Here is a 57671-nt window from a genome sequence, read left to right on the forward strand (position 1 = left end):
ATGGAAAAAACTTGTACAAGTGTTTGGAGTAGTTGCCTGCAAATTATCAAAGATAACATACCGGCTCAGTCATATAAGACCTGGTTTGAGCCTATAAAGTCTTTGCGATTGGAGGGTAGCATCCTTACCATACAAGTGCCAAGTTTGTTTTTTTATGAGTGGCTGGAGGAGCACTATGTGGGCCTGCTGCGCAAAACCATTAAAAAGCAACTGGGTGATGAAGGACGCTTAGAATATAACATTGTGGTAGAGCAATCATCGTCAAGCAAACCATATACAACCAATATCCCATCAAACGGAAACGGCGCCGAGGGCAAAAACCAATCAATGCCGGTACCTATCTCTATTAATAAAGATATTAAGAACCCGTTTGTAATACCCGGCCTCAAAAAGCTGAACGTTGATCCGCAACTGAACCAGAACTATACGTTTGAGAATTTTGTGGAGGGCGATTGCAACCGTCTGGCCCGTTCTGCCGGTTATGCGGTGGCTGCCAAACCTGGTGGTACCTCATTCAATCCGCTGATGATTTATGGTGGTGTAGGTTTAGGTAAAACACACCTGGCCCAGGCCATTGGTAATGAAATTAAACGTACCCTGCCAGATAAGGTAGTATTATATGTAAGCTGTGAGAAATTTACCCAGCAGTTTGTAGACGCACTGAAACATAACAACATTAACGACTTTGTAAACTTTTACCAGGCCATTGATGTGCTGATTATGGATGACGTGCACAACTTTGCCGGTAAAGAGAAAACACAGGATTTCTTCTTCCACATCTTCAATCACCTGCACCAGACCGGTAAGCAGCTGATCATTACATCTGACAAAGCGCCGAAAGATCTGGCTGGTTTGGAAGAACGCCTGCTATCACGTTTTAAATGGGGCCTTTCTGCAGACTTGCAGGTGCCTGATCTGGAAACCCGTATGGCTATCTTGAAAACCAAAGTTTATCAGGACGGTATTGACCTGCCAAACGAGGTGCTGGAATACGTTGCTCATAACATTGATAACAACGTACGTGAGCTGGAAGGCGCCATGGTATCATTACTGGCACAATCAACCCTGAACCGTAAGGAGATTGACCTGAACCTGGCTAAGCAAATGCTGAAAAACTTCATCAAGAACTCTACCAAAGAGATCTCGATGGAATATATCCAAAGCCTGGTGTGCGAGTACTTTGAGGTGCCGATTGAGATGGTGAAATCACAAACCCGCAAACGCGAGATTGTGCAGGCCCGCCAGATTTCTATGTACCTGGCTAAGGCGCATACCAAAAGTTCGCTTAAATCTATCGGTCATTTCTTTGGCGGTCGCGATCACTCAACGGTGATCTATGCCTGCCAAACAGTAGAGGATTTGATTGACACGGACAAGAAATTCAAAGGTTACGTAGCTGATATTCAGAAAAAACTAAAGATGTCGTAAGACGACATTTATTGATAAAAGAAGAAGCTCGCGGATGATCATCCGCGAGCTTCTTCTTTTACTGCCCTATGTCATTTCGAAAGGAGCGAAGCGGAGAGAGAAATCTTAGCCCCCATGCTTCTATCAGGTGGCTAAGCTAATGTCTAAGATTTCTCGTCGCCCTTCCGCCCAATCCCCACCCTTCGCTCGCTCGAAATGACATGCTGGAGAGAGCAGCGGTGTTTATTATTTTCATTAACATTCCCTCAAACAAGCCTATCTTTAATACTGTTATCCATCTGAAAAAAATAAAAAAGTATGCAATGGTTTGGCGGTCGCGAGAGCGACAATGTTGAAGAAGGCAGCGGTGGTGGCGGCGGCGGTGGTCGTGGGTTGATTTTTGGCGGCGGCATTGTGGGCGTTATTGCCGCACTGTTTTATATTTTCACGGGTATCAATCCCTCCAAGCTTTTTAATGCTGGATTGCCGGATCAATCGCAAATACAGCTACAGCACAATCGCAAAGTAAATGGCAACCTCAGCAGGAACGAGCAGTTTGCCAGCGTGGTACTAGCCGGTACAGAAGATGTTTGGGATAGCCTGTTTACGGCCATGGGGCGCACTTATGTACGGCCAAAACTCCACCTCTTCCAAAATGAGGTAGATGCCGAAGGCTGTGGTTATGCCAGCTCTGCTACCGGTCCGTTTTATTGCCCGGCAGATCAGAAGGTTTATCTCGATCTGTCTTTTTTTGACGAGCTGCGTAATCGCTTTCAATCGCCCGGCGATGCGGCGGCAGCTTATGTGATTGCCCATGAGGTAGGTCACCATGTGCAAAACCTGTTGGGCGTATCGGCCAAAATGGAACAAGCGCGACAGCAGCTGAGCCAAACGCAATACAACAAACTATCGGTAGCGCTAGAGTTGCAGGCCGATTTCTATGCCGGTGTTTGGGCACATTATGAGCAGCAAGCTAAACAAAAAGGCATCGTCATCAGTCGGGCAGATATTGACTCGGCGCTGGTAGCAGCCAACGCCATTGGCGATGACCGGTTACAGCAAGAAAGCAGTGGACATGTAGAGCCCGATAGTTTTACCCACGGCACCAGCGCGCAGCGGATGTATTGGTTTAAGAAAGGTTTTGACACAGGAGATATCAAGCAGGGGAATACGTTTGCTAATATTAAGATACGGGAAGAGGAATAGCCGGTTGAAAGAAATTACCCAATATGTCATTGCTAGGAACGAAGCAATCTCCGGCGCAAATCTACGTGACCAGTCCTCAGAGATACTTCGCTATCGCTCAGGATGACATCAGGGTTATCTCTTTCCAAAAATTCCCAACACCAATCGCCTAAATCCAGCATATCGTGGCAGTGTAAACAACCGCTCATGCACTTCTTCAAGCTGCGCCTTTAACTGCTGCCTGCCATATTGATGACTAAGGCGGTAAGCGTGCTGCTGCTGTTGTATCTGTTCTTGCAGTTCAGGCTCAATAATCAGTCGCGCTTCAAACAACAAAGCGTCGCCGGGAGTAGCCTGGCCTTTCAGGTATTCCTCAGCTAGTTTCAGGTTATTCAAGGAAGTCCTCATAGGTCAATGCTTTTTGTTTAACGGTATCGCGCACTTTTTCCAGGCATTTGTATTTCTGTACCGTGGCCGAGTGCGGGCTGGAATAATCAAATTTTTCGGCAATGTCTGTCATCGGCATGCGGTCATAATAAACCGCTTTGAGCAGATCTAGGCATTTTCTGCCCGCACGTTGCAGGTAGCCCAATAGTTTGTTTTCGGCGTAGGAGGGTTCGGTCTCCTCATTGGCTGTTTCCGGCAGATTGTCCAAGCCGGTTTGGCGACTACTTTGCTTGTGTTGCCTAAGCCACAGGTGCCGGGCAATGCCCATCAGGTAGGCCATTTGCTCGCCTTTGAGGTTAACAGGTGTTTCGGTTTTTTCATAAAGGATGATGAGCGCATCCTGAAAAATATCTTTCGCTTCTTCACACGTACCGCCGTGGCGGGCCACATAACGTGCCACCTGCGGGAAACCCCGGCGATAAATAACTGTAAGCTGCTCTGTTGTTAATGCCGCCATAGTCTGTTGCTTTTAATATACGTGCATCTGCAAAAGCAAATATCACCCTCAAGTTAAAAAAAATAACTGATGCCATGTGGAAATACTCTTGCGTAATGGGTAACCGCCGGTATTGTCAATTAACAATCGATCTGCAAATAGACTTAAAAGTTAAAAAAGGGTAAAATTACGGTAGTGCCGCGGCGGCGTTTTCGGTTACTTTGAGTCAATAGCAATAGTTCTTTTATATCCCAACGAAACACTCCTAAATCTTATTGCTTGTCTCGCCGGCGGCGCCCGCTGCCGGCGTATTTTTTTCTCAGAATTTTAAGAAGCTGTTTAAAAATATATAAAAAGATTATTGTAGAGACGCATAATTGCGTCTCCAGCAAGCAATTCGGTTTGTTCTCCAGGAGACGCAATTATGCGTCTCCACATTTAAACAGTTTCTACTATCCGATTATTTTTTTGCGCTGCTGCTTTCTTTTCGATATCGATTATAGCTGCCGACATTTCTTCGGCCCGGCTAATCCAGGTATTGCCGCTGGCTACTTTTTGGCGTTCGTGGCGTTTTTTAGGCGTATCTGCCGCAATCTGGGCAAGGGTGCTGGCCAGAAACTCCTCTTTGGTATCAACTATGCTTATCGTACCGCGAAAATCGTTCATGTCGCCAAAATCGGTACTCACCACAGGTAAGCCTGCAGAGAGGTACTCGTTGATCTTCATTGGGTAAATGCAGTTGGTGAAAGTATCTTTAATAAACGGAATAACACCCAGGGTGAAGGTTTTGAGATAAGCCGGTAGCTCATCCGGTGTTTTGGCGCCTTCTACAAATACGTTCGGGTATTTTTTGAGGATGGCCAAGCCTCGTTCGGTCATTACGCGGCCCACAAATACAAATTTAGTATCGGGCATGCTGGTGAACAGGTGCTGCATAATGTCGTAATCAATCCGGTCGTCCACACTGCCTATATAACCAATTACTTGTCGCTTTGAGTTGGCCTGCTCTTCAAACCCGCGACTAAACAGATCGTAATTTGCCGCATTGTTTACAATATAGCAATCGGCACACAAGGGGCTTTTGTTCTTATACAGGTTTTTAGAGGTAACAATAACGCCGTCAATCAGCTTCATAAAAGCTTCTTCCAGCCAGATGCCGTGTTTGCGCAGCCAGGAGTTGCCGCCTTTTACCTCGTCATAACAATGATAGATTAATGATTTCTCGTCATACCTGCGCGCGTTGGCCAAACCCATGCCCGGATTAAATGCCACCATGTGGATCAGGTCCTGCTGCATGTTTAACTGGCGGATGGCACGTTTGGCTACGCGACGTACCTGCCATGCATTAAACCCCAGAAAGAAACGGTAAAGCCCGCCCGGGGGCAAAAAGTTGATAGTTAAACCGATGGGCGGCGTCAGCACATATACCTGGGCACCGGGCAGCGGCTCGGCAATTTCTATGCGGTTCTTAAGGCCGAGGGCTTTCTTTAGATCGATCTTTTTTTTACCACGCAAATGGGCTACCAGCTCTGCAATAGTGTTAGGACTATTTACAAAAAGCAACTTGTTTTTGGTGGATAAGATTTTCATGATCTCCACCGATGGTTTGATGTAATTACCACCCCACTCGGTGCTGCTGAAACAGATGATATTCCGGTTTTCAATCATTCATTTCAAAAATAAAAAGATAGTGGATAAAAAATCACCGATGTGTTAAATTATAGCCTCTAAGAATGAAAAAATAACATTAAGATAAGGGTGCGGATACGAGGCGAGGTATGAGTACTCCAAACGCGATTATATTGACACCGTATTGTGCCGATTTGTATTTTTGATTTACTAAACAAAACGCTATGTATGAAACCTTGAAGCCTGTTTTACAACAGGAACTGGCCGACATTGAGAAAGCCGGCCTCTATAAACGCGAGCGGATTATTACCTCGCCGCAGGGTGCTGCTATAACCGTGCAGGGCGGGCAGGAGGTAATTAACTTTTGCGCCAATAATTACCTGGGCCTCTCGGGCAATCAGCGGGTGATTGATGCGGCCAAACGAGTGATGGATACGCATGGATACGGCTTGTCGTCAGTCAGGTTTATTTGTGGTACACAGGATATCCACAAGCAGCTGGAACAAAAGATAGCCGGGTTTTTAGGTACCGAAGATACCATCCTCTATGCCGCGGCCTTTGATGCCAACGGCGGAGTGTTTGAGCCTCTGTTTAATGAACAGGATGCCATTATATCAGACGAGTTGAACCACGCCTCGATTATTGACGGTGTGCGCCTGTGCAAGGCCCAGCGTTTCCGCTACAAGCACGATGATATGGCCGATCTGGAGGTGCAGCTGCAGGCGGCCGAAGGCTGTCGGCACAGAATAATTGTTACCGATGGAGCCTTCAGCATGGACGGTACCATTGCCCAGCTGGATAAGATCTGTGACCTGGCCGATAAATACAAAGCATTGGTGATGATAGACGAAAGCCATTGCTCTGGTTTTATGGGTAAAACCGGCAGGGGGACGCATGAGCATCACCAGGTAATGGGTCGGATAGATATTATTACCGGAACGTTAGGTAAAGCGCTGGGCGGTGCGTCAGGCGGTTTTACGTCGGGACGGAAAGAGATTATTGATATGCTGCGCCAGCGCTCGCGCCCTTACTTGTTTAGTAATACGCTGGCCCCAGCCATTACCGGCGCCACTATTGCCGTGCTAAACATGCTGAGCGAAACTACCGAGCTGCGCGACAAGCTGGAACGCAACACGCAGTACTTTCGCAAGCAGATGACGGCTGCCGGTTTTGATATTAAGCCCGGGGTGCACCCTATTGTACCGGTGATGCTGTATGATGCCAAATTATCGCAGGAGTTTGCCGCCAAAATGCTGGAAGAAGGTATTTACGTCATCGGGTTTTACTACCCGGTTGTGCCGCAAGGTAAGGCCCGCATCAGGGTACAACTTTCGGCCGCGCATGAGGTAGAACACCTGGATAAAGCCATTGCAGCGTTTACCAAGGTGGGGAAAGAGTTGGGCGTGATTAAATAGTATTATATTTGCGGTCTCTTTGGTGGTCTAAAAAGCCGCCAACAAGAGGTATTGGCACTAAAAATATTATGATACAAGAACAGATCAATCAGTATAGCTTAGAAATAGACGAGTTTTCACCCGCAAACGCTGCCGAACTGGAAGAGTTCCGCATCCGTTTTTTGGGTACAAAAGGTATCATTAAAGATCTTTTTGAACAGTTTAAAACCGTTACCCCGGAAGAAAAACGCGTATTGGGTAAAGTACTGAATGAGTTTAAACAACAGGCCGAAGCCAAACACGCCGAGTTTAAGGAAGCGTTTGACGCCGAAAGCCAGACCGCCAAAACCGAAGGCGACCTTACCCTGCCGGGCGAAGGTTACTCGGTAGGCTCACGCCACCCGCTATCATTGGTGCGTAACGAGATCATCGATATTTTTAAACGCCTGGGCTTTGTGGTGGCCGAGGGTCCGGAAATTGAGGACGACTGGCACAACTTCTCTGCCCTTAACTTCCCGGAAGAACACCCTGCCCGCGACATGCAGGATACTTTCTTTATCAAGAAAAATACAGGTAAAGATGATATTGCCCTGCGTACCCACACCTCATCTGTACAGGTGCGCATGATGGAAAATGGTAAACCACCGTTTCGTGCTATTATGCCGGGCCGTGTGTATCGTAACGAGGCTATTTCTGCCCGTGCGCATTGTTTCTTCCATCAGGTTGAGGGTTTGTATATTGACGAGAACGTGTCATTTGCCGATCTGAAACAGACGCTTTACCACTTTGTACAAGAGCTTTATGGCGAGGGCACCAAAGTGCGTTTCCGTCCGTCATACTTCCCATTCACCGAGCCATCTGCCGAGATGGATATTTCTTGTACCATTTGTAAAGGCGCAGGCTGTAACATGTGTAAGCACACCGGCTGGGTAGAAATTTTGGGTTGCGGTATGGTTGATCCGAATGTGTTGGAAAATTGCGGTATCGACAGCAAGAAATTCACCGGCTTTGCATTTGGCATGGGTATTGAACGTATTGCTAACCTGAAGTGGGTAATCCGCGATCTGCGTCTGTTCTCTGAGAACGATGTTCGTTTCCTGCGTCAGTTTAAATCTGAAATTATTTAAAAGAATGAGAAAATTAGGCTTGCTGATGGTGTTTTGTGCTGTGATTACAGCTTGTGGTAAAGATAATAGCAGCGGTATACCCGTTGCCTCAGTTCAGCTTAATTTACCAATGACAGATCCGCGCATCAGCAAACTGAATAGCATAGGCGGTGCTGTGTTTTTAGATCTTAACCAGGGCTATACAGGCAGCGTGGCCGGCCTGGTTTTATATCACGGAACCGGCGGTATTGTTGCCTTTGACCGTTGTAGCAGCTATCAGCCCGAGTTGAAGCATGCGGTGGTTTCAGATGGATCAGGCTTTAACGCTTTAGATACCTATAGCGGTTCAAAGTTCTCTTTGCAGGATGGTTCGCCAACAAAAGCGCCTGCAACTAAATCATTAAGGGCCTATTACGTTTATGTTGACGGCTCACAAGTGTTGCACGTAACTAACTGATAAATGGAAGCCGAAAAAATAAAAGAAAGCATAAAACGTGCGGCTCAGGAGCTGTTCAGGCGCTTTGGTTACCATAAAACCAGCGTTAATGAAATTGCTCGTCGTGCTAAAATTGCCAAGGCCACCATTTATAAATACTTCGAGAGTAAAGAAGCGTTGCTGCATGCCCTGCTGATGGATTACATCCGCGTAAGCGTAGATGAGTTGATCCATGCCGATAGCCCGGGGATGGACGAGGAGGCGCACCTGAGTAACCTTATCCTGAAAACCAGTCGACTGAGCTACACCGTTTGTAACGAGTTTATCGGGTGGGATTTCATTCGCGAGTCTACCAACTCACAGGAGTTTTTAAAGAATCTCTCTAACGAGCTGGAAGAGCTGCTGGTTAGCTCATTTGCCCGCCTGGGCGGTATGCGCAAACACGAAAGTTATATGCAGCGACTGCGTTTCCTCATTAAATGCAGCAAGAGTATTGTATTTAGCTTCGCCTTTACCTCGGTAAGCGACTCTGACGTGCGCAAGCATTTTGTGTCTTTTCAAAAAGAAATTCTCCCCTATCTGGTTAAGGCGGCTATACAGATATAGGTGTATTAGGTCGTTTGTCATTGCGAGGAACGAAGCAATCTCGTCGCATGACTAGTTGCAGGCGACGAGATTGCTTCGCGCACAGGCTTACCACACCCCTGCTCGCAATGACAAAATCTTTGGTTGGCAATTATTAGATAGCTGTTCTGTCAATCTCTCGCAGCGCTGATCTTATTGGTCAACGCCACAAAATCAGCAACGCTCAAGCGCTCGGCACGCAGGTCAAGCATCGGCTCTTCGGTCATTTTTTCTTTGTTGATGAGCGATGATAACGCATTACGCAAAGTTTTGCGTCGCTGATTGAAGCCGGCTTTTACCACCTGCCAGAACAGTTTTTCATCGCAATCCAGTTTTTCCGTTTCGTTTCGTGTTAGTCTGATTACTGCCGAAAGTACTTTTGGTGGCGGGTTAAATACCCCGGCTTTTACGGTAAACAGATACTCGGCCTTGTAGTAGGCCTGAATGAAAACACTCAGGATGCCATACTCTTTGCTGCCGGGTTTTTCCACGCAACGCTCGGCTACTTCTTTTTGAAACATGCCTACCACTTCGGTCACCTTGTCGCGGTTATCCAATACTTTGAAAAGGATCTGTGACGAGATATTGTATGGGAAGTTGCCGATGATGCCGAAGGGCTGTTTAAAAATGCTGTCGAAATCCATCTCCAGAAAATCGGCATTGATCAGCCGCTCGCCCAACTGCGGGTATTTTTTTTTCAGGAAATCGTATGATTCGGTGTCGATATCGATGAGGTAGGTTTCCAGGTTTTCTTTCTGGAGCAGAAAGTCTGACAGGATGCCCATGCCCGGACCAACTTCCAGCACCTGGGTGTATTTGTCCTGGTAACGCAAACTGTCTACAATTTTTGAAGCAATATTTTTATCGGTTAAAAAATGCTGACCCAGATGTTTCTTCGCGCTTACCAGTGACATATGCAATTGAATATTTGAGCAAATTACGGCATATTTGTCGGAAAAGCTGAAAGACCATGGCAGAAAGCAGAAAGCTCATGCAAAAATCTCAGCTTAAAACTATATTTGTTAATTGACCAAGTCGGTAACATCCGGGGCTTTTAGCTTTACGCTTTTAGCTTTCTGCTTACAAATCGGCTTTTAGCTAAAAAAATAATGAGCGAAAAATATAAGATAGGGATAAGTATAGGCGATGTTAATGGCATCGGCCTCGAAATTATTATCAAAACCCTGGCCGATTCTGCTATATATAATTACTGTACGCCTATTGTTTACGGGCATACCAAGGTGGCCTCGTTCCATCGCAGATCAATCAACGCGCACGAGCTGAATTTTAACGTTATCACCCACCCATCGCAGGCGCATCATAAAAAAGCCAATATGATTAACTGCTGGGAAGAGGATGTAAAGATTGATTTAGGTGTATCAAACGAGACCGGCGGCAAATACGCATTCCTTTCTCTGGAACGAGCCACGGCTGATTTGCTGGCGGGCGAGATTGACGCCCTGGTAACAGCGCCTATCAATAAAGACAACATCCAGAACGAGAATTTTAATTTTCCCGGTCATACCGAATACCTGCAGGAGCGCGATGAAGCTGCCGAATCACTGATGTTTCTGGTGAGCGATACTTTGCGTGTAGGTGTGGTTACCGGTCATATCCCGGTTGCCCAGATCGCATCGTCTATCACCGGCGAAAAAATTATCGGCAAGCTGAAGCTGATGAACGAAAGCTTGCGTACTGATTTCTGGATCCGCAAACCAAAGATCGCCGTGCTGGGCTTAAACCCGCATGCTGGCGATAATGGATTGATAGGTAAAGAAGAGCAGGAGATTATTGCCCCTGCACTGGAAGAAGCCCGTGCGGCAGGCATCCTGGCATTTGGTCCGTACCCGGCTGACGGCTTTTTTGCCAATGGCAGTTATCAGCAGTTTGATGCCGTGCTGGCCATGTATCATGATCAGGGTTTGATTCCGTTTAAACAGATCTCGTTTGAATCGGGCGTAAACTTTACTGCCGGTTTGAGTTTTGTGCGTACCTCGCCAGACCATGGCACGGCTTACGACATCGCCGGACAGAACAAAGCATCTGAAGTATCATTCCGTGAGGCTTTGTTTACTGCATTGCAGATTGTAAGACATCGTAATGAGAATGAAGAGTTAAATGAAAACCCACTGCAGTTTAGTAAGCTGAGCAGGGACAGAGATTAAAATATCTCCACTAAAAAAAGAGCGAGGGTGTCATCCTGAGCTTGTCGAAGGGCGCGGGAAGGCCGACGCTCGTGTTTCGACAAGCTCAACATGACACCCTTTTTCTATGCGCTGCAAAAGCATAATAAATAAGATTTAATCCCCGCTTGAGAGAGGACTGTGCGATTCCCTCCCTTGGGAGGGTGTAGGGAGGGGTCTATGCAATCATCTATCGTATAAACCCCTCCCTTCCACTTCACAATACCACCGCGCCCCTACTCTCTCAAGAGGGGAATCGCACAAGTCTATCACTTTTTCTAGTCCTTTAGAATAGGCTGTCACCCACCCAAACTGTGTCTACCCATACCACAGCGCCCAACCTGCCAATGCTTTAATAGCTCAAAAGTCATCCCCAAGCAAACATTCCCCATTTTTTTATGTTAAATTTCCGGTCGGTAACGCAAAACTGCCAACTAAATACCCCTATTTAATTATAAGTCCGGCAAACTCAAAATTTGCGGGGTATAAGGCTGTTGGTTAGTTCTTAACTAATAATATTTTCATTCCGGCTGCCGTTTAATCAATATTGGATGCTTAACGCGCCAGGCGCCATACGATGTTCGTGTTTTGATAAATTTAGATTCCAGCCGAGTTCGGTCTATTGATGCTTTTCGTGCGCTCACCATGTTCCTCATGATTTTTGTAAATGATGTGGAAGATGTACCCGGTGTGCCGCAGTGGATAAAGCATGTCGGCGAAAATGCAGATGGCCTTGGTTTGGCCGATACCATCTTTCCTGCTTTTCTTTTTATTGTTGGCTTGTCTATCCCTTTTGCGTTTCAAAGCCGCATTGTTCGGGGCGACACCCGTCTGCTCAAACGCATTTTTACCCGTTCTTTTGCGCTAATTTTTATTGGCTTTTTCCATTCTAATATGGAAACCTATAACGAGGCCATTGCCAAACTGCCCAAACCGGTTTGGGAGAGCCTGGTTACCTTCGGTTTCTTTTTCCTGTTTTTAGATTACAGCAGATTTAAAAAATATAAACGCTACCTGTTCCAGGGATTTGGCGCAGCGTTAATTATTGCCATGTCTGCCCTTTATAAAACCAGCGAGCCGGGGCATACCTGGCTGCATTTTAGTTGGTGGGGCATATTGGGGCTGATTGGCTGGGCGTACTTGTACTGTGCATTGATCTATTATTACAGTAAAGGCGCGTTGTGGGTGCAGGCAGCGTTCTGGCTGTTCTTTATGTTCCTCAATATTGATATCCACTTCGGGTGGTTTGATTTTCTGAGCAAAACCTATAATTACCTGTGGATGGCCGGTAATGGGGCCATGCAAAGTTTCACCATGGCCGGCATCTTTGTGGCGGTACTGTATATGCGCCTCTCGAAAGAGAAGGAATTGCGCATGTTGTGGGTGGGCATGTTGTTGATGGCCGTGATTTTATTTAACCTTGGTTTTATTGTGCGCCTGTACAGCGGAGGCATTTCTAAGGCGCGTGACACCCCGTCATGGGTGCTGATCTGCACCGGTATTAGTTTGGTGGCTTACTTGTTTTTTGTGCTGCTGGTTGATGTGTGGAAGAAATATAAGTTGTTTAAACCTATTGAGCCCGCGGGTACCAACACCTTTACCTGTTACCTGGTGCCGTTTTTGTTTTACCCGGCCTATGAGATGTCTAACCTGGGCTATCCCGAAGTGCTGAGCGAAGGGATGGGTGGGTTGATTAAGTGTATCGTCTTCTCGTTTGTAATGGTGTGGATTGCCGGTTTGCTGGCCAAGATCAACGTCAGGCTTAAGATTTAGCCCCATACAGATTAATGCCCTTTAAAATTCGTGTTATTTAATTATAAACAGCCGTTAACTTAAACGCTCATTTTGTAGTTTTGGGGCATGTTCTGGTACGAAGAAGAGGTAAAGCAATTAGAAGCCAAAGCCGTCAATACAGCCGCCTGGGGCGAAACCTTGTTTTACGGTAGTTCTTCTATCCGTTTGTGGTCAACCCTCGGGCATGATTTTCCGGACCTTAAGCCGGTCAACCTCGGCTTTGGTGGTTCTACATTGGCGGCGTGCGTTTGGTTTTCTGAGCGCATCCTCTCTCCTTATCGTCCTAAGCGACTCATCTTATATGCGGGCGACAATGATCTGGGCGATGGCCGCAATCCAGAGGAAGTACTCATCTTTTTCCAGGAGTTTACAGAAAGGGTGAAGCAAATGTTTGGCGACTTGCCTTGCTGGTTCATTTCGCTTAAACCTAGTTTGGCCCGGTGGAATATTGTTGATAAATTTAAGTACACCAATACACTGGTACAGGCAGAGATTAATGATCATCAGCCTAACTGGAAATTTATTAACCTTTTTCCGGAAATGCTTAACGATAAAGGCATGCCCCGACGCGATTTTTATGATGGCGATGGCCTGCATCTCAGCCTAGCCGGTTACTACGTATGGAAATCACAAGTAAATAAAGCCATCAACCAAAATATATGAAACGGGAGTATTACTGCTGGCACAGTCCCAATCTTAAGCGCGATATGGAAATGCTTGTTTTTGGTGATGGTGGCCCGTCGGTATTATTTTTCCCTACCCGTATGGCCCGTTTTTTTGACTATGAAAATTGGGGCATAGTTGGCGCAGTTCAGGATAAAATTAAAAGAGGCGAACTGCAGTTGTACTGTGTAGACAGCATTGACAGCGAAAGTTTCTACAATCAAGACATCCACCCTTCAGAGCGCATTGTGCGCCACCTGCAATACGAGCAATATATTTTAGAGGAAGTAGTACCGCGGATGGACAATACCGACGGCCTTATCGTTGCCGGTTGTAGCATGGGCGCTTACCATGCCGCCACTCTGGCCTTCAGAAAACCCGAATTATTCTATAAAGCCGTATGCATGAGCGGCCGGTATGACTTAACCCGTCAGATTGGTGATTTTCGCGATCTGTTTGACGGCTATCATAACGAGGATATCTACTTCAGCATGCCACGCCAGTTTGTGCGCCATGTGCATGATCCGGTAAACCTTACCGCCATGCGCGATATGGAGATCATTATTGCCATTGGCGAAACAGATCCGTTTATTGATGATAACCGGGAGTTTGATGCCCTGTTGTGGGATAAAGGTATCGAACATCAGTTTCCCATTTGGGAAGGTTATGCGCATCGCCCGCGCTACTGGCGCCAAATGGCCCAGCTTTACTTTTAAGAGCCGTTTTTACGCAAATAAGCTATACCTTATTTTTTAGTTAATGTGGAGTTTACAAATCTCCGGTTACTTTGCGACGTATAATTGGGGAAATCCCATCAACTTAAATCTTAACATCCGGGGCCGCGTCGCAGTAATTGCACGCGGCTCTTTTTTATTATCACCTCCGCTACTGATTACACATATACAGCACGTCATTGCGAGGAACGAAGCAATCTCTGCGAAGGACACTCCGACTTGCTAAGTGGATTTGCATGTACAGAGATTGCTTCGTTCCTCGCAATGACGTGTGGTGATAGCAGGTAGTAGTTTGATTAATAGACAGCTGTTTGCTATATTGTTTTTGAACAGACCATGGTCGGTCAAAATGACTCTCAATCAATTATTTAACAAAATTTTCACTTGCTGTGCAACGTAGCCAAAAACGCTGCGTCTATTATCCATGAAAGCTGATTCACAATTGGAAGCGCTATATATAGATAAGCATTATCAACTGGTGGCCGAGTGCAAGCAGGGCAGCAAAAAAGCCTGCTATGAACTGTACCGCCTGTATGCCAAGGCTATGCTGAACGTGGCGTTCAGGATAGTGGGCAATACCGATGAGGCTGAAGATGTGCTTCAGGAGGCTTTTCTGGATGCCTTTAACCGCATAAAGGATTTCAGGCAAGAAACCACCTTTGGCCTGTGGCTAAAACAAATTGTGGTGCATCGTGCCATCAATCTGTTGCGTAAACGCAAGATGGACCTGATAGGGATGGATGGCGATGAGCTGGAAAATATTGCGGATGAGGAACCGGAGGATCTGGAAGAAATTCAATATAAAGTGGAGCAGGTAAAAGAGGCCATGAAAGAGTTGCCCGAAGGATACCGGGTGGTGATATCGCTCTATCTGTTAGAGGGGTACGATCACGAAGAGATAGGACAAATATTACATATAACAGAAAACACCTCAAGAACCCAGTTTTTGAGAGCTAAACGCAAGTTAAGCGAGATATTAAAACAGAAAGGATTAGTGGCATGAGCAAGCAGTTAGAAGATTTTATAAAAGCCAACCGCGAACAATTTGATGACCTTGAACCCCGCCTGGGTTTATGGAATAAAATTGAGGGTCAGCTCAACTTTGAGCAAGAGGAGCCAGAGCAGCCAAAAAAGGGCGACGTCAGAACTTTCTCCCTGGGCTTTGTGCTACGCATGGCCGCCATCATCATCGTAGTAATGGCCGTTGGCTTTATGTTATACATTCAAAAAAGCGCGGGCACTAAGGTTGATTATGCTAAGATCAACCCAGAGTATGCCCAGCAACGCATCCGCTACGCCTCTATGGTGCAGGCCAAACGTACCGAGCTTAAAGAACTCACCAAAACCAACCCTGAGCTTTACAAAGAGTTTAGCGCAGATTTAACCAAAATGGATTCGACCTATAATCGTCTCAATAAAGATTTAGCTACCAGTCCTAACCAGGAACGTGTTTTACGTGCAATGATCCGGAACTTGCAAATACAAACCGAGGTACTTAATCAGCAACTAAATGTAATTGAACAGTACAACGAATTTAAAGATCAACAACAAAATGAAACTAAGAGTATATAAAGCTGCCGGCGCAATAGTGCTTGGTTTGGCAGCCTTTAGTCTGCGCGTTGCAGCGCAGCCCGCTGCCGCCCCGGCTCCGGCAGCTCCCCAGGTAACGGCTCCGGCTCCAGCGCCGGTTATTGCCGCTATAAGGGTCAGGCCTCATGTGCTGGCTATCCCCGCTGTCAAATTGGAGGGAATGAGTATACTAACGTCGTTAGACTCTGGCATGATGCAGGATACCACCTACACCCGCAAAATGAAAGAGTTGCAGGGTAAAATGCGCGAGCTGCAAAACCAGATGCGCGATCTGAGTCGCGAGCAAGGGCGTAAAGCGGCAGATGATGCCCGGAGCCGGGGCAGGGACGCGGCAGAACGTGCCCGCGACCTGGCCGAACGCAGCAAGGACAGGGCCGACAGGATGGACAAGAACTTTGATAAAACGTTTAGCGAAAAATTCAAAGACTTTGGTCAGAAGTTTCAGTTCCGTTTTGATAAAGGCGATGCCGACCTGGACAAAAGAGTGGCCAGCGGTGATGTCAAACTCAAAACAAAAACCTACAGCAAAAGCTATAACGTTGGCAGGGACGATAAGCTACAGATTAGCAACATGTATGGTAAGGTTACCATTAACACCTGGGGAAAGAATGAATTTAAGGTTGATGTGGAGATAAAAGCCTACGCCGATGATGACGACAAAGCGCAGGATTTACTGAACCGAGTAAGCATTACCGATGGCAAGGATAACAACGCTGTAAGCTTCGCTACAAAAATCAAAAATGATGACGGCGGTAATAGTTTTTGGGGTATCTTTGGCAGTAACGGTAAAACAAGTGTGCGCAAGGCAGTAATTAACTACACAGTTTATATGCCCGCAAAAAGCGCGCTTGACGTTACCAACAAATACGGTGCGGTAATACTACCCGACCTGTTTGGTAAACTAAATATCAAAAACACATACGGGAGCCTGGTGGCTAAAACGCTGTACAATACAGATAACCATATCAGCGTTAACTATGGCAGCGCGGGTATAGATTACCTGTCTGGCGGAGACCTGGCTGTGTCCTATGGCAGTCTTAATCTGCAGGGCGGCGGTAAGCTGAATACGCAGATTAGCTATGGCTCGGGCAAAATTGGTAAGCTGAGTGCATCAAGCATTATTAACGTGCGTTACGGCGGCTTGCAGGTTGATGCGCTGGAGAATGCAGTAAAAAGTCTGTCGGTAAGTTCAGATTATAGTCCGGTGAAATTGGGAGCCGTAGGCAATGCTGATTTTGATGTAACCGTACATTATGCAGGCTTTAGCTACGATAACGATAATGTGAGTATCTCCAGCAAAACCCCATCTGATGATGCTAAGGGCTGGAGCAGCACTAAAAATTATAAAGGCAAGATTGGTAAAGGCAGCGCAGAGCGCACTATTATCATCAAGTCAAACTATGGCGGGGTAAAGCTGGATCAGTAATTACAGCCGCATAAAAAGAGAATATATATTCATGCTTTGATATATATGTTTAGTTAATCCAAGAATCGGGCCGCTGCAAGAGGGGCCCGATTTTTTTTGTGTTAACTATAGGCTAAGGTCATTCGCGGGCCATAATGGTAGAAATGTGAATATTGTCTTTATAGTTGAAAAAATAATACCGTTATTACAACCGTTGTTCTGTTGAAAATCCATTTAAAATTTAGCAAATTTGCGTTTGAACAGATTTTGGCAAAATTTACCTGCTGAAAACATACAATTTACGATATGAAGAAAATTCTCATCGTTGACGATGAAGTAAATGTAGCGCTGTTATTATCTAAATTCTTAACACGCAATAATTTCGATGTAACTACAGCTGCTAATGGCGCCAACGCTACAGAGCATCTTAAAAACACAGCATTTGACCTGGTGCTGTGTGATTTTCGCCTGGAAGATACAGACGGCCGGGAGATGCTGACCCATATCAAGAACAACTATCCCAAAACCGGTGTAATTATTATTACCGGTTATTCAGATATTAAAATGGCGGTAGAACTCATTAAGATGGGGGCTTATGATTACATCACCAAGCCGCTTTACCCAGATGAGATTCTGAACACCATTACCAAGGCCATAGAGACCCAGCACGCGTTGCTGGAGGAAGAGCCTGTCGCAGTAACTTCAAAAGCAACTAAAGATAGTGGCAAGAAGCAAGTGCTGTCATCAGAATTTGTGGTGGGTACCAGTAAGGCATCTAAAGAATTGCTGCGCCAGATTGAGCTGGTTGGGCCAACCAACTACAGCGTAATTATTATGGGCGAAAGCGGTACGGGTAAAGAGTCTGTAGCTAAAAGCATCCACCTGAACAGTCCGCGCCATGATCAGCCGTTTATTGCAATGGATTGTGGCTCGCTCACAAAAGAACTGGCCCAAAGCGAGTTTTTTGGTCACGAGAAAGGTTCATTTACCGGCGCACTATACACCAAAATTGGCCATTTTGAGATGGCTAACGGTGGTACCCTGTTTTTGGACGAGGTAGGTAACCTGTCTTATGATATCCAGGCCGCCCTGTTACGTACCGTACAGGAGCGTAAGGTAAAACGCATAGGCAGTACCAAAGAAATTGATCTGGACGTGCGCATTATTGTGGCCACAAACGAAAACCTGCAGGATTCTATCGGCAAAGGCCGCTTCCGCGAAGACTTGTTTCACCGCTTTAACGAGTTTGGTATTTACATGCCGGCCTTGCGCGAGCGTGGTAATGATATTATGCTGCTGGCAGACCATTTCTTGAAAATGGCCAACCAGGAACTGGGCCGCGAAGTAAAAGGTTTCTCTAAAGAAGTGGAGGATTGCCTGCTCAATTACCGCTGGCCGGGTAACATCCGCGAGTTGAAAAACGTGATCCGTCGTGCTACGCTGTTAACCGAAGGCGAGGAAGTGCAACTGAAAGCGCTGCCACTGGAGATATCTAACTACAACCGCATGCCGGTTGTAGAGTCTAAAGTTTATGAAACCGCAACAGCGGCAACCGAGGCTGCTCCCGCCGCCAAAGAAAACCGTCACGATTTGAAAAATGCCGCGCTCGAAGCCGAGTACGATACCATTTTGAAAGTGCTGCGCGAAGTGAACTTCAACAAGACCAAAGCCGCCGAAATTTTACAGATTGACCGTAAAACACTATATAATAAAATGAAGGCCATCAACCTGAAATAGTTTTATGGAAGATGATTCAACGCTTTCGCCTCAAGACGAAGCCCTGCGTACGCTGAAGCACGATATCCGCAATCAGCTATCAAACATTAACCTGGCGCTGGAGCAAATGCGATATGAATTGCCAGTGGAAAGCGGCGACTGCCCGTTTTACCTGGATCTGATCAAAAGCAGTTGTGCGAAGATCAACGAATTATTGAAAGAGGGGTAGATAGCCTTTATTAGAAGAAATACAGAAGAGTCACAAATATGTGGCTCTTCTGCTTTAACGGGATTTTGGTTTGACCACCCCGGCAATTCCCCAATCACCGTGTTGCAACTCGCAATTCCCCATCATTTTCCCCACAAACTGGGGAATCAATTTCCTCACAGTTAAAGTTTTCATAGGTGTTTTTTCAAGCCGGGAAGAATCTAAAAAAAGAATGTTTAATTGATTTTGTTGTTTAAATAATTGAAAATCAGTGTGTTTGTTAATGATCGGATGTTTGTTGGCGATATGTCGGGATATCTCGTTAGTTAAAATTCCGGCTGGCGGCATGGTACTTGCCTTACTCTTAACGTAACACATTAAAAACATACAGCTATGAATCCTCTTTTCACTCAGATCTTCCACATCGCAATCATGGTAGTAATCCTTGGTTTTGGTATCTCAGCATTGGTAGGTATGTCTGGCGGCTTTGACACCTGGAACAAAAGAGCTAAAAACCCACGCCGCTTTTAATTTGCCCTAATTACAAACAAACTGTTTCGTTGGGAAACAGCATATATCGTAAACGGCGCTTACTGAGTATCAGGAGCGCCGTTTTTTGGTTGGCCTAAAACCTGTCGGCAATAACCATATTATAATTGCTATGGCTGCCGTGCTACATACGTACTATTCATCCCTTTTACAGCTTTAGCCATCCGTTTAATAAAAAGATAATTGGCCGTCCCCCCAATGGCAGCGCCTACAACCGGCACCAATCGCTCGGCCGTGCGTGAGCCAACTAATAACAACAGTTTTTCGGCTATGCCCTCCATCATGGTTTTGGTGATGGATACACCGGCTTCTACTTTTAATGAGGTTGCCACAAAGGCCATAAATTCATCAAAAGTAAAATGGTAATCGCCACGCTGGTGGTATATCACCGCCATAGTCACCCGGAACTGCTGGGCAATCAGGTTGGCCACATCCAGCGGTAAGCCGGCCAGCATGGTAATAATACCGCCGCTGCCTGCCACAACACCGCTGCCGACTGCCAGCCAGGCGCACTGGTTAATAAACTTCTCTATGCCAAGGGCATCAACCCCCTTCTTAATTTTTAGCTGATCTATATGCTCAAACACCTGCCTGAAACCTGTTTCGGTCAGTTGCGCAGCCTGCTGTTTCATATCGACGCCTAGCCGTTTTATGTTGATCTTTTTCATTGTTAGCGCTTTAATAAAATGGTTATTGCCATTTGCGTGCCAGTTTATAAGGCTGTCAGTTAATGGGTTGGTAATTTGTGCGTATATTTGAACTATGGATATCCAATCGGAAAAAATCGAACTGATTAAACAGCTTCTGGAAACAGAAAACTGGGAGGTGATCAACAAAATTAAAGCCGTGTTTAAGGGTGTTGATTATGATTTTTATGACGATTTGCCAGAGCATGTAAAAGAAGATATCAAAGCAGCTTCTGATGAAATTGAACGCGGAGAAGTTTATGATCATGAGTTTGTAATGCGCGAGTTTAAAGAGAAGTATGGCTCGAAGCATTAAATGGTCTCCCAGAGCAAAAAAGCGCTATCAACAAGTTCTGGATTATTTACAGGAAAATTGGGGCGACCGGGTTGTACAGAAATTTATAGAAAGAACAGATAAGGTTTTATATACCATTGCCGCATATCCGTATGCCTATGAGGCCTCATCAGAAAAAATAATCAGAAAAGCAGTTATCGGTAAACAAAATTCGGTTATCTACCGAATAGATAACACATCAATCTATTTACTCACCTTTTGGGATAATCGCCAAGACCCAAAGAAATTGAAATACTAACGTACTGAATGAAAAATAACATCCTCATCGTAGACGACATCCATCCCATTTTTATAGAACGAGCCGAAGAGTTGGGTTATACCTGCAGCTATCAGCCTACCATCACCAAGCAACAGGCGCTGGAACTATTGCCCGCTTATGAAGGCTTATTGATTCGCTCTAAGTTTCAGGTTGACCAGGCGGTGCTGGATCTGGCTACATCGCTGCGCTTTATTTGTCGCGCAGGCGCGGGGATGGATAATATTGATGAAGCTTACGCCATCAGCAAAAATATCCATCTGATTAACGCCCCCGAGGGTAACTCTGACGCCGTGGGCGAACACGCGATTGGTATGCTGCTTTCGTTGATGAATAATTTTAATCGTGCCGATGCCGAAGTGCGCGGCGGACAGTGGCAGCGCGAAGCCAACCGCGGCTGCGAGCTGAAAGGTAAAACGGTAGGTATTGTGGGCTACGGACACATGGGCCGCAGTTTTGCCCGCAAGCTATCAGGCTTTGAAGTAAATGTGATTGCTTACGATAAATATAAAACAGGCTTTAGCGATCAGTATGCCCGTGAGGTGAGCATGGAAGAAATTGTAAAGCAAAGCGATGTGCTGAGCATCCACGTGCCGCTTACAAAAGAGACAAACGGATTGATTAGTGATGAATACCTGTTCCATTTGCGCAAGCCTATTTTCTTTATCAATACCTCGCGCGGCAAGGTGGCGCAGGTACAGGCGGTGCTTAACGCTATTAAACAAGGCAAAATATTGGGCGCTGCGCTTGACGTATTGGAGGTAGAGAAATTCCCGGCCCTGGGTGAGCAAGCCTGGTATGAAGAATTAAAGCAGAGTGGCAAAGTACTGCTTACCCCGCACGTGGCCGGCTGGACATTTGAGTCGTACCGTAAAATAAGCGAGGTAATGGCCGATAAATTGGCAGATTATAGCAGAAATAAAGCGTAAGTTGATGGTAGCGATGGGTTTGAAACCCATCACGGCATTTGGTAGATGGCCTTGGGTCTGGTGCTTTGAGCCTGGGTTATTTACGCAAAAACAGCTCAAAAAATTTTGACTTTACAACATTAATCATTTATCTTCGTTCTTACACCAAAGCAAGGCTGCGTCAAGAACGTAGTCTTGTTTTGTTTTTAATAACCCTCGTCAACGTCCTTCTTAACACAGGAGGGCGGTTTTTTTTGGCGAAGTTTGACACAAGTATCACTATTTATTTTTGTGAGTTATGGCAGAAGTGACCTATTATACCAAAGAAGGTTTAGAAAAATTAAAAGAGGAATTACAGTACCTGAAAACCGAAGGTCGTGCCCAGATTGCAAAAGCAATTGCAGAAGCGCGCGATAAAGGCGACCTTTCTGAGAATGCCGAATATGATGCGGCAAAAGAGGCCCAAGGCCTGCACGAAACCAAAATTGCCAAATTGAGCGATGTACTGGCCAGTGCCCGTTTATTAGACGAGAGCAAGCTGGATACCTCAAAAGTATTGGCCCTATCAATTGTTAAAATTAAAAACACCAAAAACGGCGCCACCATGAGCTATCAGCTGGTGTCTGAAAGTGAAGCCGATCTTAAATCGGGCAAAATATCTGTTAGCTCTCCAATAGCCAAAGGCTTGCTGGGCAAAAAAGTTGGCGAGAAAACCGAGATCCAGGTGCCAGCCGGCAAAATGGAGTTTGAGATTCTGGAAATTAGCCGCTAATACAATGAGCGTATGAGTGAATTGTGAATGAGTGAATTTTATATTAAGAAGATATGCTCATTCACAATTTAAAACTTTCTGGTTGAATGAATCTTTATAAATTTGAATATTCACTCAATCACTCATTCAATCCCTCAAAACTACCATGCCCAGCATTTTTTCTAAAATAGTTGCCGGCGATATACCTGCCTACAAGGTTGCCGAGAGTAATGATTTCCTGGCTTTCCTGGATATCAGTCCGCTAAAAGAAGGCCACTTGCTGGTAATCCCTAAGCAAGAGGTTGATTACCTGTTTGATCTGAATGACGAGACCTATACCGGCCTGCAGCTGTTTGCCAAAATTGTGGCTAAAGGACTGAAAGAGGCCATCCCCTGCGAGCGCATTGGCGTGGTAGTAATGGGCCTGGAGGTGCCGCACGCACACATCCATCTCATCCCTATGAACGAGGCGAATGATATCAATTTTGCCAACCCCAAACTCAAATTTACTCCCGAGCAGTTTGAGGCCACCGTTAAGAAAATTAAGGCCGCCCTGCGCGAAGATTACAAACACGATTTGTAAAGGCAATAACAGGAAAGACGGGTTAAAACTTATCTGATTTTAGGCTAAAGCCCTTAATATTGTTGTACACTCCCGCCCCATAAATGGGACGGCAATGAATTAAAGGTATGGTATTATTGCCGTTGACTTTAGTCAACGGATGTTTTTGGTTGATCAAATGGCTTTAGCCCAAAACTCGTCAATCCTTTATCTTAAAGACGATTTTCCTGAACGCAACAGCAGTAATGCTCCCCTCCTTGTTTTTATTGTGTATCTTTGACACATAGAAACAATGACACCCGTATTGAAAATAGCCGTTGTGGGGCCCGAGTCTACGGGTAAGTCTACGCTTTCGGCGTTATTGGCGGCGCATTATCATACCGTTTGGGTGCCAGAGTATGCGCGCGAGTACTGTGCTAATTTAACTGAGGCGCCAACTATAGATGATGAGGTGGCCATGTTTTACGGTCAGCTAAAGCTGGAGCAGGAGTATCTGCCCCGCGCCAATAAGATCCTCATTTGCGATACCACTTTTATTACCGTAAAAATCTGGAGCGATGCTTTCTTTGGCCATACCCCGCAGGTGGTGCTGGACGAGTTGCCGCGTCGCCCTTATGATCTGTATTTGTTATTGGATATTGATATGCCCTGGCAGGATGATCCGCTGAGGGATTTCCCGACGCGCCGCGAGCATTTTATGGAGATTTGGCATGAAGAACTGAAAGCGCTTAATGCCAATTATGTAACGATATCTGGTTTGGGTGAAGAAAGAGGACAAGCTGCAATTAGAGCGATTGATGGATTTTTGAAAGAAAAGGGTGCTTTTTAAACATCCCGAGTATCCTTTAAATCCCTCAAATTCTGGTTTTGGCTATCGTTTTCCACAGCCAAAAACGTTTTCCACAATTCAAACCAAAAAACACTTTTTACATATATATATTTTTCCTACATTTGCGGGCTAATTGTAGCTCATTGAAATCGCTGAAGACATACGCCATTCCATTTACCGGCTTAAGCCTGGGGAAGCACGAGTTTGACTTTGTGGTAGCCGACGAGTTTTTCACAGAGTTTGATTACTCGCTGGTTAAGAAAGCCGATGTAAAGTGCAAGGTTGAACTGGAGAGGCAGGAAACCATGCTGATCCTGAACTTTCACCTGCAAGGCAGCATTGGCATGACCTGCGATAGGTGTCTGGCTGATTATCCGCAGAATATTGACATCCGCGAGCAGCAGATTGCCAAGTTTAGCGAAGAAGAGATAGATGAGGACGAAGAAGTGATAGCCCTTTCAAAAAATGATCATGAGATCAATATTGCGGGGCTGATTTATGAATATATTAACGTTGCGGTGCCTTTTATAGCCACCTGCGGCAATGAGGGTAAAACCCCTTACTGTGATAAGGATATGCTCGATCGTTTAAGTAAACTTTCGGGCAGTGAAGAACAAACCGAGCAGACAGACCCGCGTTGGGATGCGCTCAAAAACATTAATAAATAAAGACAAAGAGTTATGCCACATCCAAAACGGAAATTCTCGAAATCAAGAACTGCTAAGCGTCGTACGCACTACAAAGCTGACGCGCCTACTTTAACTACCTGCAAAACTACAGGTGCAGTTCATTTACCTCACCGCGCCTACACTGTAGACGGCAATCTGTATTACAACGGTAAATTACTGGTAGAAAAAGCTGCTGTAGCCTAAGTAAATTTTCTTTAAATGAAGATTGGCTTAGATATGATGGGCGGCGACTACGCCCCCAAGGCTACTGTTTTAGGGGCTATTGCAGCCCATAAAACGCTGGCAGAAGGCCAAAAGCTGGTGCTTATTGGCGATAGCCAGGTCATAAGAGATCTTCTGGAAGAAAATAATTATAGCGCCGATGGCTTTGAGTTTGTTCATACCACCGAGGTGATCGGTATGGGTGAGCATCCAACTAAAGCTGTTGTGCAAAAACCAGACTCGAGCATTAGCGTCGGCTTTCAGATGTTGAAAGACGGCAAGCTGGATGCTTTTACGTCTGCGGGCAATACCGGCGCCATGCTGGTGGGCGCTATGTTCAGCGTAAAAACCATTCCGGGCGTACAACGTCCGGCAATGACAACTATAGTACCCAAACTGAAAGGCGGTTTGGGTATTTTGTTGGATGTAGGTGCCAATGCCGATTGTAAGCCAGAAGTTCTGGTGCAGTTTGGTGTGTTGGGCAGCCTGCTGGCACAATCGGTTTATCAGATTGATAATCCGCGCGTGGCGCTGATGAATATTGGCGAAGAAGAAGAAAAAGGAAACCTGCTTTGCCAGGCCACCTATCCACTAATGAAGGAGAGCACTCAATTCAACTTTGTTGGTAATGTGGAAGGACGCGACCTGTTTAGCGACATGGCCGATGTTTACGTTTGCGATGGTTTTACCGGCAACGTAATTCTCAAAATGGCCGAGTCGTTTTATGTCATCACTATTAAAAAAGGCTTAAAAGACGAGTTTTTCGATCGTTTTAACTACGAGCAGTACGGCGGTAGCCCAATTTTGGGCGTTAATGCTCCTGTGGTGGTTGGGCACGGTATATCTAGTCCGGAGGCTATTAAAAATATGGTGCTGTTGTGCAGAGATATGGTAGAAACCAATCTTGTTGACCAATTTAAAAAGGCTTTTCAACCATAATTATATAACAATCTAGATGAGTAAAATTCATGCCGCTATAACCGCGGTGCACGGCTACGCCCCTGAATACGTGCTAACCAACCACGAATTGGAAACCATGGTTGATACCAACGACGAGTGGATTACCTCTCGTACCGGTATCAAGGAGCGCAGAATATTAAAAGGCGAAGGACTGGCCACTTCTGATCTGGCCGTTCCAGCTGTTGAAGAGTTGCTGCGTAAACGCGGCATCGGTGCCGAAGAGATTGAACTGATCATTTTCTGTACCACTACCCCCGATATGCCATTCCCGGCTACGGCCAACATTCTGGCCGATAAAATCGGCGCCAAAAATGCCTGGGGTTATGATCTGCAGGCTGCATGTTCAGGCTTTATCTACGGCCTGTCTACCGGCGCTTCATTCATAGAGAGTGGCAAGCATAAAAAAGTATTAGTAGTAGGCGGCGATAAAATGTCGGCTATTATCAATTATGAAGACCGCGCTACCTGCATCATTTTTGGTGACGGTTGCGGTGCTGTATTACTGGAGCCAAATACCGAAGGCTACGGTGTTATTGATTCTATCCTGAAAAGTGATGGCGCTGGCCGCAGCTATTTGCACCAAAAAGCAGGTGGTTCATTAAAACCGGCTTCGCACGAAACTGTGGACGCCAAAGAGCACTTTGCTTATCAGGAAGGTCAGGCGGTATTTAAATTTGCCGTTACCAATATGGCCGATGTAGCTGCCGAGGTAATGGAGAAAAACAACCTGGTATCTGAAGATATTGCATGGTTGGTGCCACACCAGGCCAACAAACGTATTATTGATGCTACTGCCAACCGCACCGGCGTACCTGCCGAAAAAGTGGTAGTAAACATTGAGCGTTACGGCAATACCACCAACGGAACCATTCCACTGTGTTTGTGGGAGTGGGAAAGTAAATTTAAAAAAGGCGACAATATTATATTAGCAGCCTTTGGCGGCGGCTTCACCTGGGGTTCTGTATACCTGAAGTGGGCCTATTAAATTAAGGATTGAAGGCGTGAGTTTTGAATGAGTGATTAGTTTCAAATTCGAAATTGAGCATCCCAAATCCGAAATAAATAAAACATCAACTAAGTTCGCACTGTATTAATTATTAAATAATTAGCCTGTCATTTGCACATTTGCGCTTACGCATATTTGCACATACAGACATTAACATATAACTTAGCCACCCAACTGTTAGCCAATACAAACTATTGCATAATTAACTATGGATATTAAGCAAATACAAGACCTTATCCGTTTTGTTTCCAAATCGGGCGTTAACGAAGTCTCTATTGAGCAGGACGAGTTCAAGATTACTATAAAAACCAACCAGGCTCCAACCTATGTAACAGCTACTGTTCCGGGTGCGGCTCCTGCTCCGGTTGCTATACCTGCTGCACCTGTTGCGCAAGATTTTGCACCAGTTGCTGCTGCCCCTGCCGCTCCTGCTGCTGCAGATAATGCTAACTACATCACTATCAAATCGCCAATGATCGGTACTTTCTACCGTTCTGCAAGTCCGGAAAAACCAATGTTTGTAAACGTTGGCGACGAGATTAAACCTGGTAGTGTGCTGTGCATTGTTGAAGCCATGAAATTGTTTAACGAGATTGAGGCTGAAGTATCAGGCCGTATCGTGAAAATTCTGGTAGACAACTCTTCGCCGGTTGAGTATGACCAGCCTTTGTTCCTGGTAGAACCAGTTTAAGGGTTGATTAAGAGAATGGTTGATTAAGCGCGTGGTTTTAACGGCAGCTTGGTCAACACAGACAGCTAATCAACTAACGATAAAGTGATGGTTGATTATGCGATTGGGAGATACTCAATCAGCTAATCAACTCAATCAACCAATCAACTTAAAACAAACTATGTTTAAAAAAATACTCATAGCCAACCGTGGCGAAATAGCCCTTCGTATTATCCGTACTTGTAAAGAGATGGGTATAAAAACGGTTGCTGTATACTCTACTGCAGACCGCGATAGTTTGCATGTGCGCTTTGCTGATGAGGCCGTGTGTATCGGTCCACCGGCTAGCCGCGATTCTTACCTCAATATCCCGAACATTATTTCGGCTGCAGAGGTTACCAATGCCGATGCCATTCACCCTGGCTATGGCTTCCTTTCAGAAAATGCCAAATTCTCAGCCATCTGTGCTGAATACAATATTAAATTTATTGGCGCTACTGCCGATCAGATCAACGCCATGGGCGACAAGGCTTCGGCCAAAGCAACCATGAAGAAAGCTGGTGTACCTTGTATCCCGGGTTCTGAAGGTCTGTTAGAAAGCGTAAAGCAAGGTATTGAGATTTCCAGAAAAATAGGTTACCCGGTTATATTGAAAGCTACCGCTGGCGGTGGTGGCCGTGGTATGCGTATTGTTTGGAACGACGAAGAGTTTGAACCAGCCTGGGATTCTGCACGTGCCGAAGCCGGTGCTGCATTTGCCAACGATGGCATGTACCTGGAAAAATACGTAGTTGATCCGCGCCACATCGAAATACAGGTTGTGGGCGATCAGTACGGTAAAGTATGTCACTTGTCTGAACGCGATTGCTCTATTCAGCGTCGTCACCAGAAACTGGTTGAGGAGGCTCCGTCTCCGTTCATGACCGAGAAGCTGCGTAAAAAAATGGGCGATGCCGCCATTAAAGGTGCCAAAGCTGTTAAATATGAAGGTGCCGGTACCATTGAGTTTTTAGTGGACAAAGACCGCAACTTCTACTTCATGGAGATGAACACCCGTATCCAGGTAGAGCACCCGGTTACCGAGGAGGTAATTAACTTTGACTTGATCAAAGAGCAAATTAAAGTTGCTGCTGGTGTGCCTATCTCTGGCAAAAACTACGAGCCTGTAATGCATGCCATTGAGTGCCGTATCAACGCTGAAGATCCGTTTAACAATTTCCGTCCGTCGCCAGGTAAAATCACCAATTTCCACTCTCCGGGTGGTCATGGTGTGCGTGTTGATACACACGTTTACAGCGGCTACGTTATCCCGCCAAACTACGATTCAATGATTGCTAAGGTAATTTGCGTGGCCCAAACCCGCGAAGAAGCCCTGAGCACCATGGAGCGCGCACTAAGCGAGTTTGTAATTGAAGGCATTAAAACTACTATACCTTTCCATTTGAAGCTGCTGCAGGATCCAAACTTCCGTGCCGGTAACTTCACCACCAAGTTTATGGAAACGTTTGAGTTCTAAATAAAACCTTTGTAAACACGCCACCTATAAATACCCCTAAATACAAAGGTTTAAATGAGCGAAGACAACAAACTGGTTAAGGCCATAAAAGATAAAGGCAAAAACCTCGAGGCCGAAATGTCATTTTTTGACCACCTCGAGGTTTTGCGTGGCCATCTTATCCGCTCATCCATCGCCATCCTGATTTTTGCCATAGCGGCATTTGTTTATTTCGACTGGATTTTTGATACCCTGATCATGGGCCCAAGTAAGCCCACGTTCTGGACCTACCGCGCGGTATGTACGCTGGGCAACTGGCTGCACCGCGATATGTGTTTCAGAACAGTCCACTTCAGGTTGATCAATAATGAAATGGCGGGGCAGTTCATTTTGCAAATTAACTCTGCACTTCTCATTGGCGTTACCGCAGGTATCCCTTACCTGCTGTGGGAGCTATGGCGATTTATCAAACCAGCCCTGCATGATAAGGAACGTAAGGCAGCAAGCGGTTTTGTGTTCTACGCGTCGCTACTGTTCTTTTTGGGTGTACTGTTTGGCTACTACATCATTACACCGGTATCTGTCAACTTTTTGATGGGTTACACCGTGAGCCCAAGCATTGAAAACATGCCGACGATTGATAACTATCTGTCGTCTGTAGCCACGCTCACGCTGGCAACCGGTTTGGTGTTTGAGTTACCGATCCTGATCTACATCCTGGCTACCATGGGAATTATGACGCCTAAGTTTATGCGCGCCTCCCGTCGTTACGCCATCATCATCATTCTGATTATTGCCGCGGTGGTTACCCCTACTCCGGATATGATGACCATGACCGTTGTGGCTATCCCGCTGTATGTGCTGTTCGAGGTGAGCATCATCGTATCGGCCCGTGTAGAGAAACGCAGGGAAGCTAAACTGAACGAGGCGTAAGAAATTGCAATCATTGCCGTTGACTTTAGTCAACGGAATACGAATAATATCAAAAAGGCTTTAGCCAAACCTAGCAGATGCAGGTTCGGCTAAAGCCTTTTCTTATTTAATAAATACCCTATAAATAAGACAGCGATGAACTGTTGCCAGGCACTTCAAAGGCCGGTTAGCGGGTTTTCTATCACGTCATTGCGAGGCACGAAGCAATCTCTGCGAAGGATATTTGGATATGCAAATCTGCTTTGCATATGCAGAGATTGCTTCGTGCCTCGCAATGACGCATTTGGTGCGTTTCCCACCATTATTCCTTAACTTTGCTCCCGATCCGGGATAAAAACCCGGCAACACCATGATCAAAGAAACCGAAATTGTTGCAGCACCAGAGCTGCATGGAGATGAAGCCGCTCTTATCAAACTCGCCTCATCTGCAACGGGCATAGCTGCTGCCCGCATAAAAGGACTAAAAATTTTAAAACGATCTATTGACGCCCGCGGCCGCAAAGTGGTTTACCGCATGCAGGTACGTGTGTTTGTGGACGAACCTTATAAACCCGAAGTTTTCAGCGTTGATTATCCGAATGTGAAGGACGCGAAGCCGGTCATTATTGTAGGTGCCGGTCCTGCGGGATTGTTTGCTGCATTGCAATGTATTGAATCAGGCTTTAAACCGATTGTGCTGGAACGCGGTAAAGATGTAAAGCAACGTCGCCGCGATCTGGCCGAGATCAATAAACAAGGTGTGGTAAACCCCGAATCAAACTATTGTTTCGGCGAAGGTGGTGCGGGTACATACTCCGATGGCAAACTTTACACCCGTTCTACCAAGCGCGGTGATGTGAATGCGGTGTTGAAAGCTTTTGTAGCGCACGGTGCATCTGAAGATATTTTGGTCGATGCCCGTCCGCATATCGGTACCAATAAATTGCCGCAGATTATTACCGCCATGCGCGAAACTGTGCTGAATGCCGGCGGAGAAGTGCGGTTTGATGCGAAAGTAACAGAGCTGATTACCAGCTTTGATAAAATAAAGGGCGTAAAAACAGCCGGTGGCGAAAGTATTTTAGCTGATGCCGTGATTCTGGCTACCGGTCACTCGGCCCGCGATATTTTTGAGACGCTGCACCGTCAGGATATTCTGATCGAGGCCAAACCGTTTGCTTTAGGTGTACGCATCGAGCATCCGCAGGAAATTATAGACCGTGCGCAATATCATTGCGATGCGCGCGGCGAATACCTGCCCCCATCCTATTATAGTTTGGTTGAGCAGGTAGATGAGCGGGGCGTATTCTCGTTTTGTATGTGCCCGGGCGGCATCATTGCCCCCTGCGCTACCGATGCCGATGAAATTGTGGTGAACGGTTGGAGCCCAAGCAAGCGCAATAACCCTTACGCCAACTCTGGCACCGTGGTGCAGATTAATTTCGAAGATGTAAAAGGCGATGACAAAGATCCGTTTAAACTGTTACGTTTTCAGCAACAGGTAGAGCAACTGGCTTTTAAAGCAGGTGGCGGTAACCTGGTGGCCCCGGCCCAGCGTATGGTTGATTTTGTAGAGGGGCGATTGTCTGCCGATCTACCTAAAAACTCCTACCTGCCCGGAACAAAAAGTGTGCAGTTGAACGAAGTATTGCCCGGTTGGATTAACGAGCGGTTGCGAAAAGCATTACCGGTATTCGGGCGCAAGATGAAAGGATATTTTACAAATGAGGCCATACTGGTGGGTGTAGAGTCGCGCACTTCATCGCCGGTAAAAATTCCGCGTGATCGGGAAACGCTGCAACATCCGCAGATTGGCGGCCTATATCCATGCGGTGAAGGTGCTGGCTATGCAGGTGGCATTATTTCTGCTGCTATAGATGGGATAAACTGCGCACTGGCAGCAATAAAAAGTTATAAATAAAACAAATGGCGGCTTTATATATTTAAAAGTATTGTCATTGCGAGCAGGATTGCGGGGAGGATTGAGCGCGAAGCAATCTCGTCGCATGTAAATTTGATCCTGCGACGAGATTGCTTCGTTCCTCGCAAAGACAATGTTTGTTTTAAGGTAGACAAAAACTCAACTAACTATGACCACAGGCGAAAAACTGGAGCAAGAACTAGACAAAATTTTATCGGGCCAACCCTGGTACGGGCGGTCTGTCTATGATATTCTGGCTGATGTAAGCTTTGAAGCTGCATTTGAAAAGCCGATAGCCAATGCCCACAGCATAGCCGAGATTTTGCTGCACATGCTGGCCTGGACCGAAGAGGTAATGGACCGGCTGAATGGCATGAGCGCCAATACACCAGTAAGCGGCGACTGGCCCGAGACCGGCGCCCCCGATGAGGAAAAATGGAAACGCTGGGTAAGTGATTACAAACTGGTCAACGTAAACCTGGCCGTTATTATCCGCGATTTCCCAGACGAGAAATGGTGTTTCCCAATTATTGACGAGCGCGGAACCGCACCTGTAGCAACTCATGAAGAGATGGTGCATGGCTCCATTCAGCACCAAATTTATCACGGCGGACAGATTGCATTGTTGAGTAAAGCTTTGTAGCTTTAATAGATAAAGCCGTGGCCTTTGATAATCACAGAGCAATATCTAAAAGGAAAATTTGACGACGCGCAGCAATGCGAAGACGTTATTTTCACGTCCGATGATTTTATTGCAGTTATTGATGGCGCAACATCCAAAGCGGGTACTATAGCGGCAGACCAGATTACATCAGGGAAACGAGCAGGGCAATTGATTAGCGAGGTTTTGTCGACGTTGCCGGCAGATACCGACATGCAATCTGCCATAAGTAACTTTAATCAGCTCATTACCGCATACTATCATCAAAACAAAAGCACAAAATATTATTGGGATAACCCAATTGAACGGCTAACCGCATCAACAGTTATTTATAGTAAAAACAAGCACGAGCTTTGGATGATTGGCGATTGTATGGCGCTGATTAACGGTAAGCTGATAACCAATTATAAAAAGGTAGACGAAGTTTGCTCAGGTTTGCGGTCGGCATTTATTACCAATCAGCTGATGAGAAACGAAACCAGTGTTGAGCAGCTTTCAAAATCTGATACCGGGCGCAATTTTATTTTGCCGCTGCTCAGGTGGTCAATCCAGTTTCAGAATTGCGGATACGATCATGAGTTTGCTTACAGCGTGATAGACGGGTTCCCAGTTTCGCCTAAATTAATTAAGCAGGTAAAGCTGGAAGGTTCAGCAAAGATTGTTCTATCGTCAGACGGCTATCCCGAATTAAAAGATACCCTGGAGGAATCGGAGTCTATCCTTGAACGCACTTTAAAAGATGATCCGCTTTGTATTGATCTTTTTAAATCGACCAAGGGTTTGCGAAGTGGCACGGTGTCTTTTGATGACCGGGCCTATATCAGTTTTGTGGTTTGAGAATCTGGTTTAATTTGATTGTTTTTTAAATGTAGAGACGCATAATTGCGTCTCCCGCGTGCTTTTAAATAGGCTTGTCTCTTGGGAGACGCAATTATGCGTCTCTACTACGTCAATATTCCAATTCCTCGCAGCCAATCCCCGCTTTTCTTAAAGTGCTTTCAATTTGGCGCGGCGATAGATCTGCCGCTACTACTCTTAAAATATTATCGCAATCTTCCAGATCAAAGTTCCAGTCGGCCACATTGGGCATGGCGGTCAAGAGGGTTTGCACGCGATTAACCTGTCGCGGCTGGGTTACGCTGGTTTTAAAGATGAGGATGTTCATAGGTAATTAGTTTTGAGAGATGGTTGGCGCATGGTGTTTTGCTTTTTAGCCCCCACGCCATGCGCCAGCCGCCTTCCGTTTTATTTTTCTTCGGTACCTTCTTTATAATCCATCCAGTCGTTATCAAATCTGCCCCGACCGAACGGGCCACCACATCTGCCGGCAAATTTTTCTTTAAAGCGTTCGCGCTCCTCTGGTGTCATCTTTTCAAAATGCTCTCTCATACGCTGGCGCATCCACGGGGCACGGCCGCCACCAAACCTGGGCCCGCCTTTACCAAAGCCGAACAATATTTTGCACAGTATAAAAATACCCATGGCCTGCCAAAAGGTAATGGCGCTTACATGTAGTATGCCGGGTAGCAGGCAGTTCCATAACTGCATCACCACAAAGCTGATGAGTGATAAAAAGGCCGCAACGGCCAGCGGGATAAATACAAATCGCCCGCGAAAAAGAAATGCTTTCATGTCTTTAATCTTTAATATTTTGTAATGTCTTCGTACAACTGTTTCAGCCTGTCGCGCAGATGCAGTACGGCGTACCGCTTGCGCGAAACCAGTGTTTGTACATTAACGCCCGTCATCTCGGCCATCTCGGCAAATGAGATGTCATCCAGTTCGTGCCAAACAAAAACCTGACGCTGTTCTTCGGGCAGTTCATCCAGCGCGGCAAAAAGCTGCTCCCAAAACAGGTTGCGCAAATACGCTGTTTCCGGTGTAGAGGTTTCGGGCATCAGCAGGGCCTGATAATCGGCCGCGCTGTTTTCGTCGTCCTCGTCATCGCTGTAAAACAGATCGTCCAGCAAGCTTTCCGATTTCTTTTTATGCTTATCGGTAATCTTGTTGCGCGCTACCCTGTACAGCCAGGCGCCTGTCTGTTCAATGGGTTCAGCATTAATGACCGAGCTAAACTGCTGCCACACATCCTGCATAATGTCTTCGGCGTCGGCGTCGTTCTTTACCCTGCGACGGATGAACGACAGCAAATTTTTACCGTAAGCCTTTACGGCTTGCAGTATGGTGCTGTGTTTATCATCTGTCATCAGTGCGGTTGTCAATGTAATTGCTGTTTGTTAATGGGATAGACGAGCCATCCGCACAAACATTTTAAAGAATTTCAAAATATTTTAATTAAGAGCGAATCATAAGTAAAATATAACGATCACGTCATTGCGAGGCACAAAGCAATCTCTGTATTTGCAATGACGACTTGCATATCTGATTGTCCTATGCAGAGATTGCTTCGTGCCTCGCAATGACGTATAAGCTATTAGTTAACGAACTATACCATTTGTTACAGCAAAAGGCATTTGAGTTTTGTTAAATTTACCACATCAGCCGCATTTATTTATGAAGATAGCCCTTGCCACCCCTCCTTTTCCCATCAACCTTAACCAGGGTTTGGATTATGTTGAGCAATACGCCACGGAGGCAGCAGCTGGCGGCGCAAGGATTATTTGCTTCCCCGAAAGTTATCTGCCCGGCTACCCGGCAATAGAATATGAGGTTGAGAAGGCCAGTGCCGATGAATTGCGGCAGGCATTGAACCGCGTTTGCAAAATTGCACGTGAAAACTCAATATCGATTATTATGCCGATGGATTGGTACGAAGGCGGCCAATTTCTAAACACAGCCCAGGTGATATCTGCCGAAGGCGAAATATTAGGCTATCAAACCAAAAACCAACTCGACCCGACCGAAGACCATATCTGGAACGCCGGTACTGAGCGCCATCTGTTTGAGGTTGAAGGATTGAAATTTGGCGTCACCATTTGTCATGAGGGTTTTCGGTACCCAGAGTCGGTTCGCTGGGCGGCGCGTCGTGGGGCACATATTGTTTTCCATCCGTACCTGGCCGGTAGCGATGAGCAGGGTGCGGTGCCAGAAGTTTGGGCGCATCCCGATAATCCGTACTATGAGAAAGCCATGTTGATGCGTGCTAACGAGAATACCATTTATTTTGCCAGTGTAAATTATGCCATGAAATATCCGGATGCTGCCACCTCGCTCATCTCGCCTCAGGGCAAATGTCTGGCCTGGCAACCGTACACAAAGGCAGGTGTACTCACTATAGATATAGATTTGAATGCCGCTACGGCACTATTAGCCAAACGTTTCAAACCGCAGTTGTATGGCATGGCAGACTGACATCAATTCAAAATCGGCACGTTTTTGGATAAGTATTAAATAAAAAGGAAGAGTTTCATCATGGCCAATAAAAAAACATTGATTTTAGGCGCCACCCCCAATAGCGGCAGATACGCTTACCTGGCTGCAAATACGCTGGTTCGCAAAGGCCACGATATAATAAATGTAGGTCTTAGAAATGGCGAAGTTGCCGGCGTGCCGATTGAACGCCCCGATACTATTCACCAAGGTGTAGATACGATTACCCTATACGTTGGTCCGCAAAACCAGCCGCAACTGTATGACTATATTATAAAGACGCACCCCAAACGCATCATCTTTAATCCCGGCACAGAAAATACTGAACTGCGCAGAATGGCGATTAATAATGGTATCGAGACAGAATATGCCTGTACGTTGGTGATGTTGAGCACTGGGCAGTATTAATTATTTAGAAAAACAACAAGAAATAGGGGTTCCCATGGATATTCAGCGAGGTATTCAAATTGATAAGCCGTCCATCTTCGTACCCTGGGATGTCGATGTGGAGCAACTGTCGGTTCTTTTTAAACTGAACCCATTAAAGCGAGTGACGGATAAGTATTATACAATTGCCTGCGAATTATTTGATGGCCTATCTTGTTACCTGGGTTTTCATTTTAAACCAGGGACAAACGAGAGTTTGAGAGAGCTAGAGTTTTTTAGGGATCGATATGATGATCTCCAATGGTCATTTGAAGATTTTCAAAGCCATCTGGAGAAAGTATTCGGTTTGCCTGATGAAAGATATCCTATAGAAGAAGGTTTCAGCGGAGGTCATTGGTTGTTTAATGATACCTTAATTGTACATAGAGTTTTTGATCGATTTGGCCCGGAAGAGCATGTCCGTATCATTAAATTAGAGAACACAGAAACTTTGGCCTAACCATTTGATAATAACCTTGCGTTAGCTTCCTGTAGAAAGTATCCTCATCTCCTTCGGATAATAATTGTTTACTCTATTAGGCAGCAACTTGGCCCAGCCCAGCGGATGCCCTTCAAAACACATCAGGTTCCATCCCTTTTGAGAAAGGTCCAAATCTTTGATTTCATCCCGGCGCAGATAGCTAATGGCTTGCTCCCGGCTGAGTTCGGTTTGTTGGATCTGGTCGCGATCAAGCATCAGGCTCATGGCCAGCTCATGATCGGGCACCAGGTCTTTGCCGGCAAGGCTACCCAGCCGCACGCCCGATTTTTTAATATATAAATACTGCTGCAGCGTTTCCAGATCCTCGCGGTGTATCTTGTCTATCGCCAGCCAGTCGTCATTTAGTTTAAAAAAATAATAATTGGCCGGCTCCTTTATATAAGGCTTCAGCAAGTCGATAGATTTATAATCTGGTTTACCCTGATCTTTCTTTTTAAAAGCCTTGGTCTCGCCGCTGCTTTCAGTTTTGCGTAAGCATGCAGCAAACAGACCCTCGCCCTGCACCTTGCCCGGGTAAAAACGATACCCCCAGGCTTTATGCTCCGTTGATTGACTTTCTACCACGCCCCAATCCTGTTCAACAGGTATGCGCACGCTTTCCATACCAAACTCGGTGCATAACCAATCCAGCACCTGCTCGTTTTCTTGCTCAGAGTAAGAACAGGTAGAGTATATTAAATAACCATCCTCGCGCAGGGCGGGATAAACATCGGCCAGTATGCGCTCCTGCCGTTGCTGGCAAAGGTTCACATTATCTACAGACCACTCCTGCATCGCCTCCGGCTCCTTACGGAACATGCCCGAGCCCGAACAAGGCGCATCCACCAGGATCAGGTCAAAGAAACCTTTTACCCGGCCATAGTCGCGCGGATCATTATTAGTTACTATCGTATTGCTGCGCCCCCATCGGGTCAGATTATCAGTAAGGATGGGGACACGCGTTTTAATAATCTCGTTAGCCACCAGCAAATCATCCTGATTTAGGGCCGAGCTAAGCAATGTGCTTTTGCCGCCGGGCGCTGCGCATAGGTCCAACGCACGGATTGGCTCATCCATTTCGCCGCGTATACTATTATATATATGTGTAATAAACATAGACGATGCCTCCTGCACATAATAACAACCGGCATGAAACAGCGGATCGAACGTGAACGATGGGCGGCTTTCCAGATAAAAGCCCTCTGGGCACCAGGGCACCTCTACCCCCGGCTGCTGGCCACTATATTTAGATGGATTGATGCGGATACTGGTAGGTGCCGGCAAGTTTTGGTGCGTTTCAACAAAGTTTTGCGCGTCAAAACCTGGTGCATTGCTAATAGACTCAATAAACTTTCCTGGAAAAACGATGTCGCTCATATCTAATCAAAGGTATGAATTTTAACAAACGGGCGTATTTGCAGGCTTGTGTTAAAAATAGATGAACACAATGTAAGCTAATCTTCAAGTAGTTATGGACTTTGTTTTAATGATTTAAAAATAGTTGTTGGCACGAGCCAAAAAACGCTGTACATTTGTAGTTCGCTTTTGAAAAAAGGCGACGTTATTTGAAAATTGGGAACAAAAAAATAAATCTGAAAAAGTTGAATTTTTCACTTGACAGAAAGGAAAAAAGTTCCCACCTTTGCAACCCGCAATTGAAGGATCGCGGTTGTTATTTGAAGGAAGAGTAAAGGAGTTGGAAGCGGTTGAAGATCAGCAATGATTGGAGACGGGGGGAGAGAGCAAGTAGGGTGTAGAGATCTTAAGAAATCGAGCCTGAAAGAGAGAAAAAAGAATTTTAAAATAGTTCTTGGAGAAGCGGAAAAGATGACTACCTTTGCAGCCCGAACGGCGGGAAAGCGAAATTGAAAAACGGAGCTGGAAACGCAGAAAGGGGCGAGAAAAAAAATAAAAATTTTCTTCTTGCAAATAAGAAAAAGGTTCTTACCTTTGCAGTCCCAAACAAAACGGGACAAAAACACTGAGAGAGCGAATCTCGAAAGTAAATGAAAAACTGATAGAATTAATCCAAGCGTAAGTAAGGAATAAGGATATAAGAAAGGGAGTCGTGAGACACCGGAAGAAGTTCTTTAGAATAAAGAGAATAAAATAAATCATGAAGCAAAGCGGGAGCGATGCAGAGTTTACCAGAAGGTAAACGAAACATTGCGAACTGTCAAAAGACTTTGAGGACTGGAAATTTGTCAAAAGATAACATAATAGGCGCAAGCCTATTGACAAACAGATTTCTAATTTCCTAAGAGAAACTAGGGTCTGGATACAAACAAAACATTTTACAATGGAGAGTTTGATCCTGGCTCAGGATGAACGCTAGCGGCAGGCCTAATACATGCAAGTCGGACGGGATTGAGGAGCTTGCTCCTCATGAGAGTGGCGCACGGGTGCGTAACACGTATGTAACCTACCTTGTTCAGGGGGATAGCCTCTCGAAAGAGAGATTAAGACCGCATAAAATCACACTATGGCATCATAGAATGATCAAATATTTATAGGAACAAGATGGGCATGCGGAACATTAGCTAGTTGGTAAGGTAACGGCTTACCAAGGCTACGATGTTTAGGGGATCTGAGAGGATGGCCCCCCACACTGGTACTGAGACACGGACCAGACTCCTACGGGAGGCAGCAGTAAGGAATATTGGTCAATGGGCGGAAGCCTGAACCAGCCATGCCGCGTGCAGGAAGACGGCCCTACGGGTTGTAAACTGCTTTTGTACCGGAATAAACCTACTTACGTGTAAGTAGCTGAATGTACGGTAAGAATAAGGATCGGCTAACTCCGTGCCAGCAGCCGCGGTAATACGGAGGATCCGAGCGTTATCCGGATTTATTGGGTTTAAAGGGTGCGTAGGCGGCCTATTAAGTCAGGGGTGAAAGACGGTAGCTCAACTATCGCAGTGCCCTTGATACTGATGGGCTTGAATGCAGCTGAGGTAGGCGGAATGTGACAAGTAGCGGTGAAATGCATAGATATGTCACAGAACACCGATTGCGAAGGCAGCTTACTAAAGTGCGATTGACGCTGAGGCACGAAAGCGTGGGGATCAAACAGGATTAGATACCCTGGTAGTCCACGCCCTAAACGATGAATACTCGATGTTGGCGATATACGGTCAGCGTCTAAGCGAAAGCGTTAAGTATTCCACCTGGGGAGTACGCCCGCAAGGGTGAAACTCAAAGGAATTGACGGGGGCCCGCACAAGCGGAGGAGCATGTGGTTTAATTCGATGATACGCGAGGAACCTTACCCGGGCTTGAAAGTTAGTGAATAGAGCAGAGACGCTCTAGTCCTTCGGGACACGAAACTAGGTGCTGCATGGCTGTCGTCAGCTCGTGCCGTGAGGTGTTGGGTTAAGTCCCGCAACGAGCGCAACCCCTATGTTTAGTTGCCAGCACATAATGGTGGGGACTCTAAACAGACTGCCTACGCAAGTAGAGAGGAAGGAGGGGACGACGTCAAGTCATCATGGCCCTTACGTCCGGGGCTACACACGTGCTACAATGGGCCATACAGAGGGCAGCAACCTGGCAACAGGAAGCCAATCTCAAAAAGTGGTTCACAGTTCGGATCGGGGTCTGCAACTCGACCCCGTGAAGTTGGATTCGCTAGTAATCGCAGATCAGCAATGCTGCGGTGAATACGTTCCCGGGCCTTGTACACACCGCCCGTCAAGCCATGGAAGCTGGAAGTGCCTGAAGTGCGTAACCGCAAGGAGCGTCCTAGGGTAAAGTCGGTAACTGGGGCTAAGTCGTAACAAGGTAGCCGTACCGGAAGGTGCGGCTGGAATACCTCCTTTCTGGAGCGAATTTCCAAGAAGTCAGTCAGAGACTATAACATTGACAGCCTGCTTTGTTCATGTTTATTTTATTCTTTAAAGATATAACCCAGGAAGATGAAGCCATCAGTTGGGCCGGCTAAAAAGAGTCGGGACGATAAGTGGCAGTAGCAGTAGTAAGTAGTAGTATAAAATACTGCGACTGCAACTAAATACTGCAACTAAGAAATAAAGTCCCGTAGCTCAGTTTGGTTAGAGCACTACACTGATAATGTAGGGGTCAGCAGTTCAAATCTGCTCGGGACTACATAAGTAACATTAACCTTGGGGGATTAGCTCAGCTGGCTAGAGCACCTGCCTTGCACGCAGGGGGTCAACGGTTCGAATCCGTTATTCTCCACGATGCTTTTCGAGTCGCAATGACTCAAATGGGAAGCAAAAAGTTCTTTGACATATTGGAAGAAGTAATTAAAAAACGAGAAAACAACAGAGGTTGTGAATCGTGAGAAGTGAATAGAGAGTTTACTCACTACTAACAACTCACCACTCACCAACCAAATAAAGGCATATTATACCGAGCAAAAGCGGTATAGTAGAAGAAAGTAAGAAAGGGTACACGGGGGATGCCTTGGCTCTCAGAGGCGATGAAGGACGTGATAAGCTGCGATAAGCTACGGGGATTAGCAAATATGAATTGATCCGTAGATTTCCGAATGGGGAAACCTAACTAACTGAAGGTTAGTTGCATAGCGCGAACCCGCTGAACTGAAACATCTAAGTAGGCGGAGGAAGAGAAAACAATAGTGATTTCCAGAGTAGTGGCGAGCGAAATGGAAGAAGCCCAAACCATATTTGTTACGGCAAATATGGGGTTGTAGGACTACAATGTGATACATTAAAATGAACCGGAAGGGTCTGGGAAGGCCTGCCATAGAGCATGAAAGCTGCGTACGGGTAAGTGATAATGATCTAGTAGTATCCTGAGTACCGCGAGGTCGGAGACGCCTTGTGGGAATCTGCCGGCACCATCCGGTAAGGCTAAATACTCCTGAGAGACCGATAGTGAACCAGTACCGTGAGGGAAAGGTGAAAAGAACCCCGAACAGGGGAGTGAAATAGAACCTGAAACCGTGTACTTACAAGCGGTCGGAGCAGACAAGTTCTGTGACGGCGTGCCTTTTGCATAATGAGCCTACGAGTTACTCTTCTCTGGCAAGGTTAAGTGGTTAAGCCACGCAGCCGAAGCGAAAGCGAGTCTGAATAGGGCGTGCAGTCAGAGGAGGTAGACGCGAAACCTTGTGATCTACCCATGGGCAGGTTGAAGGTGCCGTAACAGGTACTGGAGGACCGAACCGATAAACGTTGAAAAGTTTCCGGATGACTTGTGGGTAGGGGTGAAAGGCTAATCAAACTGGGAAATAGCTCGTACTCCCCGAAATGTTTTTAGGAACAGCCTGGCGGTTGAGTTATAAAGAGGTAGAGCTACTGATTGGGTGCGGGGGAGTCAAATCCTACCAAATCCAGACAAACTCCGAATGCTTTATAATATACGCTGGAGTGAGGCTATGGGTGCTAAGGTCCATGGCCGAGAGGGAAAGAACCCAGACCATCAGCTAAGGTCCCCAAATTAACGCTAAGTTGAACTAACGAGGTCCGATTGCATAGACAGCTAGGATGTTGGCTTGGAAGCAGCCATTCATTTAAAGAGTGCGTAACAGCTCACTAGTCGAGCGATCGGGCATGGATAATAAACGGGCATCAAGCGTTATACCGAAGCTATGGATTTGCAGTAATGCATCTGGTAGGGGAGCATTCTACAGTCAGTGAAGCTATACGCGGCAAGCGGTGGTGGAGATTGTAGAAAAGCAAATGTAGGCATAAGTAACGATAAGGCGGGAGAGAAACCCGCCCACCGAAAGACTAAGGTTTCCTGATCAACGCTAATCGGATCAGGGTTAGTCGGGGCCTAAGGTGTAGCCGAAGGGCGAAGCCGATGGATAACTGGTTAATATTCCAGTACGTTTTATAACTGCGATGCAGTGACGGAGTAGTGAAACTGACGCGAACTGACGGAATAGTTCGTTAAAGGCTGTAGGTATAGGAGATGTAGTTAAGTACGCATCTTTTGCTGAAAGCTGATAGTACTCGGAACCTTCGGGGGATGGGATAGTTCAGGTAATCAGACTTCCAAGAAAACCTGCTAAGCTTCAGGTTATAAAACCCCGTACCGTAAACCGACACAGGTAGTCGAGGAGAGAATCCTAAGGTGCTCGAGTGAATCATGGCTAAGGAACTCGGCAAAATGGCCCTGTAACTTCGGGAGAAGGGGCGCTGCAGAAATGCAGCCGCAGTGAAAAGGCCCAGGCGACTGTTTAACAAAAACACATGGCTTTGCAAAATCGAAAGATGACGTATAAGGCCTGACACCTGCCCGGTGCTGGAAGGTTAAGAGGGGATGTTAGTCGCAAGGCGAAGCATTGAATCGAAGCCCCAGTAAACGGCGGCCGTAACTATAACGGTCCTAAGGTAGCGAAATTCCTTGTCGGGTAAGTTCCGACCTGCACGAATGGTGTAACGATCTGGGCGCTGTCTCAGCCATGAGCTCGGTGAAATTGTGGTATCGGTGAAGACGCCGGTTACCCGCAACGGGACGGAAAGACCCCATGCACCTTCACTACAACTTAACATTGATATCGGATACAGGATGTGTAGGATAGGTGGGAGACTGTGATCATGCTTCGCTAGGAGTATGTTAGTCAACGTTGAAATACCACCCTTTCTGTATTTGGTGTCTAACTCCACAAAGTGGAGGACATTGTTTGGCGGGTAGTTTGACTGGGGTGGTCGCCTCCAAAAAGGTAACGGAGGCTTTCAAAGGTAAGCTCAGTACGCTTGGTAACCGTACGCGGAGTGCAATAGCATAAGCTTGCTTGACAGTGAGACAGACAAGTCGAGCTGGGTCGAAAGACGGATATAGTGATCCGGTGGTTCTGCATGGAAGGGCCATCGCTCAAAGGATAAAAGGTACGCTGGGGATAACAGGCTGATCTCCCCCAAGAGCTCATATCGACGGGGAGGTTTGGCACCTCGATGTCGGCTCGTCACATCCTGGGGCTGGAGAAGGTCCCAAGGGTTCGGCTGTTCGCCGATTAAAGTGGCACGCGAGCTGGGTTCAGAACGTCGCGAGACAGTTCGGTCCCTATCTGTTGTGGGCGCAGGAAGTTTGAGTGGGGCTGACCTTAGTACGAGAGGACCGGGTTGGACTAACCTCTAGTGAATCTGTTATGGCGCCAGCTGTACTGCAGAGTAGCTACGTTGGGAATAGATAAGCGCTGAAAGCATCTAAGTGCGAAACTAGCCACGAGATGAGACTTCCATTGAGGGTCGTAGGAGACTACTACGTTGATAGGTTACAGGTGTAAAGGTGGTGACATCATAGCCGAGTAATACTAATCGCCCGAAGCTTTCTTCGTAACAGATAACGGGTGCAGAGCAATCTGCACCCACAATCAAAACAACAATGCTGTTGTTCTCTCGTTTTCTTTATTACTTCTTTCAATCATGTTAATGTTATTGGGTTGAATAAGTTGATTAAGTTGGATTGAGTGAGTGGTTAAAACTACTTAACAAAATCAACCACTTAACAAATCAACTACTCACCAATCAACATAAAAATATTCAGGTGCCTATATCGGCGGTGTCCACCTCTTCCCATTCCGAACAGAGAAGTTAAGCCCGCCAGAGCCGATGGTACTGCAGTAAAATGTGGGAGAGTAGGTCGGTGCCAACCTTTATCATCCGAAGAGGATGTAAAACTAAAAGCCTTTGCTATCAGCAAAGGCTTTTCTCGTTTTCAGACTTTTCTAAAATACATCCCCATCACGTCTTCATCTCCAAATCCATTCCTCTAATAGCCTTTATACACTTTTTCGATGCAGCTCTCGGACATCTGCTCTTATTCCCTTCAACATCGAAAGATCCTGAGAATCTTTAAATCCTAAAAATTCTGCTGAGATCTGCCCTGGTTGCGCATACATCACGCCTCTCATATCGTTTCTATCCCCTGGGTACTCCTCGAAGAATGATTCTGTAAACCGAAGTCTAACTGTTCTCCTGCTTTCCCTCCAATCAAAAAACTCCGAATCTTAGATCAATCCTTTAAGTCTTTCAATCCAGAAAATTTGTTTAGGTCTGACCAGGTCCAGCGATCAAACCATTCATCTTTTGTCGATATCTAATCGCATCCTTGGATCGGGCTTTTGCAATCTGCATGGTAACATAATGCATCATCGCAATCGATAGCAGGTGATTCCCATTTTCTGTACTGTGAATTCCCTGTGGCGCTACCGGCACAGATCAAACTTGGTCGGTAACGGCACATTACTTAGGTAGACTGCGGGCAGGCTTGGATTCTAACATAGGTTAAGGCCCACATGTTAGATGTCGCATCATTTACACCTTTTACCTGATTGAGAGATCGGGCTTATTCGTTAGGTGTTGACGCACAGCAGACATGGTAAAAGTGATCCCATGCTTGGTGCTGGATGGGTAATTAAACCTTATAGGTATACAACAGATCTGAGCCAGGAATTAAAACTACAAATGATCGGCTGCATTCACCAGGCCGGGCAATTGTTATATGATTAGGAAGCAAATCATTTTCTATGATAGAAAGAGCCAGAAGAAATAGGCCTTGGTTGTCTGAAAATAGGTGGTACTGATAGTTGCTCTAAGGATATAGGTGTGGGTTATCAACTTAAACCTTTTGCCAATTTCTTATTTGCTTGTAGCATTTGTTATGTGCTATAAGGTGTTTTGTCCGTGCATTATCTGCATTTTTCCTTAGATATTAAACATAATATGTGCGTTTGGGCAGTGTGAAGTCTCTAGAACCAGAGCATAGTGAAGGGTACTAAAGCGAACTGATTTAGGACGATTGCTTCCATTAAATACTTCACTACACTATTCCAGTTAAAAATATACTTGCTGTAAACTAGCGACTTACGAAATGTTTGATGAGATTTGTTTAGAATGATTTGCAGGAGTAGAAAAAGAGCGTACCTTTGCAACCCGCAATTGAAGGATCGCGGTTGTTATTTGAAGGAAGGGTAAAGGAGTTAGAATTGGTTGAAGATCAGTAATGATTGGAGACGGAGGGAGAGAGCAAGTAGGGTGTAGGGATCTTAAGAAATCGAGCCTGAAAGAGAGAAAAAAGAATTTTAAAATAGTTCTTGGAGAAGCGAAAAAGATGACTACCTTTGCAGCCCGAACGGCGGGAAAGCGAAATTGAAAAACGGAGCTAAAAACGCAGAAAGGGGCGAGAAAAAAAATAAAAATTTTCTTCTTGCAAATAAGAAAAAGGTTCTTACCTTTGCAGTCCCAAACAAAACGGGACAAAAACACTGAGAGAGCGAATCTCGAAAGTAAATGAAAAACTGATAGAATTAATCCAAGCGTAAGTAAGGAATAAGGATATAAGAAAGGGAGTCGTGAGACACCGGAAGAAGTTCTTTAGAATAAAGAGAATAAAATAAATCATGAAGCAAAGCGGGAGCGATGCAGAGTTTACTAGAAGGTAAACGAAACATTGCGAACTGTCAAAAGACTTTGAGGACTGGAAATTTGTCAAAAGATAACATGATAAGCTTAGGCTTATCGCAAACAGATTTCTAATTTCCTAAGAGAAACTAGGGTCTGGATACAAACAAAACATTTTACAATGGAGAGTTTGATCCTGGCTCAGGATGAACGCTAGCGGCAGGCCTAATACATGCAAGTCGGACGGGATTGAGGAGCTTGCTCCTCATGAGAGTGGCGCACGGGTGCGTAACACGTATGTAACCTACCTTGTTCAGGGGGATAGCCTCTCGAAAGAGAGATTAAGACCGCATAAAATCACACTATGGCATCATAGAATGATCAAATATTTATAGGAACAAGATGGGCATGCGGAACATTAGCTAGTTGGTAAGGTAACGGCTTACCAAGGCTACGATGTTTAGGGGATCTGAGAGGATGGCCCCCCACACTGGTACTGAGACACGGACCAGACTCCTACGGGAGGCAGCAGTAAGGAATATTGGTCAATGGGCGGAAGCCTGAACCAGCCATGCCGCGTGCAGGAAGACGGCCCTACGGGTTGTAAACTGCTTTTGTACCGGAATAAACCTACTTACGTGTAAGTAGCTGAATGTACGGTAAGAATAAGGATCGGCTAACTCCGTGCCAGCAGCCGCGGTAATACGGAGGATCCGAGCGTTATCCGGATTTATTGGGTTTAAAGGGTGCGTAGGCGGCCTATTAAGTCAGGGGTGAAAGACGGTAGCTCAACTATCGCAGTGCCCTTGATACTGATGGGCTTGAATGCAGCTGAGGTAGGCGGAATGTGACAAGTAGCGGTGAAATGCATAGATATGTCACAGAACACCGATTGCGAAGGCAGCTTACTAAAGTGCGATTGACGCTGAGGCACGAAAGCGTGGGGATCAAACAGGATTAGATACCCTGGTAGTCCACGCCCTAAACGATGAATACTCGATGTTGGCGATATACGGTCAGCGTCTAAGCGAAAGCGTTAAGTATTCCACCTGGGGAGTACGCCCGCAAGGGTGAAACTCAAAGGAATTGACGGGGGCCCGCACAAGCGGAGGAGCATGTGGTTTAATTCGATGATACGCGAGGAACCTTACCCGGGCTTGAAAGTTAGTGAATAGAGCAGAGACGCTCTAGTCCTTCGGGACACGAAACTAGGTGCTGCATGGCTGTCGTCAGCTCGTGCCGTGAGGTGTTGGGTTAAGTCCCGCAACGAGCGCAACCCCTATGTTTAGTTGCCAGCACATAATGGTGGGGACTCTAAACAGACTGCCTACGCAAGTAGAGAGGAAGGAGGGGACGACGTCAAGTCATCATGGCCCTTACGTCCGGGGCTACACACGTGCTACAATGGGCCATACAGAGGGCAGCAACCTGGCAACAGGAAGCCAATCTCAAAAAGTGGTTCACAGTTCGGATCGGGGTCTGCAACTCGACCCCGTGAAGTTGGATTCGCTAGTAATCGCAGATCAGCAATGCTGCGGTGAATACGTTCCCGGGCCTTGTACACACCGCCCGTCAAGCCATGGAAGCTGGAAGTGCCTGAAGTGCGTAACCGCAAGGAGCGTCCTAGGGTAAAGTCGGTAACTGGGGCTAAGTCGTAACAAGGTAGCCGTACCGGAAGGTGCGGCTGGAATACCTCCTTTCTGGAGCGAATTTCCAAGAAGTCAGTCAGAGACTATAACATTGACAGCCTGCTTTGTTCATGTTTATTTTATTCTTTAAAGATATAACCCAGGAAGATGAAGCCATCAGTTGGGCCGGCTAAAAAGAGTCGGGACGATAAGTGGCAGTAGCAGTAGTAAGTAGTAGTATAAAATACTGCGACTGCAACTAAATACTGCAACTAAGAAATAAAGTCCCGTAGCTCAGTTTGGTTAGAGCACTACACTGATAATGTAGGGGTCAGCAGTTCAAATCTGCTCGGGACTACATAAGTAACATTAACCTTGGGGGATTAGCTCAGCTGGCTAGAGCACCTGCCTTGCACGCAGGGGGTCAACGGTTCGAATCCGTTATTCTCCACGATGCTTTTCGAGTCGCAATGACTCAAATGGGAAGCAAAAAGTTCTTTGACATATTGGAAGAAGTAATTAAAAAACGAGAAAACAACAGAGGTTGTGAATCGTGAGAAGTGAATAGAGAGTTTACTCACTACTAACAACTCACCACTCACCAACCAAATAAAGGCATATTATACCGAGCAAAAGCGGTATAGTAGAAGAAAGTAAGAAAGGGTACACGGGGGATGCCTTGGCTCTCAGAGGCGATGAAGGACGTGATAAGCTGCGATAAGCTACGGGGATTAGCAAATATGAATTGATCCGTAGATTTCCGAATGGGGAAACCTAACTAACTGAAGGTTAGTTGCATAGCGCGAACCCGCTGAACTGAAACATCTAAGTAGGCGGAGGAAGAGAAAACAATAGTGATTTCCAGAGTAGTGGCGAGCGAAATGGAAGAAGCCCAAACCATATTTGTTACGGCAAATATGGGGTTGTAGGACTACAATGTGATACATTAAAATGAACCGGAAGGGTCTGGGAAGGCCTGCCATAGAGCATGAAAGCTGCGTACGGGTAAGTGATAATGATCTAGTAGTATCCTGAGTACCGCGAGGTCGGAGACGCCTTGTGGGAATCTGCCGGCACCATCCGGTAAGGCTAAATACTCCTGAGAGACCGATAGTGAACCAGTACCGTGAGGGAAAGGTGAAAAGAACCCCGAACAGGGGAGTGAAATAGAACCTGAAACCGTGTACTTACAAGCGGTCGGAGCAGACAAGTTCTGTGACGGCGTGCCTTTTGCATAATGAGCCTACGAGTTACTCTTCTCTGGCAAGGTTAAGTGGTTAAGCCACGCAGCCGAAGCGAAAGCGAGTCTGAATAGGGCGTGCAGTCAGAGGAGGTAGACGCGAAACCTTGTGATCTACCCATGGGCAGGTTGAAGGTGCCGTAACAGGTACTGGAGGACCGAACCGATAAACGTTGAAAAGTTTCCGGATGACTTGTGGGTAGGGGTGAAAGGCTAATCAAACTGGGAAATAGCTCGTACTCCCCGAAATGTTTTTAGGAACAGCCTGGCGGTTGAGTTATAAAGAGGTAGAGCTACTGATTGGGTGCGGGGGAGTCAAATCCTACCAAATCCAGACAAACTCCGAATGCTTTATAATATACGCTGGAGTGAGGCTATGGGTGCTAAGGTCCATGGCCGAGAGGGAAAGAACCCAGACCATCAGCTAAGGTCCCCAAATTAACGCTAAGTTGAACTAACGAGGTCCGATTGCATAGACAGCTAGGATGTTGGCTTGGAAGCAGCCATTCATTTAAAGAGTGCGTAACAGCTCACTAGTCGAGCGATCGGGCATGGATAATAAACGGGCATCAAGCGTTATACCGAAGCTATGGATTTGCAGTAATGCATCTGGTAGGGGAGCATTCTACAGTCAGTGAAGCTATACGCGGCAAGCGGTGGTGGAGATTGTAGAAAAGCAAATGTAGGCATAAGTAACGATAAGGCGGGAGAGAAACCCGCCCACCGAAAGACTAAGGTTTCCTGATCAACGCTAATCGGATCAGGGTTAGTCGGGGCCTAAGGTGTAGCCGAAGGGCGAAGCCGATGGATAACTGGTTAATATTCCAGTACGTTTTATAACTGCGATGCAGTGACGGAGTAGTGAAACTGACGCGAACTGACGGAATAGTTCGTTAAAGGCTGTAGGTATAGGAGATGTAGTTAAGTACGCATCTTTTGCTGAAAGCTGATAGTACTCGGAACCTTCGGGGGATGGGATAGTTCAGGTAATCAGACTTCCAAGAAAACCTGCTAAGCTTCAGGTTATAAAACCCCGTACCGTAAACCGACACAGGTAGTCGAGGAGAGAATCCTAAGGTGCTCGAGTGAATCATGGCTAAGGAACTCGGCAAAATGGCCCTGTAACTTCGGGAGAAGGGGCGCTGCAGAAATGCAGCCGCAGTGAAAAGGCCCAGGCGACTGTTTAACAAAAACACATGGCTTTGCAAAATCGAAAGATGACGTATAAGGCCTGACACCTGCCCGGTGCTGGAAGGTTAAGAGGGGATGTTAGTCGCAAGGCGAAGCATTGAATCGAAGCCCCAGTAAACGGCGGCCGTAACTATAACGGTCCTAAGGTAGCGAAATTCCTTGTCGGGTAAGTTCCGACCTGCACGAATGGTGTAACGATCTGGGCGCTGTCTCAGCCATGAGCTCGGTGAAATTGTGGTATCGGTGAAGACGCCGGTTACCCGCAACGGGACGGAAAGACCCCATGCACCTTCACTACAACTTAACATTGATATCGGATACAGGATGTGTAGGATAGGTGGGAGACTGTGATCATGCTTCGCTAGGAGTATGTTAGTCAACGTTGAAATACCACCCTTTCTGTATTTGGTGTCTAACTCCACAAAGTGGAGGACATTGTTTGGCGGGTAGTTTGACTGGGGTGGTCGCCTCCAAAAAGGTAACGGAGGCTTTCAAAGGTAAGCTCAGTACGCTTGGTAACCGTACGCGGAGTGCAATAGCATAAGCTTGCTTGACAGTGAGACAGACAAGTCGAGCTGGGTCGAAAGACGGATATAGTGATCCGGTGGTTCTGCATGGAAGGGCCATCGCTCAAAGGATAAAAGGTACGCTGGGGATAACAGGCTGATCTCCCCCAAGAGCTCATATCGACGGGGAGGTTTGGCACCTCGATGTCGGCTCGTCACATCCTGGGGCTGGAGAAGGTCCCAAGGGTTCGGCTGTTCGCCGATTAAAGTGGCACGCGAGCTGGGTTCAGAACGTCGCGAGACAGTTCGGTCCCTATCTGTTGTGGGCGCAGGAAGTTTGAGTGGGGCTGACCTTAGTACGAGAGGACCGGGTTGGACTAACCTCTAGTGAATCTGTTATGGCGCCAGCTGTACTGCAGAGTAGCTACGTTGGGAATAGATAAGCGCTGAAAGCATCTAAGTGCGAAACTAGCCACGAGATGAGACTTCCATTGAGGGTCGTAGGAGACTACTACGTTGATAGGTTACAGGTGTAAAGGTGGTGACATCATAGCCGAGTAATACTAATCGCCCGAAGCTTTCTTCGTAACAGATAACGGGTGCAGAGCAATCTGCACCCACAATCAAAACAACAATGCTGTTGTTCTCTCGTTTTCTTTATTACTTCTTTCAATCATGTTAATGTTATTGGGTTGAATAAGTTGATTAAGTTGGATTGAGTGAGTGGTTAAAACTACTTAACAAAATCAACCACTTAACAAATCAACTACTCACCAATCAACATAAAAATATTCAGGTGCCTATATCGGCGGTGTCCACCTCTTCCCATTCCGAACAGAGAAGTTAAGCCCGCCAGAGCCGATGGTACTGCAGTAAAATGTGGGAGAGTAGGTCGGTGCCAACCTTTATCATCCGAAGAGGATGTAAAACTAAAAGCCTTTGCTATCAGCAAAGGCTTTTCTCGTTTTCAGACTTTTCTAAAATACATCCCCATCACGTCTTCATCTCCAAATCCATTCCTCTAATAGCCTTTATACACTTTTTCGATGCAGCTCTCGGACATCTGCTCTTATTCCCTTCAACATCGAAAGATCCTGAGAATCTTTAAATCCTAAAAATTCTGGTTCAGACTATTTTTGTATAATTGCATTATGTCATCACCTATTGTAACGGGCATACTGTCATACGGTATGTCCGGGCGTTTGTTTCAGTCGCCGTTTGTAAATGCTCATCCCGGTTTTAAGTTCAAAGCAGTAGTAGAGCGCAGCAAGAAGAAAGCTGCCGAGCGTTATCCTGATGTGATCAGCTATGATAGTGTGGATGAACTGCTGGCTGATAAAGAGATCGAGCTGGTGATTGTAAACACGCCGGGTTATACGCATTTTGATTTTGCCATGCAATCACTCAAGGCGGGCAAGAATGTGTTGATAGAGAAGCCGGCTTCGGGCACCGTAGAACAAGTAAAAGCTTTATATGACGAGGCGCGTGCTCGTAATCTGAACGTAATGGTTTATCAAAACCGCCGCTGGGACAGCGATTTTCAGTCTGTAAAACAAGTGGTTGAAAGTGGTCGTTTAGGTCGCCTGATCGAAGCACATTTTCGATTTGACAGATACAGTCCGGCATTAAGCCCTAAAGCATTTAAAGAAGATGCCGAGTTGGGTACCAACGGTTTGGTGTATGACCTGGGCCCACATCTGCTGGATCAAGTAATCAGCCTGTTTGGTCGCCCGTTGAGTTTCAACAAACAAGTAGGCATCAACCGCGAAGACTCAACCGTTATTGATTATTTCAGCATCCAGCTCAGCTACCCTAATCAGCTGAATGTTTTTGTCACTTCAAGCTTACTAGTGGCTCAGCCTCTACCATCATTTGTTGTGCATGGCACCTTAGGTAGCTACATTAAAGAGCGCTGCGATGTGCAGGAAGAACAATTGGACAAAGAAGTATTGCCAGACTACGAGGCTTACGGCATAGAACCCGCCGGTAGCGAAGGCGTATTGATAACCATTGGGCCCGATAAACAAAAGATCACAGAGCACATTGCGTCAACAAAAGGTAATTATATGCACTTGTTTGATGCCGTTTATCATACCATCCGCAATGGTGCGTTATACCCCATAACCGAGGAGCATGTAGCCTGGCAAATGGAAATTATTGAAGCATAAATACCTCTAACAAATAACATAAATGAAGAAAATACTAGCCATCCTGAGTTTAGTGATAGTTGCCGGCTGCAGCAATGCACAATCGCCTAAAGCCGCACCTGCAAAAACGTCTATTGCCAATAAACCCATTGCTCCGTACCATATTTTAACTGCCGATAGCGTTTGGGCTACTCCTGCAGATCTGAAAAAAGATCACCCCGTAATGATCATCTACTTCTCGCCTGATTGCAGCCACTGCCAGCGGATGATGTACGAGCTGAAACCGAAGATGGCCACCTTTAAAAATATGGAAGTAATTATGGTTACGTGGTCAGCCAATTATGATTTGCGGGCTATTCGCGAGTTCCGTCGTGATTATGACCTGGCCAAATACCACAACTTTGTAATTGGTACCGAGGGTTACACCCGTCTGGTGCAGCAATATTATAATGTAATGACTACGCCGTTCATCGCCATTTATGACAAGCACCATAAAATGGTGAAATCGTTTGATAAACCAACGCCGGCTGATACTATTGTGGCTGCGGTAAAGAAAGTATAAGTACCCAAACAGCTATAAAACAAAAAAGCGGCACAATGATATGCCGCTTTTTTGTTTTAGTAAGGTAGCCGGATTACAAGCTCTTTGCAATACCCATTTCCAAGCCACGCAGCTCGGCCAGGCCGCGCAGGCGACCGATAGCTGAGTAGCCCGGGTTAGTTTTTTTATTCAGATCATCCAACATCTGGTGACCGTGGTCGGGGCGCATAGCGATGTTAACTTTGCGCTCCTGCATAATTTTAATAACATTCTTTACTACACCATACATGTCCACATCGCCTTCCAGGTGATTGTCTTCATAGAAATCGCCTACCTCATTGCGTCGGGTGCTGCGCAGGTGTAGGAAGTTAATGCGATCTGCAAATTGCAATACCATCTCCGGAAGGTTATTGTCGGCCCTAACACCGAAAGAACCGGTGCAGAAACAAAGTCCGTTGTTGGTTGACGGTACGGCAGCGATCAATGCCTCAATATCGGCAGCGGTGCTAACTACACGAGGTAAGCCGAGGATAGGGTAAGGAGGATCATCCGGGTGGATCACCATTTTTACGCCATGCTCATCAGCCACCGGCACAATCTGCTGTAAGAAGTAGATGAGGTTGGCGCGCAATTTATCGGCGTCAATGTCTTTGTATTTATCCAAAGCCAGCTGAAAGTTTTCCAGCGTAAAGCTTTCTTCGCTGCCCGGCAAACCGGCTATAATGTTGCGTTGCAGCAGTTGCTTATCAGCATCGCTCATGCCATCAAAGCGAGCTTTGGCACGGGCAATCTCGGCTTCGGTGTATTCTGCTTCGGCACCGGGGCGTTTCAGCATAAATAGTTCAAAGGCTATAAAGGCAGCTTTTTCAAACAGCAGGGCTTTTGAACCATCTTCAACTGTGTAGGCCAGGTCGGTACGTGTCCAGTCCAGCACCGGCATAAAGTTATATGTGATGGTGTTGATACCACAATGCGCCAGGTTGATGATGCTTTGCTTGTAGTTTTCAATATACAGCAGGTAGTCGCCGCTTTGGGTTTTGATGCCCTCGTGCACGGGTACACTTTCTACCACATCCCAGGTAAGGCCTTCAGCTTCTACAATTTGCTGGCGTTTTTTAATTTCATCTACCGTCCACACTTGTCCGTTGGGGATATGGTGCAATGCGCTTACCACGCCGGTGCATCCGGCCTGACGGATATCGGCCAAGCTAACCGGATCATTAGGGCCATACCAGCGCATGGTTTGCACCATGTGGTATGGGTTGTTATTTTGACTACTCATTGTTGGTAATATTGATAGTTCAAAAATAAAAAACCTACGGCAAGATTTGGCAATTGCGCCCGTAAAGCATCAAGATAAAATGGCCATTTATTCAGTTAGATATGCTCAATTGTTTATGATGTAGCATTATTGAGCCAATAAGGCTGAATTTTTGGCGGATGGGCGGTGAAAAATCTTCCGGGAAGGAGGATGATGACCTCTGATTTGCGGTACGCCTCTGCCCAATTGACTTAACTGACAGGCTATCTTCTCTTATACTTAATTGCAGATTTTATAAGTGGCATGGGCTTTTTTGAGTAGTTTCGGCTCACAATCCAAACTTATCATGAAAAGAAGACTATTGATTCTTATTACCCTTTTTATTCCTCTTTTTCTTTCTGCACAAAATGAAGCACCTCTGGTAAAAGATTTCGTTAAGAAGTCGCGCGGGGTATCATCGTTCGTTCTGAATGACGATGTAAACGTTATGAGCATTAATACCGATAACACCAACACCGAGATGGTGGCCGTTAAGAGCAACATGCAGGTGTTGTGGCGCACCAAGGTTGCCGGATACGCGGTGTCTGCCGGTAATTTTAAAGGCAAGGTGTTTGTTGTAACGGCGTCAGATCATAGTGCGATGCGCGGAACAACCAATAATTTTACTTGTTATCTGCTTGATCCGGCATCGGGAAGCGTTAGCTTGCAGCAAAAGATCTATGAGGGCGGTAAACAGATGGTGGAAGAACCGCATTTCTTTTGGGCCAAAGATGGATCGTTGTTTAAAATGGTAGTCCGTCAGTCGGGTATCACCAACAAATTGCATGTGGGCCTGCCCGGGCCATTGGCATTGATCACCATGTATAAAATGGCCAAGGATTTTTCCACTACCCGCTCTCTGGCCATTATCGATTTTGACGAGAAACTTGTTCCCATCAGCATTATGGCGCCAGAGCCGCACAGTGGAGAGTTGGCAGACATTCGCGTTAATTATGATGGTGATGTTTTTTTGGCCTGGGCGCAAAAGAATAGCGATATAGAGATTGAGCGTTATGCTCGTAATACCGAAAAGCCTGCAAGCAAGGTAAATGTTTCGCTTGATCTTCGCGGATACGAGTATAGCCGTTTGGTGGCCTCGCTTTATATGTTGCCTTCCTCAAGCGAACCCCAGGTACTTTACGGTGCCATTGCCCATCAAAACACCAATAAAGATGAGCAGCTATCGGTTTTTAAGGCTGATTTCAAAACAGGAAAATGCACTATCCAAACAGAGTCGCTTGAAAAGGATGCGATCAAGGCAATCAATAAAGGATATAGGGTGATCAATAAAAAAGTAGATGATCCAGATCTGGGTTGGGGTAACGATTGCAGGATCGATCTGCTGGAAGAGCATAACGGCAAATTGGTTATTTGTTCGGTTAAGCAATACGTAATATGGGGTAATACTTCGTCTTCTTTTATTTCAAGAGCGCCGTTATTGTCTATTTACAATCTTGATCTGAAACTGCAAGCTCATCAATTGATACCTTCATCATTTGGGATAGGCACCGCCTATACGATGCCTGTAGCAACTTATCATTTTGCTGACGATAAGCTTTACCTGATAGCCAATGCAAAGACCGGCATGGTAGAGATAAGTGGAATGTTTGGTGTGCTTAATCTGAATAACGGACAATGGGAGCGGCAGGAATACCTCTCTAAAAAGCATATGAGCAACCCAATGTTTGTAAATGATGCCACCATGTGGTATAAAAAAGGTGCGGTGGCCTGCTATTCAGACTTGTCTTTTGGAATTGGCACCGTAAAAACTTCATGCGATCTGCAACAAGTGAATTTTTAAGATAAACGTTAGATCAAAGGTTGGTAGATAATGCTTTATGATAAAGCATTATCCAGGCCGTGATTTTTCCCTTTGTTGCATGGGCATTGGTTTGCTACCAGTAATAAATTTATTACTTTTGGGCTCACAAAAAAAGCAGATATCGCTATGAACTTTCCCGCAGAACTGAAATACACTAAAGACCACGAATGGATCCGTGTAGAAGGATCGGAAGCTACTGTTGGCATTACCGAGTTTGCACAGCGTGAGCTGGGCGATATTGTTTACATTGATGTTACCACCGTTGGTAAAGCAGTAGCCAAAGAGGAAGTTTTTGGTACCGTTGAAGCGGTTAAAACCGTATCTGACCTGTTTATGCCGGTAAACGGTACTGTAACAGAGCTGAACGCCAAATTAGACGGACAGCCGGAGTTGGTAAACACAGACCCTTATGGCGATGGCTGGATGGTAAAGATCAGTCTGAGCGATGTATCAGAAATTGACGGTTTGCTTTCAGCAGAAGATTACCAGGCTATCATTGGTGCATAATTCATGAAAGCATTTTTAAAATACCAGGGGCCCGCAGTACTGTGGGCCCTGTTTATTTTGGTGATGTGCAGTGTAAGCCTGGGCACCGTAGGAGACTCGCATCTTTTCTTCACTGGCTTTGATAAAGTGACCCATTGCGGGTTGTTTTTTGTAATGGTGGTATGGATAACCAAAGGGATGATCAGGAAGAACGGCGCATTACAGATCAATTACTCACAGGCTGCTATTGCGCTGCTGTTGTCTGTGGCATACGGCGGAGCTATAGAACTGGCGCAAGCTTTTATTTTTACCTGGCGCGATGGCGATTGGGGCGATATGGCCAGCGATGTGATTGGCGCCAGTATGGCAACATTTTGTATCTTGGTTACGTTATATCGACCAAAGCGATGAAAAAATTAAAGTACATTTTGGTGTTGCTGGCGGCTTGCGCGGTAATTTCTTCATGCGGCATTTTTAAAAAGAACTGCAATTGTCCGCATTTTGGCATGCAGAAAACGGCTGCTCAAAACCTTAATAAGGCACGCTAATCCTGTTTCCCTCCATATTTTCCTGGTTATAGATAGGTTTTTAGGTCGATAATAAAACTTCGGCTTAGGATGCAACGTCTAAAAAACTGTTGCGTCATGTGATTGGATTTAATCTACGAAAATTTCATACGAATATTTCGTAGATAAGAAATTAGTTTTTAATTTCGCTTAACCAAACCATTAAAACACTCACATGAAGAAGCCATTATACCTTGCCATTATCCTTTTTGTGCTAACTGCTTTTGCGTTTAAAGCCGATGCACAGCACAAAGGAACCGTTAAAGCCAAAATAGTTGATGCCAAAGATGTACCGATAGAATTG

At 46.0% G+C, this 57671-nt stretch carries 53 protein-coding genes, 4 tRNA genes and 6 rRNA genes (1 of these 63 running past the window's edge); 52 read left to right on the forward strand and 11 right to left on the reverse strand.

Annotated features, from left to right (window positions below; translation table 11 throughout):
- Together dnaA and ABZR88_RS00010 are read left to right on the forward strand one after the other, a co-directional pair.
- Complete coding sequence (dnaA, locus tag ABZR88_RS00005) at positions 1-1428, forward strand: chromosomal replication initiator protein DnaA (protein ID WP_107830984.1); 1428 nt, start codon at positions 1-3, stop codon at positions 1426-1428.
- 297 nt (positions 1429-1725) lie between these two features.
- Positions 1726-2613 carry a neutral zinc metallopeptidase gene (locus ABZR88_RS00010; RefSeq protein WP_107830982.1) on the forward strand — a complete coding sequence of 296 codons (888 nt, stop codon included), beginning with the start codon at positions 1726-1728 and terminating at the stop codon, positions 2611-2613.
- Positions 2614-2727: 114 nt separating this feature from the next.
- Here ABZR88_RS00010 and ABZR88_RS00015 read toward each other — a convergent pair whose 3' ends face one another.
- From ABZR88_RS00015 to ABZR88_RS00025, 3 genes are all read right to left on the reverse strand, one after another.
- Positions 2728-3000: a hypothetical protein gene (locus ABZR88_RS00015; RefSeq protein WP_107830980.1), complete on the reverse strand. Its 273-nt coding sequence runs from the start codon at positions 2998-3000 to the stop codon at positions 2728-2730.
- Entirely contained in the window at positions 2981-3496 is a 516-nt protein-coding gene (locus ABZR88_RS00020; RefSeq protein ID WP_107830978.1) for an RNA polymerase sigma factor, read from the reverse strand. The genes ABZR88_RS00015 and ABZR88_RS00020 overlap by 20 nt, the downstream gene beginning before the upstream one ends.
- 417 nt (positions 3497-3913) lie before the next feature.
- Entirely contained in the window at positions 3914-5143 is a 1230-nt protein-coding gene (locus ABZR88_RS00025) for a glycosyltransferase (RefSeq protein ID WP_107830976.1), read from the reverse strand.
- Between the two features lie 185 nt (positions 5144-5328).
- Between ABZR88_RS00025 and kbl the strand changes: the two genes are divergently transcribed.
- The 4 genes from kbl (at position 5329) to ABZR88_RS00045 (ending at position 8646) form a co-directional block, all read left to right on the forward strand.
- On the forward strand, positions 5329-6519 hold the full coding sequence (gene kbl / locus ABZR88_RS00030; RefSeq protein WP_107830974.1) for a glycine C-acetyltransferase: 1191 nt from the start codon (positions 5329-5331) through the stop codon (positions 6517-6519).
- Positions 6520-6587: 68 nt separating this feature from the next.
- A complete protein-coding gene (gene pheS, locus ABZR88_RS00035; RefSeq protein WP_107830972.1) occupies positions 6588-7625 on the forward strand; it encodes a phenylalanine--tRNA ligase subunit alpha in 1038 nt (345 codons plus the stop codon).
- 4 nt (positions 7626-7629) lie between these two features.
- A complete protein-coding gene (locus ABZR88_RS00040) occupies positions 7630-8061 on the forward strand; it encodes a hypothetical protein (RefSeq protein ID WP_107830970.1) in 432 nt (143 codons plus the stop codon).
- 3 nt (positions 8062-8064) lie between these two features.
- Positions 8065-8646, forward strand: a complete 582-nt coding sequence (locus ABZR88_RS00045) for a TetR/AcrR family transcriptional regulator (protein ID WP_107830968.1) — start codon at positions 8065-8067, stop codon at positions 8644-8646.
- Positions 8647-8795: 149 nt separating this feature from the next.
- On the opposite strand, the gene rsmA is transcribed toward ABZR88_RS00045, so the two are convergent.
- Positions 8796-9578 carry a 16S rRNA (adenine(1518)-N(6)/adenine(1519)-N(6))-dimethyltransferase RsmA gene (gene rsmA / locus ABZR88_RS00050; RefSeq protein ID WP_107830966.1) on the reverse strand — a complete coding sequence of 261 codons (783 nt, stop codon included), beginning with the start codon at positions 9576-9578 and terminating at the stop codon, positions 8796-8798.
- A gap of 195 nt (positions 9579-9773) precedes the next feature.
- On the opposite strand from rsmA, the gene pdxA reads away from it, so the two are divergent.
- The 9 genes from pdxA to ABZR88_RS00095 all read left to right on the forward strand — a co-directional run bounded on the left by pdxA (position 9774) and on the right by ABZR88_RS00095 (position 18978).
- Positions 9774-10829, forward strand: coding sequence for a 4-hydroxythreonine-4-phosphate dehydrogenase PdxA (gene pdxA / locus ABZR88_RS00055; RefSeq protein WP_107830964.1), 1056 nt, complete (start codon positions 9774-9776; stop codon positions 10827-10829).
- Between the two features lie 606 nt (positions 10830-11435).
- On the forward strand, positions 11436-12620 hold the full coding sequence (locus ABZR88_RS00060) for a DUF5009 domain-containing protein (RefSeq protein ID WP_281260216.1): 1185 nt from the start codon (positions 11436-11438) through the stop codon (positions 12618-12620).
- An 87-nt stretch (positions 12621-12707) separates the two neighbouring features.
- Positions 12708-13304: a GDSL-type esterase/lipase family protein gene (locus ABZR88_RS00065; RefSeq protein ID WP_107830954.1), complete on the forward strand. Its 597-nt coding sequence runs from the start codon at positions 12708-12710 to the stop codon at positions 13302-13304.
- Positions 13301-14020, forward strand: a complete 720-nt coding sequence (locus ABZR88_RS00070; RefSeq protein ID WP_107830952.1) for an esterase family protein — start codon at positions 13301-13303, stop codon at positions 14018-14020. The genes ABZR88_RS00065 and ABZR88_RS00070 overlap by 4 nt, the downstream gene beginning before the upstream one ends.
- 442 nt (positions 14021-14462) lie before the next feature.
- Positions 14463-15041, forward strand: a complete 579-nt coding sequence (locus ABZR88_RS00075; protein WP_170113679.1) for an RNA polymerase sigma factor — start codon at positions 14463-14465, stop codon at positions 15039-15041.
- Complete coding sequence (locus ABZR88_RS00080; protein WP_107830950.1) at positions 15038-15610, forward strand: hypothetical protein; 573 nt, start codon at positions 15038-15040, stop codon at positions 15608-15610. The genes ABZR88_RS00075 and ABZR88_RS00080 overlap by 4 nt, the downstream gene beginning before the upstream one ends.
- The gene (locus ABZR88_RS00085) at positions 15591-17054 is read left to right on the forward strand and encodes a hypothetical protein (RefSeq protein ID WP_107830948.1); all 1464 of its coding nucleotides are present in this window, start codon (positions 15591-15593) and stop codon (positions 17052-17054) included. Before ABZR88_RS00080 ends, ABZR88_RS00085 begins: the two co-directional genes overlap by 20 nt.
- Before the next feature lie 285 nt (positions 17055-17339).
- On the forward strand, positions 17340-18770 hold the full coding sequence (locus tag ABZR88_RS00090) for a sigma-54 dependent transcriptional regulator (RefSeq protein ID WP_107830946.1): 1431 nt from the start codon (positions 17340-17342) through the stop codon (positions 18768-18770).
- A 4-nt stretch (positions 18771-18774) separates the two neighbouring features.
- Positions 18775-18978: a hypothetical protein gene (locus ABZR88_RS00095; RefSeq protein WP_107830944.1), complete on the forward strand. Its 204-nt coding sequence runs from the start codon at positions 18775-18777 to the stop codon at positions 18976-18978.
- Positions 18979-19032: 54 nt separating this feature from the next.
- On the opposite strand, the gene ABZR88_RS00100 is transcribed toward ABZR88_RS00095, so the two are convergent.
- Entirely contained in the window at positions 19033-19305 is a 273-nt protein-coding gene (locus tag ABZR88_RS00100) for a hypothetical protein (RefSeq protein WP_107830942.1), read from the reverse strand.
- 45 nt (positions 19306-19350) lie between these two features.
- Between ABZR88_RS00100 and ABZR88_RS00105 the strand changes: the two genes are divergently transcribed.
- Positions 19351-19488, forward strand: coding sequence for a hypothetical protein (locus ABZR88_RS00105; protein ID WP_170113678.1), 138 nt, complete (start codon positions 19351-19353; stop codon positions 19486-19488).
- A gap of 128 nt (positions 19489-19616) precedes the next feature.
- Here ABZR88_RS00105 and ABZR88_RS00110 read toward each other — a convergent pair whose 3' ends face one another.
- A complete protein-coding gene (locus ABZR88_RS00110; protein WP_245917109.1) occupies positions 19617-20174 on the reverse strand; it encodes a hypothetical protein in 558 nt (185 codons plus the stop codon).
- Positions 20175-20268: 94 nt separating this feature from the next.
- Here ABZR88_RS00110 and ABZR88_RS00115 point away from each other — a divergent pair, with 94 nt between their 5' ends.
- From ABZR88_RS00115 to ABZR88_RS00190, 16 genes are all read left to right on the forward strand, one after another.
- Positions 20269-20508, forward strand: a complete 240-nt coding sequence (locus ABZR88_RS00115) for a hypothetical protein (protein ID WP_170113677.1) — start codon at positions 20269-20271, stop codon at positions 20506-20508.
- Positions 20492-20785, forward strand: coding sequence for a type II toxin-antitoxin system RelE/ParE family toxin (locus tag ABZR88_RS00120; protein ID WP_107830940.1), 294 nt, complete (start codon positions 20492-20494; stop codon positions 20783-20785). Before ABZR88_RS00115 ends, ABZR88_RS00120 begins: the two co-directional genes overlap by 17 nt.
- A gap of 8 nt (positions 20786-20793) precedes the next feature.
- Complete coding sequence (locus tag ABZR88_RS00125) at positions 20794-21732, forward strand: 2-hydroxyacid dehydrogenase (protein ID WP_107830938.1); 939 nt, start codon at positions 20794-20796, stop codon at positions 21730-21732.
- Between the two features lie 277 nt (positions 21733-22009).
- Entirely contained in the window at positions 22010-22483 is a 474-nt protein-coding gene (gene greA / locus ABZR88_RS00130) for a transcription elongation factor GreA (RefSeq protein ID WP_107830936.1), read from the forward strand.
- A gap of 145 nt (positions 22484-22628) precedes the next feature.
- Complete coding sequence (locus ABZR88_RS00135; RefSeq protein WP_107830934.1) at positions 22629-23045, forward strand: HIT family protein; 417 nt, start codon at positions 22629-22631, stop codon at positions 23043-23045.
- Between the two features lie 271 nt (positions 23046-23316).
- Positions 23317-23853, forward strand: coding sequence for an AAA family ATPase (locus tag ABZR88_RS00140; protein ID WP_107830932.1), 537 nt, complete (start codon positions 23317-23319; stop codon positions 23851-23853).
- A gap of 143 nt (positions 23854-23996) precedes the next feature.
- Complete coding sequence (locus ABZR88_RS00145; protein WP_107830931.1) at positions 23997-24521, forward strand: DUF177 domain-containing protein; 525 nt, start codon at positions 23997-23999, stop codon at positions 24519-24521.
- 12 nt (positions 24522-24533) lie between these two features.
- A complete protein-coding gene (gene rpmF / locus ABZR88_RS00150; RefSeq protein WP_107830929.1) occupies positions 24534-24725 on the forward strand; it encodes a 50S ribosomal protein L32 in 192 nt (63 codons plus the stop codon).
- A 15-nt stretch (positions 24726-24740) separates the two neighbouring features.
- On the forward strand, positions 24741-25682 hold the full coding sequence (plsX, locus tag ABZR88_RS00155) for a phosphate acyltransferase PlsX (RefSeq protein ID WP_107830927.1): 942 nt from the start codon (positions 24741-24743) through the stop codon (positions 25680-25682).
- A 16-nt stretch (positions 25683-25698) separates the two neighbouring features.
- On the forward strand, positions 25699-26688 hold the full coding sequence (locus ABZR88_RS00160) for a beta-ketoacyl-ACP synthase III (RefSeq protein ID WP_107830925.1): 990 nt from the start codon (positions 25699-25701) through the stop codon (positions 26686-26688).
- Between the two features lie 229 nt (positions 26689-26917).
- Positions 26918-27400: an acetyl-CoA carboxylase biotin carboxyl carrier protein gene (gene accB, locus ABZR88_RS00165; RefSeq protein ID WP_107830923.1), complete on the forward strand. Its 483-nt coding sequence runs from the start codon at positions 26918-26920 to the stop codon at positions 27398-27400.
- A 160-nt stretch (positions 27401-27560) separates the two neighbouring features.
- Positions 27561-28895, forward strand: coding sequence for an acetyl-CoA carboxylase biotin carboxylase subunit (gene accC, locus ABZR88_RS00170; protein WP_107830921.1), 1335 nt, complete (start codon positions 27561-27563; stop codon positions 28893-28895).
- A 54-nt stretch (positions 28896-28949) separates the two neighbouring features.
- A complete protein-coding gene (tatC, locus tag ABZR88_RS00175; RefSeq protein ID WP_107830920.1) occupies positions 28950-29807 on the forward strand; it encodes a twin-arginine translocase subunit TatC in 858 nt (285 codons plus the stop codon).
- A 349-nt stretch (positions 29808-30156) separates the two neighbouring features.
- Positions 30157-31707 (forward strand): NAD(P)/FAD-dependent oxidoreductase, encoded by a 1551-nt coding sequence (locus ABZR88_RS00180; protein WP_107830919.1) that lies wholly within the window; start codon positions 30157-30159, stop codon positions 31705-31707.
- A 169-nt stretch (positions 31708-31876) separates the two neighbouring features.
- Positions 31877-32350 (forward strand): DinB family protein, encoded by a 474-nt coding sequence (locus ABZR88_RS00185; protein WP_107830918.1) that lies wholly within the window; start codon positions 31877-31879, stop codon positions 32348-32350.
- Positions 32351-32374: 24 nt separating this feature from the next.
- Positions 32375-33205 carry a hypothetical protein gene (locus ABZR88_RS00190; RefSeq protein WP_107830917.1) on the forward strand — a complete coding sequence of 277 codons (831 nt, stop codon included), beginning with the start codon at positions 32375-32377 and terminating at the stop codon, positions 33203-33205.
- 112 nt (positions 33206-33317) lie between these two features.
- On the opposite strand, the gene ABZR88_RS00195 is transcribed toward ABZR88_RS00190, so the two are convergent.
- The 3 genes from ABZR88_RS00195 to ABZR88_RS00205 form a co-directional block, all read right to left on the reverse strand.
- Complete coding sequence (locus ABZR88_RS00195; protein WP_107830915.1) at positions 33318-33533, reverse strand: hypothetical protein; 216 nt, start codon at positions 33531-33533, stop codon at positions 33318-33320.
- Between the two features lie 80 nt (positions 33534-33613).
- The gene (locus ABZR88_RS00200; protein ID WP_107830913.1) at positions 33614-34000 is read right to left on the reverse strand and encodes a hypothetical protein; all 387 of its coding nucleotides are present in this window, start codon (positions 33998-34000) and stop codon (positions 33614-33616) included.
- Between the two features lie 11 nt (positions 34001-34011).
- A complete protein-coding gene (locus tag ABZR88_RS00205; protein ID WP_107830911.1) occupies positions 34012-34575 on the reverse strand; it encodes an RNA polymerase sigma factor in 564 nt (187 codons plus the stop codon).
- 307 nt (positions 34576-34882) lie between these two features.
- On the opposite strand from ABZR88_RS00205, the gene ABZR88_RS00210 reads away from it, so the two are divergent.
- Genes ABZR88_RS00210 through ABZR88_RS00220 form a run of 3 tightly spaced genes read left to right on the forward strand, consistent with a single transcriptional unit; the run spans position 34883 to position 36584 of the window.
- On the forward strand, positions 34883-35680 hold the full coding sequence (locus tag ABZR88_RS00210; RefSeq protein ID WP_107830909.1) for a carbon-nitrogen hydrolase family protein: 798 nt from the start codon (positions 34883-34885) through the stop codon (positions 35678-35680).
- Positions 35681-35740: 60 nt separating this feature from the next.
- Positions 35741-36106: a CoA-binding protein gene (locus ABZR88_RS00215; RefSeq protein ID WP_107830907.1), complete on the forward strand. Its 366-nt coding sequence runs from the start codon at positions 35741-35743 to the stop codon at positions 36104-36106.
- Between the two features lie 34 nt (positions 36107-36140).
- Complete coding sequence (locus tag ABZR88_RS00220; protein WP_107830905.1) at positions 36141-36584, forward strand: hypothetical protein; 444 nt, start codon at positions 36141-36143, stop codon at positions 36582-36584.
- A gap of 21 nt (positions 36585-36605) precedes the next feature.
- Here ABZR88_RS00220 and ABZR88_RS00225 read toward each other — a convergent pair whose 3' ends face one another.
- Positions 36606-37982 (reverse strand): RNA methyltransferase, encoded by a 1377-nt coding sequence (locus tag ABZR88_RS00225; RefSeq protein WP_107830903.1) that lies wholly within the window; start codon positions 37980-37982, stop codon positions 36606-36608.
- Positions 37983-38901: 919 nt separating this feature from the next.
- Here ABZR88_RS00225 and ABZR88_RS00230 point away from each other — a divergent pair.
- The 12 genes from ABZR88_RS00230 (at position 38902) to ABZR88_RS00285 (ending at position 53214) form a co-directional block, all read left to right on the forward strand.
- Positions 38902-40423, forward strand: a 16S ribosomal RNA gene (locus ABZR88_RS00230).
- 211 nt (positions 40424-40634) lie between these two features.
- Positions 40635-40709: transfer RNA gene (locus ABZR88_RS00235), tRNA-Ile, on the forward strand.
- Between the two features lie 19 nt (positions 40710-40728).
- A tRNA-Ala gene (locus ABZR88_RS00240) sits at positions 40729-40802 on the forward strand.
- A 195-nt stretch (positions 40803-40997) separates the two neighbouring features.
- Positions 40998-43875, forward strand: a 23S ribosomal RNA gene (locus ABZR88_RS00245).
- Between the two features lie 205 nt (positions 43876-44080).
- Positions 44081-44192 (forward strand): 5S ribosomal RNA (rrf, locus tag ABZR88_RS00250).
- A gap of 1926 nt (positions 44193-46118) precedes the next feature.
- Positions 46119-47640, forward strand: a 16S ribosomal RNA gene (locus ABZR88_RS00255).
- A 211-nt stretch (positions 47641-47851) separates the two neighbouring features.
- Positions 47852-47926: transfer RNA gene (locus tag ABZR88_RS00260), tRNA-Ile, on the forward strand.
- Positions 47927-47945: 19 nt separating this feature from the next.
- Positions 47946-48019, forward strand: a tRNA-Ala gene (locus ABZR88_RS00265).
- Between the two features lie 195 nt (positions 48020-48214).
- A 23S ribosomal RNA gene (locus ABZR88_RS00270) occupies positions 48215-51092 on the forward strand.
- Positions 51093-51297: 205 nt separating this feature from the next.
- Positions 51298-51409, forward strand: a 5S ribosomal RNA gene (gene rrf, locus ABZR88_RS00275).
- Together the 16S, 23S and 5S rRNA genes with 4 tRNA genes alongside form the textbook arrangement of a ribosomal RNA operon.
- Before the next feature lie 247 nt (positions 51410-51656).
- Positions 51657-52673, forward strand: coding sequence for a Gfo/Idh/MocA family oxidoreductase (locus ABZR88_RS00280; protein WP_107829385.1), 1017 nt, complete (start codon positions 51657-51659; stop codon positions 52671-52673).
- Between the two features lie 22 nt (positions 52674-52695).
- The gene (locus tag ABZR88_RS00285) at positions 52696-53214 is read left to right on the forward strand and encodes a redoxin domain-containing protein (protein ID WP_107829384.1); all 519 of its coding nucleotides are present in this window, start codon (positions 52696-52698) and stop codon (positions 53212-53214) included.
- Positions 53215-53287: 73 nt separating this feature from the next.
- Here the strand turns inward: ABZR88_RS00285 and uxuA are convergent, their stop codons facing one another.
- Positions 53288-54475, reverse strand: coding sequence for a mannonate dehydratase (uxuA, locus tag ABZR88_RS00290; RefSeq protein ID WP_245917072.1), 1188 nt, complete (start codon positions 54473-54475; stop codon positions 53288-53290).
- 325 nt (positions 54476-54800) lie between these two features.
- Here uxuA and ABZR88_RS00295 point away from each other — a divergent pair, with 325 nt between their 5' ends.
- The 5 genes from ABZR88_RS00295 to ABZR88_RS00315 form a co-directional block, all read left to right on the forward strand.
- Positions 54801-56294 carry a hypothetical protein gene (locus ABZR88_RS00295; protein ID WP_107829383.1) on the forward strand — a complete coding sequence of 498 codons (1494 nt, stop codon included), beginning with the start codon at positions 54801-54803 and terminating at the stop codon, positions 56292-56294.
- A gap of 147 nt (positions 56295-56441) precedes the next feature.
- Complete coding sequence (gcvH, locus tag ABZR88_RS00300) at positions 56442-56822, forward strand: glycine cleavage system protein GcvH (protein ID WP_107829436.1); 381 nt, start codon at positions 56442-56444, stop codon at positions 56820-56822.
- A 3-nt stretch (positions 56823-56825) separates the two neighbouring features.
- Positions 56826-57212 (forward strand): VanZ family protein, encoded by a 387-nt coding sequence (locus ABZR88_RS00305; protein ID WP_107829382.1) that lies wholly within the window; start codon positions 56826-56828, stop codon positions 57210-57212.
- Positions 57209-57349, forward strand: coding sequence for a hypothetical protein (locus ABZR88_RS00310; RefSeq protein WP_170113633.1), 141 nt, complete (start codon positions 57209-57211; stop codon positions 57347-57349). The genes ABZR88_RS00305 and ABZR88_RS00310 overlap by 4 nt, the downstream gene beginning before the upstream one ends.
- A gap of 193 nt (positions 57350-57542) precedes the next feature.
- Positions 57543-57671 carry the start of a TonB-dependent receptor gene (locus ABZR88_RS00315; RefSeq protein WP_107829381.1) on the forward strand. It continues 2694 nt past the right edge of the window, so the window shows 129 of its 2823 coding nt (coding positions 1-129); the start codon lies at positions 57543-57545; its stop codon lies off the right edge, out of view.

It is taken from the genome of Mucilaginibacter yixingensis (assembly GCF_041080815.1).
Lineage (GTDB): Bacteria > Bacteroidota > Bacteroidia > Sphingobacteriales > Sphingobacteriaceae > Mucilaginibacter > Mucilaginibacter yixingensis.

Coding starts and splice junctions, on each gene's coding strand:
- ABZR88_RS00215 (WP_107830907.1), top strand. CDS start 35,741: ATGGCCAATAAAAAAACATTGATTTTAGGCGCCACCCCCAATAGCGGC.
- ABZR88_RS00070 (WP_107830952.1), top strand. CDS start 13,301: ATGAAACGGGAGTATTACTGCTGGCACAGTCCCAATCTTAAGCGCGAT.
- ABZR88_RS00160 (WP_107830925.1), top strand. CDS start 25,699: ATGAGTAAAATTCATGCCGCTATAACCGCGGTGCACGGCTACGCCCCT.
- ABZR88_RS00295 (WP_107829383.1), top strand. CDS start 54,801: ATGAAAAGAAGACTATTGATTCTTATTACCCTTTTTATTCCTCTTTTT.
- ABZR88_RS00225 (WP_107830903.1), bottom strand. CDS start 37,982: ATGAGCGACATCGTTTTTCCAGGAAAGTTTATTGAGTCTATTAGCAAT.
- ABZR88_RS00080 (WP_107830950.1), top strand. CDS start 15,038: ATGAGCAAGCAGTTAGAAGATTTTATAAAAGCCAACCGCGAACAATTT.
- ABZR88_RS00135 (WP_107830934.1), top strand. CDS start 22,629: ATGCCCAGCATTTTTTCTAAAATAGTTGCCGGCGATATACCTGCCTAC.
- ABZR88_RS00200 (WP_107830913.1), bottom strand. CDS start 34,000: ATGAAAGCATTTCTTTTTCGCGGGCGATTTGTATTTATCCCGCTGGCC.
- ABZR88_RS00110 (WP_245917109.1), bottom strand. CDS start 20,174: ATGAAAAAGATCAACATAAAACGGCTAGGCGTCGATATGAAACAGCAG.
- kbl (WP_107830974.1), top strand. CDS start 5,329: ATGTATGAAACCTTGAAGCCTGTTTTACAACAGGAACTGGCCGACATT.
- plsX (WP_107830927.1), top strand. CDS start 24,741: ATGAAGATTGGCTTAGATATGATGGGCGGCGACTACGCCCCCAAGGCT.
- ABZR88_RS00090 (WP_107830946.1), top strand. CDS start 17,340: ATGAAGAAAATTCTCATCGTTGACGATGAAGTAAATGTAGCGCTGTTA.
- ABZR88_RS00140 (WP_107830932.1), top strand. CDS start 23,317: ATGACACCCGTATTGAAAATAGCCGTTGTGGGGCCCGAGTCTACGGGT.
- ABZR88_RS00195 (WP_107830915.1), bottom strand. CDS start 33,533: ATGAACATCCTCATCTTTAAAACCAGCGTAACCCAGCCGCGACAGGTT.
- pdxA (WP_107830964.1), top strand. CDS start 9,774: ATGAGCGAAAAATATAAGATAGGGATAAGTATAGGCGATGTTAATGGC.
- rpmF (WP_107830929.1), top strand. CDS start 24,534: ATGCCACATCCAAAACGGAAATTCTCGAAATCAAGAACTGCTAAGCGT.
- uxuA (WP_245917072.1), bottom strand. CDS start 54,475: ATGAGTAGTCAAAATAACAACCCATACCACATGGTGCAAACCATGCGC.
- ABZR88_RS00025 (WP_107830976.1), bottom strand. CDS start 5,143: ATGATTGAAAACCGGAATATCATCTGTTTCAGCAGCACCGAGTGGGGT.
- accB (WP_107830923.1), top strand. CDS start 26,918: ATGGATATTAAGCAAATACAAGACCTTATCCGTTTTGTTTCCAAATCG.
- ABZR88_RS00015 (WP_107830980.1), bottom strand. CDS start 3,000: ATGAGGACTTCCTTGAATAACCTGAAACTAGCTGAGGAATACCTGAAA.
- ABZR88_RS00105 (WP_170113678.1), top strand. CDS start 19,351: ATGAATCCTCTTTTCACTCAGATCTTCCACATCGCAATCATGGTAGTA.
- ABZR88_RS00310 (WP_170113633.1), top strand. CDS start 57,209: ATGAAAAAATTAAAGTACATTTTGGTGTTGCTGGCGGCTTGCGCGGTA.
- ABZR88_RS00205 (WP_107830911.1), bottom strand. CDS start 34,575: ATGACAGATGATAAACACAGCACCATACTGCAAGCCGTAAAGGCTTAC.
- ABZR88_RS00220 (WP_107830905.1), top strand. CDS start 36,141: ATGGATATTCAGCGAGGTATTCAAATTGATAAGCCGTCCATCTTCGTA.
- ABZR88_RS00065 (WP_107830954.1), top strand. CDS start 12,708: ATGTTCTGGTACGAAGAAGAGGTAAAGCAATTAGAAGCCAAAGCCGTC.
- ABZR88_RS00085 (WP_107830948.1), top strand. CDS start 15,591: ATGAAACTAAGAGTATATAAAGCTGCCGGCGCAATAGTGCTTGGTTTG.
- ABZR88_RS00285 (WP_107829384.1), top strand. CDS start 52,696: ATGAAGAAAATACTAGCCATCCTGAGTTTAGTGATAGTTGCCGGCTGC.
- gcvH (WP_107829436.1), top strand. CDS start 56,442: ATGAACTTTCCCGCAGAACTGAAATACACTAAAGACCACGAATGGATC.
- ABZR88_RS00045 (WP_107830968.1), top strand. CDS start 8,065: ATGGAAGCCGAAAAAATAAAAGAAAGCATAAAACGTGCGGCTCAGGAG.
- ABZR88_RS00100 (WP_107830942.1), bottom strand. CDS start 19,305: ATGCCGCCAGCCGGAATTTTAACTAACGAGATATCCCGACATATCGCC.
- tatC (WP_107830920.1), top strand. CDS start 28,950: ATGAGCGAAGACAACAAACTGGTTAAGGCCATAAAAGATAAAGGCAAA.
- ABZR88_RS00115 (WP_170113677.1), top strand. CDS start 20,269: ATGGATATCCAATCGGAAAAAATCGAACTGATTAAACAGCTTCTGGAA.
- ABZR88_RS00125 (WP_107830938.1), top strand. CDS start 20,794: ATGAAAAATAACATCCTCATCGTAGACGACATCCATCCCATTTTTATA.
- ABZR88_RS00185 (WP_107830918.1), top strand. CDS start 31,877: ATGACCACAGGCGAAAAACTGGAGCAAGAACTAGACAAAATTTTATCG.
- dnaA (WP_107830984.1), top strand. CDS start 1: ATGGAAAAAACTTGTACAAGTGTTTGGAGTAGTTGCCTGCAAATTATC.
- pheS (WP_107830972.1), top strand. CDS start 6,588: ATGATACAAGAACAGATCAATCAGTATAGCTTAGAAATAGACGAGTTT.
- ABZR88_RS00095 (WP_107830944.1), top strand. CDS start 18,775: ATGGAAGATGATTCAACGCTTTCGCCTCAAGACGAAGCCCTGCGTACG.
- rsmA (WP_107830966.1), bottom strand. CDS start 9,578: ATGTCACTGGTAAGCGCGAAGAAACATCTGGGTCAGCATTTTTTAACC.
- ABZR88_RS00020 (WP_107830978.1), bottom strand. CDS start 3,496: ATGGCGGCATTAACAACAGAGCAGCTTACAGTTATTTATCGCCGGGGT.
- ABZR88_RS00040 (WP_107830970.1), top strand. CDS start 7,630: ATGAGAAAATTAGGCTTGCTGATGGTGTTTTGTGCTGTGATTACAGCT.
- ABZR88_RS00120 (WP_107830940.1), top strand. CDS start 20,492: ATGGCTCGAAGCATTAAATGGTCTCCCAGAGCAAAAAAGCGCTATCAA.
- ABZR88_RS00075 (WP_170113679.1), top strand. CDS start 14,463: ATGAAAGCTGATTCACAATTGGAAGCGCTATATATAGATAAGCATTAT.
- greA (WP_107830936.1), top strand. CDS start 22,010: ATGGCAGAAGTGACCTATTATACCAAAGAAGGTTTAGAAAAATTAAAA.
- accC (WP_107830921.1), top strand. CDS start 27,561: ATGTTTAAAAAAATACTCATAGCCAACCGTGGCGAAATAGCCCTTCGT.
- ABZR88_RS00280 (WP_107829385.1), top strand. CDS start 51,657: ATGTCATCACCTATTGTAACGGGCATACTGTCATACGGTATGTCCGGG.
- ABZR88_RS00210 (WP_107830909.1), top strand. CDS start 34,883: ATGAAGATAGCCCTTGCCACCCCTCCTTTTCCCATCAACCTTAACCAG.
- ABZR88_RS00305 (WP_107829382.1), top strand. CDS start 56,826: ATGAAAGCATTTTTAAAATACCAGGGGCCCGCAGTACTGTGGGCCCTG.
- ABZR88_RS00180 (WP_107830919.1), top strand. CDS start 30,157: ATGATCAAAGAAACCGAAATTGTTGCAGCACCAGAGCTGCATGGAGAT.
- ABZR88_RS00010 (WP_107830982.1), top strand. CDS start 1,726: ATGCAATGGTTTGGCGGTCGCGAGAGCGACAATGTTGAAGAAGGCAGC.